Below are 54581 nucleotides of genomic sequence, written 5' to 3'. Positions count from 1 at the left end.
ACGTGCTGCGGTTATAGCACGCCGGCCAATGTCAAAATCTTTGTAGTTTCAAGTCCCAAACGCGCCCATGCCCCGTCCTATCCAAGCCACCATCCACCCCCAGGCCTTGCGCCACAACCTGGAGGTGGCGCGCCGCGCGGCACCCGATGCGCGGGTTTGGGCGGTGGTCAAAGCCAATGCCTATGGGCATGGCATTGAGCGGGCATTTGAGGGGCTGCGTGGTGCTGACGGCATTGCCCTGCTGGATCTGGACGAAGCCAGCCGCGTGTGCGCCCTGGGCTGGCGCGGCCCTATCCTCTTGCTGGAGGGGGTGTTCGACCAACGCGACCTGGAGCTGTGCTCGCGCCTGGGCTTGTGGCACACCGTGCACTGCGAAGAGCAGATCAACATGCTGGCCATCCACAAAACCAACGAGCCGCACCGGGTCTTCCTCAAGGTCAACTCCGGCATGAACCGCTTGGGCTTCCAGCCGGACCAGGTGCGTTCGGCCTGGACGCGGCTCAATGCGCTGCCGCAGGTTGACGAGATTTCACTGATGACCCACTTCAGCGATGCCGATGGTGCCACAGGTATCGACGCGCAGATGGCCGTCTTCAAAGCTGCCACGGATGACCTGCCTGGCGAACGCACGGTGAGCAACAGTGCGGCCACGCTGCGCCACTCCGGCTCTGGCCTGGTGTCAGATTGGGTGCGCCCCGGCATTGCGGTGTATGGCAGCGCACCCGACTACCCTGAGCACACGGCCGCCCACTGGGGCCTTCAGCCCACGATGACGCTTGCTGCAAAAATCATAGCTGTTCGCGCACTATCTACGGGTGATACGGTCGGTTATGGCTCCACGTTTGTGGCGGACCGGCCGATGCGCATTGGTGTGGTGGCCTGTGGTTATGCCGACGGCTACCCGCGCCTGTGCCCCACTGGCACCCCGGTGCTGGTGGACGGCGTGCGCACCCGCACCGTGGGCCGCGTCAGCATGGACATGGTGACGGTGGACCTGCAGCCTGTGCCCCAGGCCGGCATGGGCAGCGAAGTGACGTTGTGGGGCCGGTCTGCCAATGGTTCGGTGTTGTCCATCGACGAAGTGGCCGCCTGCGCAGGTACCGTCGGGTACGAGCTCATGTGTGCGCTGGCACTGCGGGTACCCGTGGTGGTGGCTGATTGAAGCGCCGGCCTTGAAATACGTGCCCATCCCGGTAGCCCTGTTGGCAGTGGGGCGGCCCATCCCGGTCAATATCTGGAGCGAGGCGGGGCAACTCTTGCTGCGCAAGGGCCAGCCCGTGGTCTCCGAGCAGCACCGTGACAAGTTGCATGCCTTCAACGCCTCGGCCACCCCCAGTGATGCGCTGGCCTGGCAGCGTGCCTATGAACGCATGGTGCATGAGATGCTGCGCGATGGCGTGGACGTGATGACCATTGCCCAAGCCGGCATGCCCAGCGAGATCCGCGAAGCCGACTACGTGGTGGGCGCCCAGCTCAGCGGTGGCTGGCTGGATTTGCAGGAGGTGCTGCGCGGAATTCTGTACCAGGGGGGCTTGGCCATCAACCCCCTGAGCCGGCTCGACGGCATTGCACGCAAGCTTCTCAAGCTGCTGGAGGAGGATGCCGACGACAGCCTGTTTTGCCTGTTCCAGGCGTTGGCCGACGACAGCCTGGGTTACTGCGCCACCCACGCCCTGTTGTGCGGCGTGGTGAGTGCACTTACGGCGCAGAAGCTGGGGCTGGACCCGCACGCCCGGCGCAGCCTGGTGGACGCTGCTTTGACCATGAACATCGCCATGGCGCGCGACCAGGACAGCCTGGCCCGCCAAACAACCCCCCTGACTGATTGGCAGCGCACCCTGATCCGCGAACACCCGGAGCGTAGCGCCGCGATCCTGCAAGCTTTTGGGGTGGAAGACCCTGACACCCTGGACCTGGTGCGCTGGCACCATGCGCCCGATGCGGTGGAGGCCCTGCCGCGCAACCTGCGCTCGCGCAAGATCCTGAGCACCGCCGACGCATTTGTCGCCAAGATGGCAGCCCGCAAGACCCGCTCACCCTTGTCGCCGCTGGGCGCGGCCAAGTCCATCTATGTCGGGGCGGAAGGCGACGCGGCCGCCGTGGGGGCCGCCATGGCCACCGCCGTCGGGTTCTATCCGCCGGGTACCTACCTGCTGTTGGCCAATGGCGACACGGCCGTGGCGGTGCAACGTGGCGCCAAGGCCACGACGCCGTGGGTGGTGGGCGTGATGGACAAAAACAGCATGCCCATCACCCGCTACCAGCCGATAGAAGCCGCAGGCACAGAGGCCACCATCGTGGCACCGGTGAATTTTGAAACCGTCAAAATTGCCATCAGTGCGGACCGGGTGCGCCGCGCGCGTGACCGCATCCCCAAGCCTTGAGCCTTATGCCGCGAGCGTGCGGCGCTGCCAGGCCTTGAGCGCCTCGAACCACAGCACACACAGCAAGCCCAAGCCCACCGCGAGTGCCAGACCGTTGCCCGGCAAGGGCGCAAACGCAAACAGCCCTTGCAGCCAAGGGAGGTACACCGCCGCCAAAGTGAGCAGCAGCGCCACGCTGCACACCACCCACAGCGTGCGGTTGGGGGTGACTACCGAGCGCCACAACGGCAGATGGCTGCGGTTGCAAAAAATCAGCCCCAGATTGCCCAGCACCAGCGTGATGAACGCAAAGGCCCTGGCCCCGTCCTCTCCCCACTGACCCATCGCCCACCCCTGCGCCGCCATTACCACGGCAAGCGCGCCCTGCGCCTTGTAGCAGAGCCAGGCCCAGCGTGCGCCGGTCCAGCAAAGGGGCTTGCACATCGCGCGGAGGCCTGCGCATGCCATCGGCCTCGGCCGGTTCGTTTTCAAACACCATGGAGCAGGCCGGATCAATTACCAGTTCCAGAAATGCAATGTGCAGCGGGAACAGCACCGTGGGCCAGCCCAGCAGCACCGGCAGCAGGGCCATGCCGGCAATCGGCACATGCACCGCCAGGATGTAGGACATGGACTTGCGCACATTGTCAAAAATGCGCCGCCCCAGCCGGATGGCCCCGACGATGGAGGCAAAGTTGTCGTCCAGCAGCACCAGCGCGGCCGACTCGCGCGCCACGTCGGTGCCGCGCCCGCCCATGGCAATGCCCACGTGGGCCGCCTTCAGGGCCGGGGCGTCGTTCACGCCGTCGCCGGTCATGGCCACCACCTGGCCATCGGCCTGCAGGGCTTGCACAATGCGCAGCTTTTGCGCCGGCGCCACGCGGGCGCATACCGCCACCGTGCGCATGCGGGCGCGCAGGGTGGCGTCGTCCAGCGTGGCAATCTCGTCACCGCTCAGCACGTCACTGGCCTCACGCTGGGCCAGCCCGGCGGACTGCGCAATGGCGTGGGCGGTGGCGGGGTAGTCGCCAGTGATCATCACCACCCGGATGCCCGCGGCGCGGCACTGGGCCACTGCCTCGGGAATCTCGGGGCGCAGTGGATCTTGCAAGCCCAGCAGGCCGACAAAGCGGAAGCTGAAGTCGTGTTCCTGCGCGGGCCAATCGGTGCCCTCAAACTGGCCTTGTGCCACCCCCAGCACCCGCAGGCCTTGACCCGCCATGGCGTCCACGGCGGCGGCAATGCGCAGGCGCTCGGCCTCGGGCAGGTGGCACAGATCCACCACCGCTTCGGGCGCGCCCTTGGCCGCCACGATGCGCGTGTGGTCCTGGGTTACTGTCGTCCACACATGGGACATGGCGCGCAGCTGTGGCGTCAGGCCGTATTCGCGCACCAGGGTCCAGTCGCGGTGCAGGTGTTCGGTGCCTTGCAGGAAGTGCGCGCCCAGGCGGTGAAACGCCAGCTCCATCGGGTCGTAAGGGTCTTGCACGCTGGCCAGGATGGCGAATTCGGCCACGGTGTGAAAGGCCTCCGGCAGCTGCGGACTGCGCGCTGTAGTCCACCGCCAGTGTGGCATCGGCCTGCGCGCCGCCATAGGCGTAGAGCTGGGCCACGGTCATGCGGTTTTCGGTCAGCGTGCCGGTCTTGTCCACGCACAGCACCGAGGTCGCGCCCAGCGTCTCAATGGCGGCAATGCGCCGGGTGAGCACTTGCAGCTTGGACAGGCGCCAGGCGCCCAAAGCGGGCAGCACGGTCAGCACCACGGTGAATTCTTGCGGCAGCAGCGCCATCGCCAGCGCGATGCCAGCCAGCACCGCGTCCATCCAGTCACCACGCAGCAGGCCGTAGGCCAGCACCAGGCTTGCGCTGGCGCTGAATGCCACCACGGCCAGCGTGCGCACCAGCCGCGCGGTTTGCGCGCGCAGCGGCGAGGCCTCGGCCTGCAGGCTTTGCAAGGCACTGCCAATACGGCCCATGGCGGTGCGCTCACCGGTGGCCAGCACACGGGCCGTGCCGTGGCCCTTGACCACCAGCGTGCCGCAGTACAAAAACGGCGTCTGGTTGCCACCGGCTTGCGGTGGCAGGGTGGTCGGGGTGTCGCCATCCGCAGGCACCGCCTGCTTGTCTACCGGGGTGGATTCCCCGGTCAACAGGGATTCATCGGCCGTCACCTCGCTGCCGTCCAGCAGCACGGCGTCGGCCGCAATGCGGTCGCCCTCAGCCACCACCAGCAGGTCGCCCACCACCACGTCGCGCCCGGCAATGCGCTGCTGCTGGCCGTCGCGCAGCACCAGCGCGCGCGGGCTGGAGAGTTGGCGCAGCGCCTGCATGGCGCGTTCGGTCTTGCCCTCTTGGTAAAGCGTGAGCCCCAGCACCACGAGCACCAGGCCCATCAAAATCCCGCCCTCTTGCCAGTCACCCAGCACGCCGTACAACACGGCGGCGGCCAGCAGCAGCATGAACATGGGCTCTTTCAGCGTGTCCCGCACGATGGCGGCCAGCCGCCGCGGCTGCTCACCGGGCAGCACGTTGGGGCCGTCCGCCCGCAGGCGCTGCGCGGCTTCGGTCTGGCTCAGGCCCGTCGGCGTATTTTTGGATGAAATTGGCATCTGGCCCTTATCAAATATGCGCGAGCAGCTCCTGAAACCATAGCAATTAAGGCGAATGGAGGCAACTGCCCGACGGCGGTAGACGGTGCGCCCATCGGTCGGTGGCGGTGGATAAATCAGCATACGGTCTGCCGTGGGTGGGGTCCCTGATATGCCGCAAAAACCGCTCAGTCCCTGGATAGGGTGGCTTGGTATCTGTAAATACGTACAGTATTATTCGACCATGGCCAAAGACAAAACCATCTACACCTGCAACGAATGCGGCGGCACCAGCCCCAAGTGGCTGGGCAAGTGCCCGCACTGCAATGCCTGGAACACGCTGATCGAATCGGTGGCCAGCAGCGACGGCCCTGCCAAGAACCGCTTTGCTGCGCTGGCCAAGACCGCCGAGGTGGCGGTGCTGTCCGACATCGAGGCGTCTGACGTGGAGCGCACCCCTACTGGCCACGAAGAGCTGGACCGCGTGCTGGGTGGTGGCATGGTGGAGGGTGGCGTGGTGCTCATCGGTGGCGACCCCGGCATCGGCAAGTCCACGCTTCTCTTGCAGGCGCTGGATTCCCTGCAACGCTCGGGCAAAAACACCTTGTATGTCACCGGTGAAGAGAGTGGTGCGCAAGTGGCCTTGCGCTCGCGCCGACTGGGGCTGGACCACTCGCAGGTCAAGGTGCTGGCCGAAATCCAGCTCGAAAAAATCCTCGCCACGCTGGATGCCAACCGCCCGGATGTGGCGGTGATCGACTCCATTCAGACCGTGTATTCCGAGCAACTCACCAGCGCGCCGGGCTCAGTAGCCCAGGTGCGCGAATGCGCGGCCCACCTCACGCGCGCTGCCAAGGCCAGTGGCACGGCCATTGTGCTGGTGGGCCATGTGACCAAAGAGGGCGCGCTGGCCGGTCCGCGCGTGCTGGAGCACATGGTGGACACGGTGCTGTACTTTGAGGGCGACACGCACAGCCAGTTTCGCCTGGTGCGCGCCATCAAAAACCGCTTTGGCGCGGTCAACGAGATTGGCGTGTTCGCCATGACCGAAAAAGGCCTCAAGGGCGTGAGCAACCCCAGTGCCATCTTTTTGAGCCAGCACGCCGAACCGGTGCCTGGCAGCTGTGTGATGGTGACGCTAGAGGGCACACGCCCCCTGCTGGTAGAGATTCAGGCGCTAGTGGACAGCGGTGGCCCCAGCCCCCGCCGCCTGAGTGTGGGCTTGGACAAGGACCGCCTGGCCATGCTGCTGGCGGTGTTGCATCGCCATGCGGGTGTGGCGTGTATGGACCAGGATGTGTTCATCAACGCCGTGGGCGGTGTGCGCATTGGCGAGCCGGCAGCGGACTTGGCGGTGATGCTCTCCATCACCTCCAGCTTGCGCGGCAAACCCTTGCCAAAAGGCTTTATCGCGTTTGGCGAAGTGGGGCTGGCCGGCGAGGTGCGCCCGGCACCGCGCGGGCAGGAGCGGCTGAAGGAAGCCGCCAAGCTGGGCTTTACCGTGGCTGTGGTGCCCAAGGCCAATGCGCCCAAAAAGCCGATTGAGGGAATGACCATCCACGCCGTGGACCGGGTGGAAGAGGCCATGAACGTGGTGCGCGGATTGGGCTAGCGCAAAGACAGCGCGGTAGCGGCGGCCTACACTGTAAACATGCGCTGGCTCAACAAACTCCCCGGCTCCATCCGCTCTGCCAGTGGGTTGGAATGGGCGCTGTGGCGCAAGTTGCCCGCCATTTGGGCGGCTGGCACGGTGCTGCCCTTAGGGGCGCTGGGCGCCTACCACTGGCTGGCCGATGCCTCCACCCCGGCTGCCGCACGTGCCGTGTTGCTGGCCGACTATGTGGTGGTGGGGCTGGTGGTGTTCCACTGGACGGCGGTGCTCACCATCGCCATTGGCTGCGTGGTGGTCATGCTCATGAAGGGCCCTGCCTATGTGGCCGACGGCTTGGCGGTGAGCCACAGCGAGCAGCCGCGGGCTGAGCCAGAGCACTGACCGTGGCGGCCGTTTCGGTGTGCCGTGTCGTGCCTTTTTTTGCCTTAAGACCCCGTTAATGTGTGCTTCCTACCATGCAAGGCATGGAGGTTTTCATGCACCGTTTTCACCGTACCGTGCTGCCCGTGGTGGCAGCCGCCTTGTGCTCCACCGCGCTGTGGGCGGGCACCCCTGCTGAACAATTGAACGCCCTGGCCGCCCAGGCCGGGCGCAGCCCGAACGTGGCCCAGGGCCAGCAGTTTTTTAATGCCACGCACGGCCGTGAATGGAGCTGCGCGTCCTGCCACAACGCGCTGCCCACCGGTGACGGCAAACACGCCAGCACTGGCAAAGCCATCACCGCGCTGGCACCGGCTTTTAACCCCGAGCGGTTTACCGACCCGGCCAAGAGCGAGAAGTGGTTCCGCCGCAACTGCAAGGACGTGCTGGCCCGCGAGTGCAGCGCTGCCGAAAAAGCCGATGTGCTGGCCTGGCTCATCAGCCTCAAGCGCTGACGGTCCACAGAACCCAAGTTCAAAGGAAATTTATGTCAAATTGGCCTCTAGCCCGCAAACAGTATGCGCAAACAGCTATTAAATATGTAGCAATTTTGGCCTTGGCGGGCTTGACATTGGGCAGCGCCTGGGCCGACTCCAAAGGCGCCATGGTGCCGCCCCTACCCAAGTACCAGGCCGAATGTGCGGCCTGCCACATCGCCTACCCGGCGGGCATGTTGCCCGCGTCCTCGTGGAAGCGGATCATGGGCTCGCTGGACAAGCACTATGGCACCGACGCCTCGCTGGACGAAGCCAGCGTGCGCGAGATCAGCCAATGGCTGCAGGTGAATGCAGGCACCTACAAGCGGGTGCGCGAAGAGCCGCCGCAAGACCGCATTAGCACCTCGGCCTGGTTTGTGCGCAAGCACGACGAGCTGGACCCCGCCATCTGGAAGCAGGCCGCCGTGAAGAGCGCGGCCAACTGCATCGCCTGCCACACGCGGGCCGACAAAGGCAGTTTCAGCGAACGCGAAATCACCTTCCCCAAAGGCCTGGACGCGCGTTTTCGCCGCAACTGGTCTGACTGACCTTCCCTCCTTTTGCCCTGTTTGACGAGGCTCCCCATGACCACCACGACTTTTCCCTCTGCCGCCGCACCCGCAAAATCCGCGCGTCGCCGTGTGGTGGACGCACCCACCCGCGTCTTCCACTGGCTGTTTGCCCTGAGCTTTTTGGGCGCCTACCTCACCGCGGAGGGCGAGCGCTTGCGCCTGCTGCACGTCACGCTGGGCTACACCATGGCGGGCCTGCTGGTGTTTCGCGTGCTCTACGGCCTGCTGGGGCCACGCCAGGCGGCGCTGTCCATGCTGTGGCGCAAGCTCGGCGGGCTCTGGCCCTGGGCGCAGTCGCTCAAGGCCGCAGTGCAGGCCGATGCCAGCCCGGCGGTGAACTGGCGCCAAGGGCAGAACCTGTTCATGGCGCTGGCCATCGTGGCTCTACTGGTGCTGGTGCTGCCGCTCACGCTCTCGGGTTATGCCACCTACAACGAGTGGGGCGACTTTCTGGGTGGCGACTGGATTGAAGAGGTGCACGAGTTCTTTGGCAACACCGTGCTGGCCGTGGTGCTGGCGCACATCGCCGCTATCGTGGGCCTGAGTGTGCTGCGCCGCAAGAACCTGGCCGCGCAGATGGTGACCGGGCGTGCCGACGGCCCTGGCCCGGACTTGGCCAAACGCAACCATGGCTGGCTTGCCGCCCTGTTGCTGTGCGCCGTGTTGACCTACTGGACTTGGGAATGGCAGCAGTCGCCCCAAGGCTTGATCTCGCCGCAGGCCATCAGTGCCGTGCTGAGCGGACAGGGTGATGACGAGGACGACTGATCAAACAGCCTGATAGTCGCCATGCACAATAGTCTGACCAGTTTCTGCGGAGCCCTTTGAATGCGCGTGTTGCTTGCTGAAGACGATGCCATGTTGGGCGACGGCCTGCGGGCCGGACTGCGCCAGCTGGGCTTTCAGGTGGACTGGGTGCGTGATGGCCTGGCCGCCGAGCGCGAACTGTCGGGCGGCGAGTACACCGCTGCAGTGTTGGATCTGGGGCTGCCGGCCAAGGATGGCCTGGACGTGCTGCAGGCCGTGCGCAGCGCAGGCGTGGCCACCCCGGTGCTGGTGCTCACTGCCCGTGACGCCGTGCCGGACCGCATCCGCGGACTGGACCTTGGGGCCGATGACTATGTGCTCAAACCCGTGGACCTGCATGAGCTGGCCGCACGCCTGCGTTCGCTGGTGCGGCGCTCCCACGGTGTGGCGCAGGAGGTCTTGCAGATGGGTGCCCTGGCACTGGAGCCCGGCACCCGCCGGGTACTCTGGCAGGGTGAGGAGGTGAGCTTGTCGACCCGTGAATTCGATCTGCTGCATGCGCTGATGCGCAGTGCTGGGCGCGTGCTGTCGCGCGAGCAGCTGGAGCAGCAGATGTACAGCTGGGGCCACGAGGTGGAGAGCAATGCCATTGAGGTGCACATCCACCACCTGCGGCGCAAGCTGCAGGCCGATGCCATCCAGACGGTACGCGGCGTGGGCTACCGCGTGAACCCGCAGCCGGGCGCCTGAGCATGGCAGCCGGCCGTTCCCTGCAACTGCGCCTGCTGGTGCTGTTGTCCGTTTCCATGACCTTCGTGTGGCTGGCCGTGGCGGTGTGGACCTGGGTGGACGCGCGCCATGAGGTGGATGAACTCATGGACAGCCACCTCGCCCAGGCCGCCGCCATTCTGGTGGTGCAGCCGCTGGATCTGGAAGACGACGCCGTGGCCGATGCGCCAGCCCTGCACAAGTACAGCGCGCGGGTGGCGTTTCAGGTCTTTCATGAAGGGACTCTGGTTATGCGCTCGGCCAATGCGGGCGTCGAGCCTTTGAGCGACGAGCGCCGTGGCTTTGATACGGTGCGCCACGATGGCGAAAACTGGCGTGTGTTCGCCACGCGTGGCGCGGAGGGTGATGTGCAGGTGTACGTGGGCGAGCAAATCGACTCGCGCAATGACATCGTTTGGGCCATGCTGCGCGGCATGTTGCTGCCCATGGCCCTGGCCTTGCCCGTACTGGCGGCTTTGCTGTGGTGGGCGGTGCACCGGGCACTGGTGCCGCTGCGCACCCTGAGCCACACCCTCGGCCAACGTGCGCCGGCGGCTCTTGATCCGGTGGCCGTGCCCGATGTGCCGTCTGAGATGCAGCCGCTGGTGGCCGAACTCAATGGCCTGCTGGCCCGCATTGAGCGCATGGTGCAAAGTGAACGCCGCTTTACCGCCGATGCTGCGCACGAACTGCGCACGCCGATTGCCGCCATCCGCGCCCAGGCCCAGGTGGCGTTGGGAGCCGGGGGCGATGCCGCCCAGCGCGACCTGGCCCTGCACACCACGCTAGCCGGGTGTGACCGCGCGGCGCATTTGGTGGACCAGCTGCTGGCGCTGGCCCGGTTGGAAGCGGGCGCTGCGGCATCTGCCCACGAGGCCAGTGATGTGCACGCCCTAGCCCAACAGGTGGCCGCCGACCTGGCCCCTGCGGCCCTGGCCCGGGGGCAGGACCTGGAGCTTGAGGTGCTGGGCGATGCGGGGACTCTTGTCAGTGCTCCGGCGGCTTGGCTGACCATGCTGCTGCGCAACCTGGTGGACAACGCCCTGCGCTACAGCCCCGACGGTGCGCGGGTGCTGGTGCGTGTGGCCAGCACGCCCGGGCAGGTGGTGCTGGAGGTACACGACAGCGGCCCCGGCATGGCCGAGGCCGACCTGCAGCGCCTGGGCGAGCGCTTCTTCCGGGTGTTGGGGCACAGCCAGAGCGGCAGCGGTTTGGGCTGGTCCATCGTGCGCCGGATTGCCGAGGTGACGGGCGCCCAGGTGGCAGTGCAGCGCTCGGCCTTGCTGGGCGGGCTGCTGGTGCGGGTGGTCTGGCCCGGCCTGCGAAAATAAGCGCATGCAAATTCAAAAAATTCTGGTGCCCGTGGGTGCCTTCCTGCTGGCTGTGGCGGGCTACCGAGCCTATGGCTGGCAAGGTCTTGCTTTGGTGGCGGGCGGCTTGGTGATGTGGCAGCTGCTGCACTTCACGCGCATGCTGCAAATCCTCAAAAAAGCGGCGAACCGGCCTATCGGTCATGTGGACAGTGCCGTCATGCTGCACGCCAAGCTGTCAGCAGGCCAGCCCTTGCTGCACGTGGTGGCGCTCACCCGCGCGCTGGGCCAGCTGGAGTCGCCCAAAGACACCCAACCCGAGCGTTACCGCTGGACCGATACCTCGCAGTCCAGCGTGCTGTGTGTATTTCAGGGCGGCAAGCTGCAGAGCTGGGAGCTCTCACGCCCCGCCACGCCGGCTACGGAACCCGCTGAAGCGGTTGCGCCGGCCCCGTAAAATCGCTTTTTCTGCCCAACTGGCAGCCCACCCTACAAGGACACCCCGATGAGCGTACTTCCTCCCTCTATGTCGGACCGCGACGGAAAAATCTGGATGGATGGCCAGATGGTCGAATGGCGCGATGCCAAGATCCATGTGCTGAGCCACACGCTGCACTACGGTTGCGGCGCGTTTGAAGGCGTGCGTGCCTACAATACGGTCAATGGCCCGGCCATCTTCCGCCTGCAAGAGCACACCGAGCGCCTCTTCAACAGTGCCAAGATCCTGCGCATGGCCATTCCCTTCACCCAGGAACAGGTGAACGAGGCCCAGTGCGCCGTGATTCGCGAAAACAAGTTGGAGTCTGGCTACCTGCGCCCCCTGACCTGGATCGGCGACAAGAAGCTGGGCGTATCCCCCAAGGGCAACACCATCCACCTGATGGTGGCGGCTTGGCCCTGGGGCGCTTACCTGGGCGAAGAAGGCATGAAGCGCGGCATTCGCGTCAAAACCAGCAGCTATACCCGCCACCACGTCAACATCACCATGACGCAGGCCAAGGCGGTGAGTAACTACACCAACTCCATCCTGGCCAACATGGAAGCCACCGACGACGGTTACGACGAAGCCCTGCTGCTGGACAGCTCGGGTTTCGTGTCCGAAGGCGCGGGCGAAAACATCTTCGTCATCAAGAACGGCGTGATCTACACGCCCGACCTGTCGGCTGGTGCCCTGAATGGCATCACCCGCAACACCGTGTTCCATATCGCCAAAGACCTCGGTCTGGAAATCGTGCAAAAACGCATCACGCGTGACGAGGTGTATATCGCCGACGAAGCCTTCTTCACCGGTACCGCCGCCGAGGTAACGCCGATCCGTGAACTGGACCGCATTGCCATGGGCAAGGGTGACTACGTGGGCAGCCGTGGGCCCATCACCGAAAAAATCCAATCCGCGTTCTTTGACATCGTCAATGGCCGCAACCCCAAATACGCCCACTGGCTCACGAAAGTCTGACTACCATGACCCAAGCAGTTGTTGAACTCCTGGCCAAAGACCTGAACCACCAGGGCGGCGTGTTCTGCCCCAGCCCCGTGGCCGGTATGAAGACCTGGAACACCCATCCCAAGGTGTACCTGGACGTAGCCCGCAGTGGCGAAGCCAAGTGCCCCTACTGTGGCACCGTGTACAAGCTCAAGGACGGCGAGCATTTCGCGGGTGGGCATTAAAACCCCCACGCTCCGCCGCTGCGCGGGTCGCTGCCCCCCGAGGGGGCCGTGTTCCGCCTTGGGGCGGCCCGGCGGCGGAACGCTTCTCCAATGAATCGGTCTTTGGTGATAGCGCCCCAATGGATTGGGGATGCGGTGATGACCGAGCCGCTGATGCGCCGCCTGCAGGCGCGCGGGGAGCGGCTCACGGTGGGGGCGCTACCCTGGGTGGCGCCGGTGTACCGCGCTATGCCGCAAGTGGCTGAAGTGATCGAATTTCCCTTCGCCCATGGCGGCTTGCAGTGGGCTGGGCGTCGCGCCATGGCCAAGGCGCTGCGGGGTCGCTTTGATGCCGCCTATGTCTGTCCCAACTCCCTCAAAAGCGCCCTGATTCCCTGGTGGGCCGGTATTCCCCGATGTGTGGGTTACTCCGGGGAGAGCCGCTGGGGCCTGATCAACCAGCGCCTGCCCAATCCGCCCGAGGGCGAGCGTCCGCCCATGGTGGCGTTTTACTCTGCCCTGAGTGGCGAAACCGGGCTGGCCGCCGACCGGCCGCAGCTGCAACTGGCCCCCGGTGCCGCAGCGGCCGCGCTGGCTGCGCAGGGGCTGGCCGCCCAAGGTTTTTATGTGCTGGCTCCCGGCGCCGAATTTGGCCCGGCCAAACGCTGGCCTGCGGCCCACTTTGCCGAACTCGCCCGCCAATTGGCGCTGCCGGTGCTGCTGCTGGGCTCGGGCAAAGACGCGGCCGTGTGTGCCGAAATTGCCAGCACGGTGAACGCCCACCAGCTCGGCCACTGTGTGGACCTGGCCGGCAAAACCTCGCTGGACGAGGCGATTGCACTGATTGCCTCGGCCAAGGCCATGGTCAGCAACGATTCGGGCCTGATGCACGTGGCCGCCGCCTTTGGTGTGCCGCAGGTGGCGGTGTTTGGTTCATCCAGCCCGCTGCACACGCCGCCACTCAGCGACCGTGCCACCGTGCTCTGGCTCAAGAACGACCCCAGCTACCAGCCGCCGCTGGACTGCGCACCCTGCTTTGCGCGCGACTGCCCCTTGGGCCACACACGCTGCCTGAACGACATCGCACCGGCCAGGGTGCTATCGGCTTTATAGCTGTTTGCGCAGTATCCATGAGGGCTGGATGCCAATTTGATGCTCAAATTGAGCCGAAAAAAAAGCCACCCGAAGGTGGCTTTGTAAAGTCCCCGAAGGGACGTCGTTGGAACCTGTTGAAGGAAACCTATTGGCTGGTTTCGCTTCGATCCTTGTGAACTGTGACAGCAGCTGGGATGAATTTTCTGCCTTGCCCGGCAAAAGCGGTATCCCCCATTCGGGTGAATTTGCAGTCTTTTTTGCAAAAAAATCGCAGTTTTTGGCCTGCGCCGTCCATTTGGGGTCGCCAAATCGCCCCCATCGGGCCGCTTATCCCGAAATTGCAGCATCCGCCCGGTGCCGGCTGGCTTCAATGCGCCGTGCGTTGGGTTCGTCGGTCTGCGCCATCCACTGCAGGGCCTGTTCGCGTGTGCGGCCAAACTGCATGTGGCGCGTCAGCAGGCGTTGCTGGCGCACGGCAGGGTCTACGTCCAGGTACCAGACTTCGTGCAGCAGCGCTCGTGCGCCCGCCCAGCCATCATCTTCCAGCAGCAGGTAATTGCCCTCGGTAATAACCAGGGGAATGTCGTGCGCAATGGGAATGGCACCCGCAATCGGCTCTTCCAGGGCGCGGTTGAAGTCGGGGGCATAGACCGTTTCACCCGCGGGTTGGTGACGAATGCGCTGCAATAGGGCGATAAAGCCCGCGCTGTCAAAGGTGTCGGGCGCGCCCTTGCGCTGGGCGCGGCCCAGGCGCTCCAGCTCGGCCTGCGCCAGGTGGAAGCCGTCCATGGGCAGGTACTGGCTCTGGCCGGCGTATTGCACCTGCAGCGTTCGGGCCAGGGTGGACTTGCCGGCCCCCGGTGGCGCCACGATGCCCAGCACCTGGCGCTGCCCGGTGGCGAGCAGGGCGCTCAGGCGCTGCTGGGTATCAGCGGGGGATAAAAAAAGTACTGATGGCTTAGGGTTTTCCATAATTAAAGTAACTTGATTTAAGTAAATGAATGGAACTATAGTCCAGCCACGCCGTGAGAGAGCGTACTTTCCCAGGGGCCTGTTCCCCTGACCATCCAGCATAAAAAGGTCGCGCAGACCGAGGAGAACCCTGATGAAGAAGTCCACCCCCCTGATCTTGTCCGCATTGGCTTTGGCCGCATCCAGCGCCTTCGCGGCCGGTGAGCCCGTGATCGGCCTGATCACCAAAACCGAGACCAACCCCTTCTTCGTGAAGATGAAGGAAGGCGCGGAAGCCGAAGCCAAGAAGCTGGGCGCCAAGCTGATGAGCGCATCGGGCAAGAAAGACGGCGACACCGCTTCGCAAATCGCCGCCATCGAGAACATGACCGCCCGCGGTGCCAAGACCATCCTGATCACCTCGTCCGGCGATGCCATCCTGCCGGCTGTGAAGAAGGCGCAGGAAAAAGGCGTGCAAGTGATTGCCCTGGACAGCCCCTTTGAAGGCGCCGATGCCCTGTTTGCCACCGACAACTACAAGGCTGGTGAATTGATTGGCCAGTACGCCAAGGCCGCCCTGGGTGGCAAGCCCGCCAAGATCGCCATGCTGGACCTGTTCCCCGGCCACCCCGTGGGCGCCCAGCGCCACAACGGCTTCATGAAGGGCTTCGGTCTGCAAGCCAATGATGCCAAGTCCAACGAGCTGTCCAAAACCGCCGAGACCGTGTGCGCGGCCGACACTGACGGCAACCAGGCCAAGGGCCAAACCGCCATGGAAAACTGCCTGCAAAAGGACCCCGCCATTAACGTGGTTTACACCATCAACGAACCCGCAGCGGCTGGTGCGTACAACGCGCTGAAGAAGGCTGGCAAGGAAAAAGGCGTGTTGATCGTGTCGGTGGATGGCGGTTGCGCTGGCATTGCCGACGTGGGCAAGGGTGTGATTGCCGCGACCTCGCAGCAATACCCGCTGAAGATGGCCGCCATGGGCGTGGCCGCGGGTGTGGACTACGCCAAGGGTGGCAAAAAAGCCTCTGGCTACGTGGACACCGGTGTGACCCTGATTGCGGGCAAAGCCGTGGCGGGTGTCGACAGCAAAGACGTCAAGACTGGCACTGACCTGTGCTGGGGCAAAAAGTAAGCTGACACGGGCTCGCGCCCTGTGAGTGCCCGGGGTCCGGCCGTTGTTCACCACAATGCCGGGCCCTTGTTCCCTCTCTGCATTGCGCTTTCGCGCGCCAACCGGTAAGCCCTTATGGCAACGAACTCTTCCAAACCCATTCCGTGGGCCCTGCTCGGCCCCTGGCTGGCCCTGCTGGCGGCCTGCGCATTTTTCGCTACGCAATCCGACCGATTTTTGACCGGCGAAAACCTCTCGCTGGTGCTGCAGCAGGTCATGGTGGTGGGCTTGTTGGCCATCGGCCAGACCCTGATCATCCTGACCGCCGGTATCGACTTGTCTTGCGGCATGGTGATGGCGCTGGGCGGCATCGTGATGACCAAGTTCACCATGGACCTGGGGCTGCATCCCGCCGTTGCGGTGTTGTGCGGTATTGCTGTCACGGCGGCGTTTGGCCTGCTCAATGGCCTGCTGGTCACGCGCGTCAAGCTGCCTTCCTTCATCGTGACGCTGGGCACCATGAATATCGCGTTTGCGATCACCCAGATTTACTCCGAAGCCCAAACCGTGGGCAACCTGCCCGAGAGCATGACGGTCTTGGGCAACACCTTTTCCCTGGGCGGCACCTCGGTCGCCTGGGGCACCGTCGTCATGCTGGGCATGTACCTGTTGGCCTGGCACCTGCTGCGCGACACCGCGGCCGGACGCCACGTCTACGCAGTCGGCAACAACCCCGAGGCCGTACGCTTGAGCGGCATCTCGGTCGAACGTGTTTTGCTGGGCGTTTATGTCTTGGCCGGCGTGCTGTACGGCATCGCTGCGCTACTGTCTGTCGCACGTACCGGTGTGGGTGACCCGCAAGCCGGGCAAACCGAAAACCTGGACGCCATCACCGCAGTGGTGTTGGGCGGGACTTCGCTGTTCGGCGGGCGCGGCATCATCCTCGGCTCCTTGGTGGGGGCGGTCATTGTGGGCGTGTTCCGCAACGGCCTCACCTTGATGGACGTGGCCTCGGTCTACCAGACCCTGATCACCGGCATTCTGGTCATCCTGGCGGTGGCCGCAGACCAACTCTCACGCAAGGGAGCCCGTTGATGGCTACGCCCCAAATCATTCTCAAGGCTTCGGGCCTGATCAAGCGCTACGGCGGCGTCACCGCGCTGGACGGGGTGGACTTTGAACTGCGCGCCGGGGAGATCCTGGCAGTCATCGGTGACAACGGTGCGGGTAAGTCCAGCCTGATCAAGGCCTTGTCCGGCGCTGTGGTGCCGGATGAAGGCACGATGGAGCTGGACGGCAAGCCGGTGCTGTTTCGCTCGCCCATCGACGCGCGCCGCCATGGCATCGAAACGGTCTACCAGGACCTCGCCGTGGCACCCGCCATGTCGATTGCCGAAAACCTGTTTTTGGGCCGCGAGCTGCGCCGCCCCGGGGTGCTGGGCAGTGTGTTCCGTTCGCTCGACAAAAAACGCATGCTGGAAGAAGCCATCTCGCGCATGAACGACCTCAAAGTCGGCATCCGCTCCATGACGCAGGCGGTGGAAACGCTGTCGGGTGGCCAACGCCAGTGCGTAGCAGTGGCGCGTGCTGCGGCCTTTGCGCAGCATGTGGTCATCATGGACGAGCCCACGGCCGCGCTGGGCGTGAAAGAGGGAAATATGGTGCTGGAGCTGATCCGTCGTGTGCGCGACAAGGGTTTGCCGGTTATCCTGATCAGCCACAACATGCCCCATGTGTTTGAGATCGCCGACCGCATCCACATCCAGCGTCTGGGCCGTCGCGCCTGCGTGGTCAACCCCAAGGCCATCAGCATGAGCGACACCGTGGCCGTGATGACGGGCGCCAAAGCAGTGGAAGACCTGCCCGCATCCGCTTTGGCCTGACTCGCAGCGGCCTGCCAAAAAGTTTTGGCAGTTGGGGGGCTTCATGGGTCAAAATCGCCCCACCATGAACCTTGCTGACAACGCACCCGCCTCCCGCGCCGACACGGCGGGGACAGCCTCGCCCCCGGTCTTGCGGCCCCGTGGCTCCAACCATGTGGGCATGCGCCAGTTCAACGAGCGGGTGGTGCTGCACGCCATCCGCCTCAATGGCAGCCTGCCCAAGGCCGACTTGGCGCGCCTGACCGGCTTGACCGCGCAGACAATTGGCCTCATCACCACCCGCCTGGAAGACGATGGCCTGCTGATCAAGCAGGAGCGGGTGCGCGGCCGGATTGGCCAGCCCTCGGTGCCCATGGCGCTGAACCCGGATGGCGCGTTTGCCCTGGGTATCAAGATTGGCCGGCGCAGTGCGGACTGGTTGTTGGTGGACTTTACCGGCAAGGTGCGGGTGCGCGAGACGCTGCCCTATGCCTTCCCGGATGCAGAGGCCCTGTTGCCCGAAGTGCAAACGCGCATGCGCGCCATCCAGGACGGCCTGGGCGCCTTGGCACCGCGGTTGGTGGGTGTTGGCGTTGCGGCGCCGTTCAACCTGGGGGGCTGGCACAAGATGCTGGGCCTGTCCGAGGCGGTGTCGGACCAGTGGAACCACATCGACCTGTGCGCGCAAGTGCAGGCCATGACGGACGCGCCGGTGAGTTTCGCCAAGGACACCTCGGCGGCCTGTGTTGCCGAACTGGTGGCCGGTCGTGGACGCGACCTCAAGAGTTTTTTGTATTTGTTTGTGGACACCTTTGTTGGCGGCGGACTGGTGCTCAATTCGCATCTGCACGGCGGTATTCATGGCAATGCAGGCGCAGTGGCCTCGCTGCCGCTGCAGGTAGCCGCGGCAGGCGGCGTACCTGAGCAGCTGATTGCCCATGCCTCGCTGTGGGAGCTGGAGCAGCATTACCAAGCCGCAGGCTTGGACCCCAGTGCAGCCTATGACGACCGTGCAATGTCGGCTCCCTTTGCCACCTACACCGACGCCTGGATCCGTAGCGCCGCACTCGGCCTGGCCCAGTGCGTGGTCAGTGGCACGGCGTTCCTGGACATTGATGCGGTGGTGATTGACGGTTCCTTTTCACGCGGCATGTTGCAGCGCCTGATCGAAGAAACGGGTCAGGCCCTGCGCAGCTACAACTGGGAAGGCCTGTGGCCCGCCACGGTGATTGCGGGCAGCATGGGCTCAGATGCCCGGGCGCTGGGCGGCGCGCTTTTGCCGCTGCACGAGAACTTTGCCCCTGACCGCGACCTGTTCCTGAAGGCCGCGTCTTGAGCCACGGTTGCTAGCGAGCGCTCGCCGGGGCTCTCAGCGGAAGTCGAATCTCGAAGCAGGCTCCGCCATCGGGCCGGTTGCGGCAGGTGACCGAGCCACCATGGCGTTGGGTGATGGATTTGACCAGCGCGAGCCCCAGGCCAACACCGCCTTCCCGCTCTGATGCACCGGGCAAGCGGTAGAAGGGCTCAAAAATTCGCTCTTGCAGGGCCTCCGGCACACCCGGGCCTCGGTCACACACTTGCAGGGAGGCATGCGTGTTGTCCTGGCTCAGCACCAGCGTGACATCGCCAGCGCCGTAGCGGCGCGCGTTCTCCAGCAGATTGCGCACAGCGCGGCGTAGCAGCTTGGCAATGCCGGGCACAGCCAATGTGGCGGTGGTAGTGTCCAAGGTGGCTTGGGTACGCGCGCACTCCTCGGCCGCCAAACCCACCAGGTCCACCGATTCCACGGTGCCCATGTCAGCATCTTTGGCATCAAGCCGGCTGGCCAGCAAAATTTCTTCGATCAATTGGTCTAGCTCGCTGATGTTGCGGGCGATCTCGGCCTTGAAGGTAGGGCTGGGGCTGCTGCCCATCAACTCCATACCCATGCGGATGCGCGCCAGCGGTGATCGCAGCTCGTGCGAAGCATTGGCCAGCAGAGATTTTTGTGATGCCAACAAGGCTTCGTGCGACTGCACCAAGCTTTGCACCTGCTGCGCTGCATGGTTGAACCGGGTGGCCAAAAAACCTACCTCATCATCCCCGCTGAGTGGCACGCGCGCGCCCAGATCGCCATCGCCCCAGCGCTCCACACCGTGGCGCAAGGTCTCCAGCCGCCGCGTCAGGCGACGAACAATCGGGTAGGTGCCCAATGCCACCGCTATGCCAACTAGGCCCAATGTCCAAAAAAACCCAAAGGGCGCTTTGAGGCTGGACGAAGGGGGGCGCGGCAGGTGCATGTGGACGGTTTGGCCGTCTTGCATGCGCACCAAAAACTCCGGGCCGCGGCCAAAGCGTCCGGGCGCATCGTCATCGGGTGGCCCCTCCATGTCGGGTGGTGGTGGGACTCCCGCACGGTCGGGTGCCTCATTCCGCAGCATGGGCGGGTTATCTCCCCGCTGCGAGGGGCGGCGCAGCCGTGCGTGGCCACTGCCAATCACCTCTCCAGCCTCGTTACGCACCACCACTTCACGCAGTGGCGGCTCGGTGGTCAGGCGCCAGGCCCAGCCGACCATCAGGGTGAGCACAGCCACCGCCAACACCACGGCCAGCCAGATGCGTACGTAAAGCTTGTTGAAAAACATGCCTAATCTTGCTGCCGTGCAAACACATAACCCACACCACGCACTGTGAGGATGCGCTTGGGGTCTTTGGCATCGGCCTCGATGGCGGCGCGGATGCGGCCCATGTGCACGTCGATGGAGCGGTCGAAGGCTTCGAGCTCGCGGCCGCGCACGGCCTCCATGATCTGGTCCCGCGTGAGGACGCGCCCGGCACGTTCGGCCAGTGCCACCAGCAGGTCGAACTGGTAAGACGTAAGTTCGCAGGGGGTGCCCGATACCGTCACGGTGCGAGCATCCCGGTCAATTTCCAGGCTGCCAAACCGCATGGCCTTGCCCTGCGGAGCAGCCGAATCCACCTTGCGGCGCAAAATGGCACGTACGCGTGCCAGCAGCTCACGGGGCTCAAACGGTTTGGGCAGGTAGTCATCGGCCCCCAATTCCAGTCCGATGATGCGGTCCATGGCATCGCCTTTGGCAGTCAGCATGAGCACCGGCACACTGGCTGCCGGAGCAGGCAGGGCGCGGATGCGGCGGCATACCTCCAGGCCGTCGATGTCAGGCAGCATCAGGTCCAGGATGACCAGTTCGGGCACAGCCCCGGCAGGGGGGTGGGTCAGGTGGCCCAATCCACCAAGTCCATCGCCGCAGTGGCTGACAGCAAATCCAGATTGCTCCAGGTACTCGGCCACCATGGTGGCGAGGCGGGCATCGTCTTCGATCATGAGCAGGTGTTGGCGCATGGCCGCAGTCTATCGCCACGCCACGGTTGACGTATGCCGGCTGCTTGTCGGGCCGGTAAAGTTAGGTAAACAACGCTATAAAATTAATAGCTTTTCGTGCAGTATCAACGGGGGCTAGGGGCCATTTTGATGCGTGAAGCCAGCCACACTAACAGCAGCACGGGCAGGCCGATCACGGCCGTTAAAGTGAAGAAACCTGGGTAGCCCAGTGCGTCCACCAAGGTGCCCGAATAGCCGCCCAAGGTTTTGGGCAAAAGAGTCATCAGGGAGCTGAAAATGGCGTACTGAGTCGCTGTGAAAGACACGTTCACCAGGCCAGAGAGCATGGCCACAAATGCCGCACTGGCAAACCCTCCCGCCAGATTGTCGGCGGCTATGACGCTGTACATCAGCATCACGTCAGGTCCATGGTAAGCCAGCAGAACGAAACCAAGGTTGGTCAGTGAAGACAGCACCGCCCCCCAAAACAGAGAGCGCATCACGCCCAGGCGCATTACCAACATGCCCCCTAAAAAGGAGCCGGCAATGCTCAGGACCACACCAAAGGTCTTGACCGCAAACGCGATGTCTTCCTTGGTATAGCCCATATCTTGGTAGAACACGTTAGAGATCACGCCCAGCACTATGTCCGAGATCCGATAGGTCCCGATCAAGGCCAGCAAGAGCCAGGCTGTGCGGCGGCCATAGCGATTGAAAAAATCCTGCGCTGGCCCCATCCATGTAGTTTGTATGGTGTCTTTGCGTGCCAGACCCAAGCCAACCAGTATCCAGGCGACCAGGGTGGCGGCGCAAAGCGCCAATCCGAGCCGGATCATCTCTTGCAGCAGCCCCAGTATCGGGCCAACCTTGCCCCAGCCCAGCAACGGGTCGGCATTGGCGAACACCCCGACAAAGGCCAATACTGCAGCCACGAATACCAGCATCAGCCGGGCCTGGACGGACCAGGGTTCGCCGGGGCTCGGAATGCGGGTGGGTTCACGCATCAGCAGAGTGGTTAATGCGCCCACCGTCATGCAGGCCGCCATCAATAGGTAGGCACTTTTCCAGGCGACGTAGAGGTAACTGCCTTTGCTACTTCCCAGATGCTCCGCAAGCAGCAGTGCCCCAGCGCCCGCAAACACCATGGCAATACGGTAGCCGGCGATGTAACTTGAAGAGAGCATTCCTTGCAATTCGGGGCTCGCCACTTCGATGCGGTAGGCGTCGATCGCGATGTCCTGCGTAGCGGAGCTGAAACCAAGCAGGACTGCAAAAAACGCCATCTGCGTCAGAGCCGGAAGGCCCTGGGAGGGGTCGGTCATAGCCATGCCCACGATGGAGAGCATTACCCCGACTTGCGCCAGCAGCAGGTAGCTCCGCCGCTTGCCCAGCCAGGGCGTGAGACCTGGCAAGGGTAGTCGGTCCACCAACGGCGCCCAGACGAATTTGAAGGAGTACCCCAAGGCCGCCCAACTGAAGTAGGTTACCGCTTTTCGCTCCACTCCAGCTTCACCTAACCAAAGGGACAGCGAGGAGAAAATCAGCAGGATAGGCAGACCCGCAGAAAAGCCCAAGAACAACAGAATCCAGATCCGCCGGTCCAGCCATGCAGACCAGGGATTGGCTTCAGACGCAGAATGTGATGTGGAGGAGGCGGGAGAACGACGGGACTTGCGCATGCGGGAATAATACCGACCATGACATCACGTTTGCCCCTTTTACTATCTCGGGCGCTGGCTGCGCTCTGTCTTGGCTTGTTACTGGGCAGCGCCGCAGCCCAGCAGTCACGCGATGGCGTGAATGTGGGCGGCAATTCAGCCTTCAGCAAACTGGTGTCTGCCGAAAAGGTGGAGCAAGCGGCCGCCCAGCAGTATGGGCAGATGCTGGCCCAGGCTCGGGCCCAGAACGCCCTGGCGGGTCCGAACGACCCGCAGGTGCGGCGCCTGCGGGCGATTGCCGCCAAGATCACCCCGTTCGCCATGGAGTGGAACGAACGCGCCAAAGGCTGGAAGTGGGAGGTCAATTTGATTGGCGCCAACCAGATCAACGCTTTTTGCATGCCGGGCGGAAAAATTGCGTTCTACACCGGCATCCTCAATGGGCTCAAGCTCAGCGACGACGAGGTGGCCATGGTCATGGGGCACGAAATTGCCCATGCCCTGCGTGAGCACGCGCGTGAACGGATGGGCAAAAATGCCGCTACCGGTTTGGGTGCCAATCTCTTGAGCCAAGTGCTGGGGTTGGGCGACATCGGTCAAACCGTGACGCAGTACGGTGCCCAATTGCTGACCTTGAAGTTCGGCCGCGAAGACGAGTCCGAGGCCGACCTGGTGGGCATGGAGCTCGCAGCCCGCGCCGGCTTTAACCCCCGCGCTGCAGTCAGCCTGTGGCAAAAAATGGGCGCCGCCAACAAGGGTGCTCCACCAGAATGGCTGTCCACCCACCCCTCAGGCAGCGCACGTATTGCGCAGATCGAGGCTAATTTGCCGCAGGTGCTCCCTCTCTACGAGCGGGCTCGCAAAGGCAGGCCCTAGGCCCTTTGGACTATTGCTGCAGGTGCAGCAGCCCCGGAAAATCACAATTGATTACAAATTTCGGGGAAGATATGAAATTCATTGCAAAAGTTGCTGGTGCCTTCGCGCTGCTGGCAGGGTTGGCGGGTCCGGCAGCCATGGCGGCTACGCTGACATTCGCGGGCGGCAGCACCACCAGCTTGGTCGGCTTGCCCGGCACCTTTAACCCAACGCTGCTGGCGGGTGACTACAGCGCCTACAACTTGGGCAGCATGCAACGCGGGGCAACTTTGTCCCTGAGCAGTACAGCTGACCTGACCTACACCTTTTTGGGTGAAGAGGCTGCGTTCAATAACGCCTTTGGTGCATACACGACATCACCTTTGGCGGCAGGGTCCCTTACCAACAACGGGTCGCCCATGGGAACGTCCTTCTCGTTGGCGTCGGTGGCTGGTGGCGCACTGAAGTTCGCTTTCAATTCCAACCTCGGCTGGAACCTGTTTGCCAACGGCAGCCACTCCATTGGCCTGGTGATGGCCAACGACTCCAAGAGTGCATTGCTTTTGTTCAATGACAAAGGGCGTGATGGTGACTTTGATGACATGGTGATCAAGGTGGCAATTACCACCCCAGTCCCGGAGCCAGAGACCTATGCCATGCTGGTGGCAGGCTTGGCGCTGATGGGTGTTGTCGCCCGGCGCCGCAAGCATCGCGCCTGAATCAGAGTTGGTACAAAAAAGGGCCCAGAGGGCCCTTTTTTAATGGGAGTCGTTCACAGCGAAAAATCGTAGTCCAGCGTGATGGGGGCGTGGTCCGAAAACTTTTCGGTTTTGTAAATGTGCTGGCTGCGTGCCAGTGCTGCCATGTTGGGGGTGGCCAAGTGGTAATCCAATCGCCAGCCGACGTTTTTGGCATAGGCTTGGCCTCGGTTGCTCCACCACGTGTAACACGCGTCAGTGGCGGTGGGCTCCAGCTGGCGGTACACGTCCACCAGGCCACCTTCGGTCAACAACTTGCTCATCCAGGCGCGCTCCTCCGGCAGGAAGCCTGAATTTTTCTTGTTGCCCTTCCAGTTCTTCAAATCGATTTCCTGGTGTGCAATGTTCACATCACCACACAAGATGAATTCGCGGTCGCTGCGCAGGCGCTGCAGGTGGGGATAAAACTCGGCCAGAAAGCGGAATTTGGCTTGTTGCCGGTCTTCCCCCGAGGAGCCACTGGGAAAGTAAGTGCTGATCAGGGAGAGTTTGCGCTTGGGGGTATCAAACCGCAGCTCCACGTAGCGCCCCTCGGCGTCAAACTCCGCAGATTGGTATCCCACAATAACGTCGCTGGGCGTATGGCGGGTGTACACCGCCACACCCGAGTAGCCTTTTTTTTCTGCAAAGTGAAAATGTCCTTGCAGACCGCTGAGTTGTTCAAACTTGCCGGCGACGTCGGGCGCTTGTGCTTTGACCTCTTGCACACAAATACAATCGGGCCGCGCAGTGGCAAGCCAGGCCTCCAGGCCTTTGCTGGTGGCAGAGCGAATGCCGTTGAGATTGAGACTGCTTAATTTGAACAAGGAAACCCCCATGTCGGACCGTGACCCATTGGCCCTCGAGTTTGTGCAATTTGCTGTGGAATGCGGGGTGCTGCGCTTTGGCGAATTCAAAACCAAAGCCGGACGCATGAGCCCCTATTTCTTTAACGCGGGCCTGTTTGACGATGGAGCCAAACTGGGGCGTTTGGCTGAATTTTATGCCCAGCGACTGCTGGCCAGTGGCATCGAATTCGATATGGTGTTTGGTCCTGCGTACAAAGGTATTCCCCTGGGGGCTGCCGTTGCTATTGAACTGGCGCGCCGCGGCCGCAATGTGCCATTTGCCTACAACCGCAAAGAAGCCAAGGACCATGGAGAAGGGGGAACACTGGTGGGAGCCCCTCTCCAAGGGCGCGTTCTTGTCATCGACGATGTTATGTCCGCGGGGACTGCGGCGCGCGAGTCGATTGCCATTATTCGGGCTGCAGGAGCGACCCCCCATGCCGTGTGTATCGCGCTGGACCGCCAGGAAAAGGCCACTGAAAATGGCCGAGACGTGCCCTACAGTGCCGTGCAGTATGTGCAACGCCAGTTGGGGTTGCAAGTGTGTGCAATTGCGAAGCTGGGCGATTTGATGCAGTATCTGGCGGCGCGTCATGCATCCGGTTCGGATGTAGACCACCAACGCGTGCTGGCCTACCGCCAGCGATACGGTGTTGATGAAGGAGATGCATGAAGATTTATTACCGCTGGGTCTTGGGGGCGATTGCCACCGTGGCCGGTGTTACGGCGTGGGCTCAAGCCCAACCTGTGCCAGGGGGTGTTTACACCTGCATTGATGCCAAAGGCCGGAAGCTGACGGCGGATCGTCCCATTGTGGAGTGCATAGACCGTGAACAAAAGGTTTTGAATCCAAGTGGTACGGTGCGCGCCAAAGTTGGCCCTTCGCTGACTGCCCAGGAAAAACTGGAGCTGGAACAAAAGGAAAAGCGTGAAGCTGAGGAGCGCAGCCGATCCGCTGAAGAGAAACGCCGTGACCGCGCGCTGCTAACGCGTTATCCCAACAAGGGGGTGCATGATCAGGAACGCGCAGAGGCTTTGGCACAGATTGAGGCAGTCGCCAAAGCGGCTACAACCCGCCTGACCGAGCTCACACGTCAGCGCGTGGCGATCGACGAAGAGATGGAGTTTTACAAAAAAGATCCGACCAAGGCGCCTGCTTATGTGCGACGACAGCTGGAAGAAAACACACAGAGCCAAAGTGTGCAGAAACGCTTCATTGCAGAGCAGGAAGCGGAGGCCCGTCGCCTGAACGCTCGCTTTGACGACGAACTGGTGCGCTTGCGCCAGTTATGGGCGCAGATGGCACCTGCCAGCAAATAAAAAAGGCCTCGCAAGAGGCCTTTTTTGCGGAGTGGGGTGCTTCAGGCCAGTTTGCTGCGCAGCAAGTCGTTGACTTGCTGCGGATTGGCTTTGCCTTGGCTGGCCTTCATGATCTGGCCGACCAGCGCGTTCAGCGCCTTCTCATTGCCGGCCTTGAACTCGGCCACGTTTTTCTCATTCTTGTCGATGACCTGTTGCACGATGGCTTCGAGTGCGCCGGTGTCGTTCATTTGTTTGAGGCCATGCTCTTCGATTGCACGATCAACATAGTCCTGTGGGAGTGCACCCTCCCCCAATTGACCTGCGAGCCAGAGAAGTTCGAATACTTGTCGGGCAACATTGTTCGAAATTGTTCCATCGCTTATGCGGGCAATGATCGCCGCAAGTGTGCCAGCGCTAAGCGGTGCATCTTCAATAGCCAGAGATTGCGCATTAAGTCGCTTGGCCATCTCTCCTGTAATCCAGTTGCTGGCCAGCTTGGCTTGGCCGCTCGCCTTGGCTGCCGCTTCAAAGTAAGTCGCCAGCGCCAAACTCTGCGTAAGCTGGGTGGCGTCGTACTCACTCAGGCCGTAGGCGGCCTGGAAGCGTGTTGCCATGTTGCGAGGTAATTCGGCCATCAGCCCACGTACATCCTGCACCCATTGCTCTGAAATGCATAGCGGTGGCAGGTCCGGGTCGGGGAAGTAGCGGTAGTCGGCAGCATCTTCCTTGGTGCGCATGGCGCGCGTCTCGCCCGTGTCGGGGTTGAACAGCACCGTGGCCTGCTGGATGTCGTGGCCGTCTTCGATCTGCTCGATCTGCCAGCGAACTTCATAGTCGATGGCCTGCTGCATGAACTTGAAGCTGTTCAGGTTCTTGATCTCGCGGCGCGTGCCCAGCGGCTGGCCGGGCTTGCGCACCGACACGTTGGCATCGCAGCGGAATGAGCCTTCTTGCATGTTGCCATCGCAAATGCCAATCCACGTCACGATCTTGTGCAGCTCCTTGGCATAGGCCACGGCCTCGGCACTGGAACGCATGTCGGGCTCGGTCACGATTTCCAACAATGGGGTCCCCGCACGGTTCAGGTCGATGCCGCTCTGGCCAATGAAGTCTTCGTGCAGCGATTTGCCGGCGTCTTCTTCCAGGTGGGCGCGCACCAAGCGCACCGCTTTCTTCTCGTCGCCCAGGAAGAACTCGACCGCGCCGCCTTGCACCACCGGAATCTCGAACTGGCTGATCTGGTAGCCCTTGGGCAGGTCGGGGTAGAAGTAGTTTTTGCGCGCAAAAATGCTGCGCGGCGCGATGTGCGCACCAATCGCCAAACCAAACTGGATGGCGCGTTCAACCGCGCCCTTGTTCATTACCGGCAGGGTGCCGGGCAGGGCCAGGTCCACGGCGCAGGCTTGGGTGTTGGGCTCGGCACCAAAGGCGGTGCTGGCGCGACTGAATATCTTGCTGTTGGTGGACAGCTGAGCGTGGGTCTCAAAGCCAATGATGACCTCGTAGCCATGTACCAGCGGGCCGGTCGGGCGGCCCTGTTGTTGTGCTTCAAATGTGTTCACGGTTTCGCTCATGGTCAGAATCCTGCGGGCTTGGCCAAGTGGTAGTCGGTGGCTTGCTGGAAGCGGTGCGCGGCGTTGAGCAGGCGCGCCTCTTGGCAGTAGTTGCCCAGCAGTTGCATGCCGATGGGCATGCCTTTGTCGGCTTCAGCAGCCGCAAAACCGACGGGGATGCTCATGCCTGGCAAACCTGCCAACGAGCCGGACAGCGTGAAGATGTCGGCCAGGTAGTTGGCCACGGGGTCGTCGGACTTTTCGCCAATCTTCCAGGCCACGGTGGGCGCCACGGGGCCGGCGATCACATCGCAGCTCTTGAAGGCGTTCTGGAAGTCGTCCGCAATCATGCGGCGGATTTTTTGTGCCTGCAGGTAGTAGGCGTCGTAGTAGCCGTGGCTCAGCACATAGGTGCCGATCATGATGCGGCGCTTGACCTCGTCGCCAAAGCCTTCGGCACGCGTTTTCTTGTACATGTCGGCCAGGTCGCCGTAGTCTTTGGCGCGGTGGCCGAACTTCACGCCGTCAAAGCGGCTCAGGTTGCTCGAAGCTTCGGCGGGCGCAATGATGTAGTAGACCGGAATCGACAGCTCAGTGCGCGGCAACGTGATGGGCACCAGCTTGGCGCCCTGTTGCTCGTACTGCTTGAGCGCGGCGTCCACACTGGCGCGCACGTCAGCGCTCAGGCCTTCGCCAAAAAATTCCTTCGGCACACCAATGCGCAGGCCCTCAATCGAGTCGTTGAGTTTGAGCGCAAAGTTCTCGGCCGGAACGTCCAGCGAGGTGGAGTCGCGGTCTGCATCGGGGCCACACATGGCGGACAGCAGCAGGGCGCAGTCTTCCGCGCTGCGGGCCATGGGGCCGGCCTGGTCCAGGCTCGACGCAAAGGCCACCATGCCGTAGCGCGAGGCGCGGCCATAGGTGGGCTTGATGCCGGTGATACCGCAGAAAGACGCGGGCTGGCGGATGGAGCCGCCGGTATCGGTGCCCGTGACGGCTGGTGCCAGGCGTGCAGCCACTGCGGCTGCGCTGCCGCCGGACGACCCGCCCGGAATGCGGTTGGTGTTCCAGGGGTTGCGCACGGGCACCACAGCCTCTCCACCCACGGCAGCAATGGCGGTGTTTTCGTTGCTGGAGCCCATGGCGAACTCGTCGCAGTTGAGTTTGCCCAGTGTCACGGCACCGGCTTGCGCCAGTTTGTCGACCACGGTGGCGTCGAATGGGGACCGGTAACCCTTGAGCATGCGCGAGCCGGCCGTGGTGGCAAAGTCGCGCGTCACAAAAATGTCCTTGTGCGCCAGGGGCAGGCCTTCCAGTGCGCCTGCGGTGCCAGCGGCAATGCGTGCATCCGCGGCGCGGGCCTGGCGCAGCGTGGCGTCTTCGTTCACGTCGACATAGGCGCCCAAGGTCGCGTGGGTGCGGCCACGTTGCAGGAAGTGCTGGGCGGCTTCGACGGCCGACACCTGTTTGGTCTGCAGTGCCTGGGTGAGTTCTTGCACGGAAAGGTCGTGCAAGGCAGTGTGGGAAAGGGGAGTCGTCATGGGGGCTACGGTTTACTCGATGACCTTGGGAACCAGGAACAGGCCGCGTTCAACCGCGGGAGCACTTTGCTGGTTGGCTTCGCGCTGGTTGGGCTCGCTGACTACGTCGTCGCGCAGGCGCAAGGCGATGTCCTGGATGGCCGCGACGGGGTGGGCCAGAGGCTCCACGCCGGTGGTGTCGACGGCCCGCATGGTTTCCACAATGCTGAAAAAGTCATTCATCTGGGTTTGGAGGCGCGCGGTTTCGGCCGGCGCCAGCTCCAGGCGTGCCAAATTGGCAAGGCGGGCGATATCGGAAGATGTCAGGGACATGGGTGTAGAAGAGTTGAAACCAAGGGTAAATCGTGTCTGGGCGCAGGCTTTTGCACGAGTTATTCACAGGCGATGGGGTATTATCCTGCCTTTGGTAAAAGTGCCGTGGATACGCGGAATTTGACGCCAAACTGACACCTTACAACTGCAAATACCATGGCGATGGACGGCCGAAGTGCCTTCTGTGCCTGAGAGGAACCGTAATGCTTGGAGCTTTCCGTCGGTACTTTTCTACCGACCTGGCGATTGACTTGGGTACCGCCAACACCCTGATTGTGGCGCGCGGACAAGGCATCGTTCTCAATGAACCCTCGGTGGTGGCCATTCGCCACGAAGGCGGCCCCCAGGGCAAGAAGACCATCCAGGCGGTAGGCAAGGAAGCCAAGGCCATGTTGGGCAAGGTGCCCGGCAACATCGAAGCCATCCGCCCCATGAAGGACGGCGTGATCGCTGACTTCACCGTCACCGAGCAGATGCTCAAGCAGTTCATCAAAATGGTGCTGCCCCGTGGCGTGCTCAAACCCAGCCCCCGCATCATCATTTGTGTGCCCTGCGGCTCCACCCAAGTGGAGCGTCGCGCGATCCGTGAGTCGGCCTTGGGCGCTGGTGCCTCAGACGTCTATCTGATTGAAGAACCCATGGCCGCCGCCATTGGTGCCGGCTTGCCAGTGTCGGAAGCTTCTGGCTCCATGGTGGTCGACATTGGTGGTGGTACCACCGAAGTCGGCGTGATCTCCTTGGGCGGCATGGTCTACAAGGGCTCCGTCCGCGTCGGTGGCGACAAGTTCGACGAAGCCATCATCAATTACATCCGTCGCAACTACGGCATGCTGATCGGTGAGCCCACCGCAGAAGCCATCAAGAAGCAAATCGGCTCCGCCTTCCCCGGCTCCGAAGTCAAGGAAATGGAAGTCCGTGGCCGCAACCTGTCTGAAGGTGTGCCACGCAGTTTCACCATCTCCTCCAACGAGATTTTGGAAGCCCTGACCGATCCGCTGAACAACATCGTGTCGGCCGTGAAGAACGCGCTGGAACAAACGCCGCCCGAACTGGGTGCCGACATTGCCGACCGCGGCATGATGCTCACCGGCGGTGGCGCACTCTTGCGTGACTTGGACCGCCTGTTGGCCGAAGAAACCGGCCTGCCGGTGCTGGTGGCCGAAGACCCGCTGACCTGTGTGGTGCGCGGTTGCGGCATTGCACTGGAACAGATGGAGCGCCTGGGTTCCATTTTCACGAGCGAATAAGCAGTACCGGACACAGCGATGCCACTCGGTACGCTGGACAGAGATCCTCCCCCCTTCTTCCGCCAGGGCCCTTCGGCCCTGTCCAAGTTGGCCGTCTGCAGCGCCTTGGCGCTGTTTCTCATGGTGGCCGATGCCCGCTTCAAGATGATGCAGCCCATGCGGGTGATGCTGGCTACGGCGCTTTACCCGGTGCAGTGGTTGGCCTTGCAGCCCGTGGTGCTGGTGCAGACTACGGCCACCTACTTCACCACCGTGGCGTCCGCCGAGTCAGCCCAGGAAGAGGCCCGCAAAAAACTCAGCCTGCAGTCCCTGCGTGCCATCCAAGTGGAGCAGCTGGAGCTGGAGAACCTGCGCTTGCGCAAGTTGCTCGACCTGTCGCCTCGCCTTGCCGCGCCGGCCAAGGCAGCCCAAGTCTTGTACGACGCGGCGGACCCCTTTACCCGCAAAGTGGTAATCAACAAGGGTTTGATGCACCAGCTAGCCCTGGGCTCGCCAGTGCTGGACGAAATGGGTGTCATTGGGCAGGTCACACGCGTGTACCCCACCATGAGCGAAGTCACCCTGATCACGGATCGCGACCACGCGATTCCGGTGTTGAACGCGCGTACCGGCGCACGTGGCGTGGCATTTGGTGACACCTCCACCCATGCCGATGCGCTGGAGCTGCGTTACATGGCCGCCAACGCCGATGTGGCTGTGGGTGATTTGCTGACCACCAGCGGCGTGGATGGCGTGTACCCACCCGGCCTGCCGGTGGCGCGCGTGGAAAAAGTGGAGCGTCAGGTGGATGCCGTGTTCGCGCGCATTTACTGCGTCCCGCTGGCCCTGGTGTCTGGCACCACCCATGTGCTGGTGCTGGACCCGCTGTCTGATCAGATGCCTGCGCGCCCAGCCTCAGAGCTGCAGGCGGCGTCACCCAAGGGAGCCGGATTACGATGATCATGCGTCCGGGTCAGCAGCTCTTGCTGCCTGCCAACCCCCTGTTCATCTGGGGAAGTTTGTTGGCGGCCCTGCTCCTCAATATGGTGAATAACATGGGGCTGTGGGGGCGTGCAGCCTGGGCGCCCGATGTGTTGGCTGTGGTGCTGGTGTTTTGGACGGTCCACCAACCCCTGCGCGTCAGCATCGGTGCCGCCTTTGTGTTCGGGCTGTTGATGGATGTGCACCAGGGCGGACTGCTGGGCCAGCATGCGATGGCCTATACGGTGCTGAGTTTCCTGGCGATTACCGTGCACCGCCGGTTGCTCTGGTTTACTGTGCCCTCGCAGGCGGCGCAAGTGTTGCCCTTGTTTGTGGTGGCCCATGCACTTGAGTTGTTGCTGCGCCTGTTGGGGGGCGGCACATTCCCGGGCTGGTGGGTGCTGTTGGCGCCGGTGCTGGAGGCAGCGTTGTGGCCCGTGGCCAGCGTGGTACTGCTGGCTCCCCAGCGCCGTGCCCCAGATCCCGATGCCAATCGGCCCCTGTAAGAACATGGCCCCCACGCTTGCCACTGCGTGTGCTGCGCTGCCCCCCCAAGGGGGCGGGTTCGCCTTGGGGCGGCCCGACAGCGAACCTGGCCTTCACGCCTGCTGCTGCGTGTGCTAAGTTGCCCTCGCACCTCTGACCCATGACCGAGCTTCGCAATGTTCAGGCCGATCTGGCCCGCTTTCGCACCCGGGTGTTTGTGGTCAGTGTGGTGGTGCTGTGCTGCTTTGTGCTGCTGGCTTTGCGCGTGGCGTATTTGCAGATCGTGCGCCATGATGACTTGCGGGCCCAAGCCGAGAGCAACCGCACTTCCATCGTGCCCATCGTGCCCAACCGCGGGCTGATCGAAGATCGCAATGGCGTGGTACTGGCCACCAACTACTCGGCCTACACGCTGGAGGTCACGCCTTCCAAGACCGGTGGCGTGGAAAAAACCATCGACGAACTGGCTAGCGTGATTGACATCACCCCGCGCGACCGGCGCCGGTTCAAGAAGCTCATGGAGGAGTCCAAGAACTTCGAATCCCTGCCGATCCGCACGCGCCTGACCGATGCCGAGGTTGCCCGTTTTGCGGCGCAACGGTTCCGCTTCCCCGGCGTTGAAATCAAGGCGCGCCTGTTCCGCAGCTATCCGTATGGGGAGTTGGCCAGTCACGTGATTGGATACATCGGGCGCATCAACCAGTCCGAGAAAGAGAAGATCGAGGACAGCGATGACCAGGCGAACTACCGCGGCACCGAGTACATCGGCAAGCTGGGCGTGGAGCAGAGTTTTGAGTCCACCCTGCATGGTGTGACCGGTGTGGAGCGCATTGAGACATCGGCTGGCGGGCGCGCCGTGCGCAAGCTGGCCAGCAATCCGTCTACGCCGGGCAATGTGGTGGTGCTGTCTATCGACATCAAGCTGCAGAAGCTGATCGAAGACATGTTTGGCACCCGCCGCGGTGCCTTGGTGGCACTCGACCCCAAGACCGGCGAAGTGCTGGCCTTTGTTAGCAAACCCACGTTTGACTCCAACCTGTTTGTCGAAGGCATTGACCAGGAAAACTGGCAGATGCTCAACGAGTCCATCGACAAGCCGTTGCTCAACCGCGCGCTGCGCGGCACCTACCCGCCGGGCTCCACCTACAAGCCCTTCATGGCCCTGGCTGCGCTGGAGACGGGTGCGCGCACACCGCAGACGCTGATCAATGACCCCGGTTTTTACATGTTCGGTGGCAACCGGTTTGGCAGCCCAGAGAACGAAAAGGGCGGCATCATGGACATGCGCCGTGCCATCGTGGAGTCCAGCAACGTCTATTTCTACTCTCTCGCTAATGAGTTGGGCGTTGACACCATGCACGACTTCATGAAGCCCCTGGGCTTTGGCCAGCACACCGGCATCGACATCCATGGCGAAGTGCGCGGCGTGTTGCCCAGCCAGGAGTGGAAGCGCAAGTACTACAAGCGCCCCGAGCAGCAGAAGTGGTACGCGGGGGAAACCATCTCGCTGGGCATTGGACAGGGCTACAACAGCTTCACCATGCTGCAGCTGGCGCAGGCCGTGGCCATCGTGGCCAACAACGGTGTGAAACACAAGCCGCAGCTAGTGATTGCCACCCAGGACGCGACCACCCGCATACGCACTCCGCTCCCCCCCGAGCCGCCGGTGGACCTGGGCTACAAGCCCGAGAACGTGGCGGTGATCCGTGACGCCATGGTTGGGGTCACGCAGGGCGGAACCGGCACCCGCGTGTTTGCGGGTGCGGGCTATGTGAGCGGTGGCAAAACCGGCACGGCGCAGGCCGTGAGTCTGGGCAAAAACCAGAAGTACAACGCCTCGGCCATGGAAGAGCACCAGCGTGACCACTCGTTGTATGTGGCGTTTGCCCCCGCGGCAGACCCCAAGATTGCATTGGCGGTGATTGTGGAGAACGCCGGCTTTGGCTCCGCATCGGCTGCACCGATTGCGCGTCGCGCCTTTGACTACTGGTTAATGGGGCAGTACCCCAGCGAGGAAGACTTGGCCGCTGTGAGCAAAGGCCAGGCCACGGCACCCATTGGCAAACCCCGTGTGGCGGCTGATCTGCCCTGGCCGCCAGCGCCACCGGCGCGTTGAGGGCGCTGGCCTAGAGACTGCGCACAAAGGCGTCGTAGCCGGTCTTGAGGATCAAGGCTGACACCACCACGATAAACATGCTGCGCACAAAGCCCGTGCCGTGCTTCAGGGCCAAGTGGGTGCCGGCCAGGCTACCCGCAACATTGGCCACCGCCATCACCACCACAAAGTGCCACCACACATGGCCCTTGAGTGTGAACAGGATGAGCGCTGCGAAGTTGGAGGCGGTGTTGAGCAGCTTGGCGCTGGCCGAGGCGTTGAGAAAATCGTAGCCCAGCACGCGCACCAGCAGGAAGACAAAGAAGCTGCCGGTACCCGGCCCGAAAAAGCCGTCGTAAAACCCGATGGTGGCACCAATGGCGCAGGCCACCAGCGCCTCGTGTTGCCCGGCAAACCTGGGGGTGTGGTGGCGGCCCAGGTCTTTCTTCGCCAGGGTGTAGGCCAGCACCAGCACCAGCACCACGGGCAGGGCCTTGCGCAGATGTTCCGGCGAAACCACCGTGACCAGCCAGGCCCCGCCCAGCGAGGCCATAAAACACACGGCAGCTGCCGGGGCAATGGCGTGCCACTGCATCTGCACGCGGCGCTTGTACTGCACGGTGGCAAAGGCGGTACCCCAGACCGAGGCGCCCTTGTTGGTGCCGAACAGCGTGGCGGGGTGGGCGTTGGGGAAGGTGGCGAACAGGGCGGGCGTCAGAATCAGGCCGCCTCCGCCCACAATCGCATCGACAAAGCCGGCCAGCAGCGAGGCCAGCGTCACAACAAACATTTCCATGGGGGCATTGTCGCATCCGGCCCTTTGCCCAAATTGCTATGAATTTAGGAGCTGTTTGCGCAGGTTTTATAAGGCCTAGAGGCCAAAAAGGCATAAAAAAAGCACCGGGAGTGCCGGTGCTTTTGTAAAACTGCATCGTGGTGTGCAGGGTTTGTTGTTGGTTTTAGCCGTCTCCTCGGCGTCGTTTCAAGCTTGGTCTTTGCAGACCTCGCAGTTGCTGTCAGGTCTGCGTTGCCATGCAATGTAGCCGCCCTGCGGGAGCCCGGCATCGGGACAAACCCTCTAACGCCTCAGCGTGCCGCGTCTTCTGCAATCCACTGCGCCGCCTTCTCCGCAATCATCAGGGCGGGGGAGTTGGTGTTGCCGCTGGTGATGAGTGGCATGACACCGGCGTCCACCACGCGCAGGCCGGCGACGCCGCGTACCTGCAGGCGGCTGTTGACCACCGCGCTTGCGTCATCGTCCCGGCCCATCTTGGTGGTGCCCACGGGGTGGAAGATGGTGGTGGCAATGTCACCGGCCAGTTGGGCCAGCTCGGCGTCGCTCTGGAACTGCGTGCCCGGCTTGTATTCCTCGGGCTGGTACTTCGCCAATGCCGGTTGCGCCACGATTTGGCGTGTCACACGCAGCGAGTCTGCGGCAATCTTGCGGTCCGCGTCAGTGCTCAGGTAGTTGGGTGCAATGGCAGGGGCATCCTTGAAGTCCGCGCTCTTGATTTGCACCGTGCCACGGCTGGTGGGATTGAGGTTGCACACACTGGCAGTGAAGGCATTGAAAGTGTGCAGCGGCTGGCCAAACGCATCCAGGCTCAGCGGCTGCACGTGGTACTCCAGGTTGGGTTGGGGCTGGCTGGCGTCGCTGCGGGTGAAGGCGCCCAACTGGCTGGGCGCCATGCTCATGGGGCCGCTGCGTTTGAGCGCGTATTCCAGCCCGATCTTGGCCTTGCCCCACAGGCTGTTGGCCTGGGTGTTGAGTGTGGGCGTGTTCTTGACCTTGAAGACCGCGCGAATTTGCAAATGGTCTTGCAGATTGGCGCCTACGCCCGGGGTGTCTTGCACCACGGGTACACCACGCGCTTGCAGCAGGTCCGCCGGGCCCAGGCCCGAGAGTTGCAGAATCTGCGGGCTGGCTACTGCACCGGCACACAGCAGCACCTCGGCGCGGGCCGTGGCTGTCACCATCTCGCGTCCATCCCACACCTGCACACCGGTGCAGCGCAGGCCCGCACCTTCGGCCTGTGGCTCCACCACCAGCTTGGCCACCTGGGCGCTGGTCCACAGCTCGAAGTTGGGGCGGGCGTAACACATGGGGCGCAAAAAGGCTTTGGCTGTGTTCCAGCGCCAGCCGGCCTTCTGGTTCACCTCAAAGTAGCCCACCCCTTCGTTGCTGCCGCGGTTGAAGTCGTCGGTGGCGGGGATTCCGGCTTGGGTCGCAGCCTGCGCAAACGCGTCCAGCACATCCCAGCGCAGGCGCTGTTTCTCCACGCGCCACTCGCCTCCCGCCTGGTGGTGGCGCAGCACGCGGCGGTAGTCGGTGCCGCTGTCGTGCAGCAGCGGGGAGGGCGTGCCCCGGGCGCCGTGCATGGCGTCGGCGCCCTTGTGGTGGTCTTCGTGCAGCTTGAAGTAGGGCAGGCTGTTCTCCCAGGTCCAGTTGGCGTCACCGGTCAGTTGGGCCCACTGGTCGTAGTCGCGCGCCTGGCCGCGCATGTAAATCATGCCGTTGATGCTGGAGCAACCGCCCAGGGTCTTGCCGCGCGGGTAGCGCAGGCTGCGGCCGTTCAGGCCCGCCTCGGCTTCGGTGGTAAACAACCAGTCGGTGCGCGGGTTACCAATGCAATAGAGGTAACCGACAGGGATGTGGATCCAGTGGTAATCGTCTTTGCGGCCGGCTTCAATTAGCAGTACACGTTTGGAGGCATTGGCACTCAGGCGGTTGGCCAGCAGGCAGCCGGCCGTGCCGGCGCCAATGATGATGTAGTCGAAGGTGGTGTCGCTCATGCCCCATGGTAATCATGAAATCCTCGCGCAAGCTGACGGGGTTCTCCGGTGGGTGTCCGCCTTGCAACGGCCGCGGGCCGCTGACACGGAGGGATGGGGTATGTCTTGCGGGTACCATGCGCTCCTTACCTACTCTTTGAATTCCCCTGTGGAGGACACCACCCCTCGTCTTGACATGCGCACTGCGGCCACCCGGTCCGTGCTGCACTTGCATGGGCGCTGGACGGCCGACCAACTGGCATTGCCCGCGGTGTGGCAGGGCTTGCCGCAGCAGCTGCAGCAGGCCGTGAAAGGCGGATGTGGCTGGGACCTGCGCGCGCTGCAGCGCCTGGACCATACCGGTGCCCAACTGCTGTGGAATGCCTGGGGCCACCAGTGGCCTGCCGAATTGAATCTCTTGCCCGACCAGCGTGCCATGTTGTTGCGGGTCGCGCAGTTCACCGCACCCGCACCGGCGCCCCTGCGTACCACCTGGCACACCGCTTACCTGGGCCTGGGGCGGCGTGTCATGGGCATGGTGCAACACCTGGGCGGCGCAGTTCGTTTGCTGGGCCAATTGGTGCTGGACCTGCTGCGTCTGGCACGCCATCCCCTGCAAGGGCCATGGCGCGATATCTCGGGCCACCTCTACCGCATTGGCGCTACCGCCATGCCCATCACCGCGCTGGTGGGCTTTCTGATTGGTGTGGTGCTGGCCTACCTGATGTCGCAGCAGCTGCGCCAGTTCGGGGCCGACGCTTTCATCGTCAACATCCTGGGTCTGTCGCTAATCCGCGAGCTCGGGCCAGTGCTGGCGGCCATCCTGATCGCCGGGCGCTCGGGCTCGGCCATTACCGCGCAAATTGGCGTGATGCGCGTGACCGAGGAGCTGGACGCCATGCGGGTGCTGGGCATTGCCAAGGGCTTTCGGCTGGTGATGCCGCGCACCGTGGCCATGGCGCTGGCCATGCCGCTGCTGTCGGTGTGGACCACCTTGGCTGCGCTCTTGGGTGGCATGCTGGCCGCTGACCTCGCCATGGGCCTCACGCCCGCCTACTTCATCACCGCGCTGCCCAAGACCGTGCAGATTGCCAACCTCTGGCTGGCCCTGGCCAAAAGCATGGTCTTTGGGGTACTGATTGCCCTGGTCGCTTGCCACTACGGCCTGCGCGTTAAGCCCAACACCCAGAGCCTGGGTGAGGGCACCACGGCCTCGGTGGTCACTTCCATCACCGTAGTGATATTGGTGGACGCCCTGTTTGCGGTGCTGTTCAAGGGAGTGGGCCTGTGAGTGCGCCGCTGGTGGTCGAGATCAACAAGCTGTGGTCGGTGTTCCGCGCCGAGGGGGTGCCCACTGTCATCCACCAAGACCTGGACCTGCAGATCGCGCAGGGCGAGCTGCTCTCCATTGTGGGGGGCTCGGGCAGTGGCAAGACCGTGCTGCTGCGCCAGATGCTGGGGCTGGAAACGCCGGCGCGCGGCAGCGTGACAGTGCTGGGCCACCCGGCCGCCGAGCTGGGCCGTGCCGGGGCGGCCAGCCGCGTGGGCATGCTGTTTCAACACGGGGCGCTTTTCTCGGCCTTCACGGTGCTGGAAAACATCGCCTTCCCGCTGCGCGAGCTGGGCACCTTGCCGGCCGACTTGGTGCGTGACGTGGCCATGGTCAAGCTGCAGATGGTGGGGCTGGACGCGCGCCACGCCCACAAGATGCCGGCCGACCTGTCGGGCGGCATGGTCAAGCGCGTGGCGCTGGCGCGGGCCTTGGTGATGGACCCGCCGCTCTTGCTGCTGGACGAGCCCACCGCCGGACTGGACCCGGACAGCGCCGATGGCTTCTGTACCCTGCTGCAAAGCCTGCACCGCGAGCTGGGGCTGACGGTGGTGATGGTGACACACGACCTGGACACAATCTTCGAGCTCAGCACCCGCGTGGCCGTGGTGGCGGACAAACATGTGGTGGTGGATGCGCCGCCGCGGGAGGTGGTGGGCTTTGCGCACCCCTTTGTGAATGACTTTTTCCGCGGTGGGCGCGGACACCGGGCGCAGGCCCTGTTGCACCTCACCCCGGATGGCGTGTAGAAAGACAGTCTTATGGAAAACAAATCCCATGCCTTTGCCGCTGGCGCCTTTGTGCTGGTGGTGGCGGCCCTGCTTGCAGCGCTGGCCGCCTGGCTCACGCGCGATACCGCCGAGCAGCGGGTGTTCGAGATCTCCAGCGCCGAGGGCGTGACCGGCCTGCAGCCCCAGGCTGGGGTGCGTTTCAAGGGAGTGCTGGTGGGCCGCGTCACCGACATTGCGCTGGACACCGTGCAGCGCGGCAATGTGTTGCTGCGCATTGCGGTCAACGAGCAGGCCCCCATCACCCAGTCCACCTTTGCCACGCTGGGGTTCCAGGGCGTCACCGGCCTGGCCTTTGTGCAGCTCGATGACAAGGGTGAGCAGCCCGCCGCGCTGGTGGCCTCCGGCAGCACGCCGCCCCGCATTCCCATGCGCCCCAGCATGGTGTCGCGCTTCACCGAACAAGGAGGCAATCTGCTCACGCAAATGGAGCAGGCCAGCGGCCGGGTCAACACCCTGCTCGATGTGGAGAACCAGAAGGCCCTGATGGGTGCGATCCAGCAGATGGGCCAGGCCGCCGCCAACGTCAGCACCCTGGCCCGCCGGGCCGACCAGGTGCTGGGCGTGCAAGCGGACGCCACGCTCAAAAGCATGCAAGCCACTTCCGAGCGGCTGGGCGCCAGCGCAGATTCGGTGCGCACCTCAGCCGCTGAATTCCAGCGCATGTCGCGCCGCATGAACGAGCCTGGCGGCACCTTGGACAAAATCGCCCAAAGCACCGATGCGCTGGCGCACACCAGCCGCCAGGTCAACGCCCAGCTGCTGCCCCGCCTGAACCGCGCCACCGACGACACCGCCCGCACCCTGCGCCAAGTAGGACGCGCGGCCGATGCGGTGGGCGACAGCCCGCAGTCCCTGCTGTGGGGCAAGGGCCAGGCCACGCCGGGCCCGGGCGAGCGCGGCTTTGTGGCCCCGGCGACGGCGGCTCCCTGAGTTTTGGATAGGTTTATTTGCTATGAAATTGGTAGCTTGTTGCGCATATTCCACGAGGGCTAGGGCCCTGTTTGGCTTGATTTTGACGGCCGCACTGGCCGGTTGCGGGGTTGTGCCCACGGCCGCTCCGCTGGCTGCGGTGTATGACTTGGGCCCTGGCACGGTGCAAGCGCTGCCCAGCAACCGCATGGCTCCGCTACCCACCCTGGCGCTGGGGGAGGTGCTGGCGCCCAGCGCGCTGGACACCCTGCCCATCATCTACCGCCTGGGCTATAGCGATGCCCAGCAACTGCGCCCCTACGCCCAGGCGCGCTGGAGCATGCCCCCGGCCCAGTTGCTGCGCCAGCGCGTGCGCGAGACCCTGGGTCAGCGCCGCGCGGTGCTCAACCTTGCCGATGGCGTGCTGGCCCCACCCGGCACGCTCACGCTGCGCCTGGAGCTCGAAGAATTCAGTCAGCTGTTTGATGCCCCGGCCAGCAGCACCGGTGTGCTGCGCCTGCGCGCCACGCTGACCCACCCCGCCCATGGCGGCGATGCCCTGCTGGCCCAGCGCAGTTTCGTGCTGCGCGAACCCGCCGCCAGCGCGGACGCAGCCGGGGGCGTGCGCGCCCTGACGGCGGCGGTGGACAGCGCCGTGCAGCAGCTTGACCAGTGGGTGCAGCAAACCCAGGCCGCCTTGCCGCCCCTGCCCCCCCATCTGCCGCCCCGTTAAGCCTGGCTCGCCCCTGTGCCCGATCTGCTCGAACTCACGCAGCTGCCGCTGTTCCCGCTGAACACGGTGCTCTACCCCGGCGGCTGCCTTCAGCTGCAGATCTTTGAGGTGCGTTACCTCGATTTGATGGGCAAATGCCACAAGACCGGCGCCCCCTTTGGCGTGGTGTCGCTCACGCAAGGGTCGGAGGTGCGCCGAGCTGACCCAGAGGCACCCAGTGGCGACGGCTTTGCGCACGAGGCCTTTGTCGACATCGGCACACTGGCCACCATCACCGAGTTTTCCAGCCCGCAGCCGGGGTTGATGGTGGTGCGCTGCACCGCCGGGGAGCGGTTTCGAATCACCCAGCGCAGCCGCATGAAGCACGGGCTGTGGGTGGCCGATGTGCAAACCCTGCCTGCCGATGTGCCTAGCCCCGTGCCGCCCGATTTGCAGCTGGTGCCGCAGGCCCTGCAGAACGTGATTGCGCAACTGCAGGCCCGGGGCAGCGCGTTGCCCGCAGCACTGCAGCCTCCCCACCGGCTGGACGATTCTGGCTGGGTCGCCAACCGCTGGTGCGAGCTGCTGCAGCTGCCCCCCGAACTCAAGCAAAGCCTGATGCAGCTGGACAACCCGCTGCTGCGGCTGGAGCTGGTGGGCGACTTCCTGGGCCGCGCCGGCATCAGCGGCTAAGGCCGCCTTAGCCGGCCAGCGCCGGGAACAGCTTGGTCAGCCCGTCGGTCATCACCTCCACCGCCAGCGCGGCGAGGATCAGACCCATGAGCCGGGTCATCACATTGATGCCGGTTTTGCCCAGAAAACGGGCAATCGGTTCGGCCAGCGAGAAGCACAAGGCCGTGGCCAGCGCAACCACCACACCGTAGCCCACCAAGGTGCTAAGGGCCCAGAAGGTTTTGGCCTTGTCGGCATAAATCACCACGGTGGACATGGTGGCCGGGCCGGTGAGCAAGGGGATGGTCAGCGGCACCACGGCAATGCTGGCACCCATCGCGGCCTTCTCGGCGCCATCTTCCAGCTCGTGGGTGTTGGTCTTGGCTTCGGCTGGCTGCGCGTTGAGCATATTGAGTGCACTGGTCAGCAGCAGCATGCCGCCACCGACCTGAAAGCTGGCCAGCGAGATGCCAAAAAATTCCAGGATGTGCAGGCCCGCCACGGCACTGATGGCAATCACCACAAAGGCGCTGAACGACGACACCCACACGGTGTGGCGCCGCTGGGCCATATCGAAGCCCTGGGTGTAATGGATGAAAAAGGGCACGATGGCGAGCGGGTTCACGATGGCCAGCAAGGTCACCAGCGGTTTGAGGTCCATACGGCGTGTCCTGGGGAAGCAAGGGTGGCGGCATGGTACTGCACCTGTGTGCTGCAAGGAATGGGAAAACACGCTACAAACCCGCTGCGTACCGATAAACATCTTTTTTGGCCGGAGACCCCCATGCAGACACCCCCGCGTACCTTCTGGCGCGCACGCCTCGTCGTCGTGTGCCTGCTGGTTGGCCTCTGTGAACAGGCCCAGGCGGCTGACTACACCGGTCCGCTGTTCGACGCCCATATGCACTACAACGTGGAGGCGCAGCAGCCGCATCCGATTCCTGATGTGCTGGGTCGCATGCAGCGCAGCGGGGTGCGTGCCGTGCTGGCCAACTCTCGCCCCAACGACGGCACGCGCGCGCTCACCGAAGCCGGTGCGCAGACCCAGGCCGCTGGCGTGGCCGTGGTGCCGCTGGTGCGCCTGTACCGCAACCGCGACGACTATGGAAGCTGGTTCCAGGACCCCACGATCTACGAGATGGTGCAAGCCGAGCTGGCGCGTGGCACGGCGGCGGGCCCCTACCGCGGCATTGGCGAGTTCCACCTCTACGACAGTGCCAATGCGCGCGGCAAAGTGGCACAGCAACTCATGGCGCTGGCCGACCAGCGTGGTCTGGTGGTGCTGGCGCATGTGGACGACGCTGCCATTGATTTGCTGATGGCGGCCACGCCCTCCGCGGGGAAAACCACGCGCCTCATCTGGGCGCACACCGGCATCGGCGGTGCATCGGTCGAACGTGTGCGGGGCTTGCTGGCCCGCTACCCGGCGCTGATGGGGGAGCTGTCCTACCGCCCGGGCCTCACCTGCGCCGGTGCACAGGGTGCCACGGTGTTGTGCCCGGAATGGCGCGCGCTGGTGCTGGAATATCCCGACCGGTTTTTGCTGGGCTCGGACACCTGGATCAACCCCCGCTGGCAGTACTACGAAGCCCAGATGCAGGAGTACCGCAGCTGGCTGGGGGACTTGCCACCGGTGGTCGCCCGCAAGGTGGCCTGGGAGAACGGCGCACGCATGTTCGGCCTGCCTCTGCAGCCCTGAGCCGCATCAAGGCTTAGCGCCCGCCGCCCACGTCCAGAATGGCACCCGTGGTGTAGCTGGCCGCATCGCTCAGCAGCCAGACGATGGCATTGGCAACCTCTTGCGCAGTGCCGGGCCGTTGCATCGGCACTTGCGGGGCCAAGCGCTGGGCGCGGTCGGGCTGGCCGCCGCTGGCGTGGATCTCGGTGGCAATGATGCCCGGGCGCACGGCGTTGACGCGCACGCCCTCATCCGCCACCTCGCGCGCCAGGCCCACGGTGAAGCTGTCGATGGCGCCCTTGCTGGCTGCGTAGTCCACATACTGGCCCGGTGAGCCCAGTGTGGCCGCCACGCTGGAGACATTGACGATGGCGCCACCGCTGCCACCATGGCGGGTGCTCATGCGCCGCACCGCTTCGCGCGCGCAGACCATGCTGCCCAGCACGTTGGTGTTGAGCATGCGTTGCATGCGCGCCACCGACATGGCCTCTACCTTGCTGGCCACGTCCACCACACCGGCGTTGTTCACCAGCGCCGTAAGGGGCCCCAGCTTGGCGTCGACCTTGGCAAACATGGCCAACACCTCGGCCTCCACGGCCACGTCCGCTTTCACCGCGATGGCATTGCCACCTTGGGCGCGGATCTGGCGCACCACCTCGTCAGCGGCCAGCGAGTTGTCGCGGTAGTTCACGGCCACGGCATAGCCGGCCTGCGCCAAGGAGAGGGAGGTGGCTGCGCCAATGCCACGGGATGCGCCGGTCACGAGTGCGATAGCTTGCATGGCAGCATGGTAGCGCGGCGGGTTTTGCGGTATGTTCTTGCCATGCTCAACAGCCAAACCTTCGCAGCCTATTGGTCTGCTCCCATGGTGGAGGCCAATGTGTTTGTGCTTTTGCACCTGCTGGGGGCGCTGGTGCTGGGGCTTATGGTGGGCTACGAGCGTTCGTACCACGGGCGTGCGGCGGGCATGCGTACGTATGGGCTGGTGTGTATGGCGTCAGCGGCGCTTGCCGTCATGGGCGGTTACTCCCACTTCTGGTACGGCGGCATGAGCACCACGCTCTTCAGCAATGGCGATTTATCGCGGGTGATGCAGGGCATCCTGACCGGCATCGGCTTTCTGTGCGCTGGCGTGATCATGAAAGAGGGTTTCAACATCAGCGGGCTGACCACGGCGGCGTCGCTCTGGGCTTCGTCGGTGATTGGCATTTTGGTCGGCGTGGGCCTGTATGCGGCGGCCATGTCGCTGGCGTTGCTCAGCGCGTTTTGCATGGTCTGGGTGTCCAAGCTGGAGAGCTGGCTGCCATCGCGGCAGGCGGTGGCCATCCGCCTCACGTTTGACCCCGGCTACCGGCCGGTGGAGGCTGCCTTGCGCGCCATGGCGCATGAGCGGGGCTACGACATTGCCGGTGGCACCATCGTGATTTCGATGGACGAGGACGCCTTCACCTGGAACTTTGTGGCCGTGGCGCGTAGCCGCAAAAAGATGGCTCCGATTTCCGAGCTGGCATCAGAAATGGGCCAGTTCCCCGGGGTGCAGCGCTTCCATGTGGCCTACGCGCGCAACTGATTGTTAGGTGTTACTTTTTTGAGGAGTCTGTATGGAGATGTCGATGGGTAGCTGGGCGCGTTCGTTGCGCCGTGTGGGGGTGCTGGCGGCCATGCTGGCGGTGGGTGTGGTGCAGGCCCAAAGTGGCCCGGTGCGGCTGATGGTGGGGTTCCCGCCCGGCGGCGGCACCGACGCGATTGCCCGCACGCTGGCCGACAAGCTCAAAGACCAGCTGGGCATGCCGGTGGTGGTGGACAACAAGGCCGGTGCCGGTGGCCAGCTGGCGGCGCAGGCCCTGAAGGCCGCCGCGCCCGATGGCCTGACCCTGTTCCTCTCGCACGACCACACCATCTCCATCCTGCCCCAGGTGGTGAAGAACCCGGGGTATGACCCGGTCAAGGATTTTGTGCCGGTAGCCGGGTTTGCTACCTTTGTGAACGCACTGGCCGTGTCGGGCGGCACACCCGCCAAGTCGGTCAACGAGTACGTGGCCTGGGTCAAGGCGCAAGGTGCGGGCAAGGGGACGGTGGGGGTGCCTGCGCCGGCCTCTACGCCAGAGTTCCTGGTCAAGGTGATTGGCCAAAAGTATGGGCTGGATCTGCAGTCCGCGCCCTACCGCGGCAGCGCGCCCATGATGGCCGACATGCTGGGCAACCAGATCGCCGCTGGCACGGGCTCGGTGCCCGACTTCATTGAAAACCACAAAGCCGGCAAGATCCGTGTGGTGGCGGTATTGGGTGGCGCGCGCCAAGCCATCTTGCCCGATGTGCCCACTTTTGCCGAGTTGGGACTGGTGGGTTTTGAGGACCTGCCGTACTACGGCATCTTTGCCCCGGCCGGCACGCCCAAAGCGAGCATCGACAAGTTCTCTGATGCCCTGGCCAAGGTATTGACCCAGCCCGATGTCAAAGAACGCCTGACTGCCATGGGCCTGACAGTTGGCTTCATGGACCAGGCAACGCTGGCCAAGCGCGAGCAGGCGTACACCAAGGTGTGGGCCAAGTTGATCAAGGACAGCGGGTTTGTGGCGCAATGACGGGCGCTAGCGTGAACCTGACCGCCGCCGATGGCTTCGTCTTCCCCGCCTATGTCGCCCGCCCTGACGGTCCGCCGCGCGGGGGCATCGTGGTGTTGCAGGAGATCTTCGGCATCAACGCCCACATCCGTGCCGTTGCCGATGGCTATGCCGCCGACGGCTACCTGGCCATTGCCCCGTCCACCTTCCACCGGGTGCAGCCCGGCGTGGAGCTGGGCTATACGCCCGAGGACGTGGCCGCCGGGGTCCGGCTCAAGGCGGCGGTCGAGGGCTTGCCCGCGCCCGGTGTGCTGCAGGATGTGCAGGCTGCCGTGAACATGGCGGCCGAGGCGGGGCCTGTGGGCGTGGTGGGCTACTGCTGGGGTGGCTTGCTAACCTGGCGTGCCGCCAGCCTGCTCACGGGCATCCGCGCAGCGGTGCCCTACTACGGCGGGGGCATGACCACACCGACCGAAATCGCACGCCAACCGCGCTGCCCGGTGCTGGCCCATTTTGGCGACCAGGACCACGCGATTCCGCTGGAAGGTGTCCAGGCCTTTCAGGCCGCGCATGCCGGGGTCCAGGTGGAGATCTACCAGGCCCAGCATGGCTTCAACTGCGATCACCGGGCGGCATTTGACACCGACGCGGCCGCGCTGGCGCGTGAACGCACGCTGGCGTTTTTCGCGCAGCACCTGCAGGGCTAGTCGACAGGGTCGTTATTGCGGCAATCCGTAGCGGGCCAGAGTGCGGCGCACCACTCCATCCCGCACCAGTTGCTTCATGGCGTTTTGCCATAGCAGGGCCTCGGACTCCGGGATATCCAGCGATCCACCCAGCCAAATTTCGCCATATTCCAGTGGTTTGCTCAGCCGTAGCTGGCTGCTGGCAATGCCATAGTCAGCCAGCACGGCGAGGTTGATGGCGTCACCGCCGTAGATGGCATCGGCCATGCCACGCTCCAGCATACGGGCCATGTCGAGCACCGAGTTGGCGGGCACGATGTGCTTGAAATGGCGGCTGATCAGCTGTCCTTCATTGGGCGAACCACGCAACACGGCGATACGCAAGTCGCGCAGCCGGTCTACGGTGTCCACCGGGACCGAAGCGCTGCGCAAGGCGATGAAGACAAACTGCTGGCGGTACAGCTTGACCAGCCAGCGGTAGTGGGCCTCTCGCTCGGGGGTGCGAGTCAGGGGCAGCACCAGCGTGCGTGGCTGGGTGCTCACCAGGTTCAAGGCCCGGGTCCAGGGGTAGAACTGGATGGGCGGTGGCTCCCCCAGGCGCTGCGCCATCTCACGTACCAAGGTGCCCAGGGCCCCGGGGGCCTCGGGGCCTGACTCGGCCGTGAACGGCGGCAGGTTGCCACTGACGATTTGGTAGGGGGGCAGGGTGTCGGCGTTGACCTGCAGGGCGAGTGCCAGCAGCATCAGGGTGAGCAGGGAGCGCAGCGGAAAAGCCATGGTGTTTTTCTGAACAACGCAACCAGTGTAGCGTCGCGTGTCACGCCCTGGGCCCGTTTAGCGTTCGGAGCGCGCCAGGTAACGCTTGCGCCAAAAGAACACTGCCAGCACCAACGCCGTCAGCCCCATGCTGGCCAGGGCCAACCAGAAGCCGCTTTGCTGGTGCAGCAGCGGGATGAAGTCGAAGTTCATGCCAAAAATGCCGGCAATCAGGTTCAGTGGCAGAAAAATGGCGGTGAGCACCGTGAGCGTGCGCATGATGTCGTTGGTGCGGCTGCCCTGCACGCTGAAATGCATCTGCACCGCAGTTTCCACGCTTTGCTCCAAGCGGCGCACATGGTGCACCACCCGTTCGATATGTTCCAGCACGTCGCGGCTGCGCACCTGCAGAAGCTCGCGCTCCCGCGCGTCGGCGGGGCTCGCGGGTTCGGGCCAGGTCTTGATGGCCTCGATCCAGTCTTGCACGCTGGAGCGCTGCTCCTCACACACGTCGTCGAGCTGGTGCAGCGCCATGCGCGCGTCCAAGAGCGAGCCCCAGTTGCTGAAGCGCGTACGCGGGCTCAGCAGCTCGGTTTGCCAGTGGTCCAGCTGCTGGGTCAGCTCTTTGCGCAAGGCCAGGTAGCCGTCCACCATGTGGTTGACGATGCGCAGCATCAGGTCGGCCGGGCTGGTGGGCAGGCGCGCGCCGGCCGCACGCGACTCGTGGCTGGCGGCCTGCAGCAGCTTGGCGGCATAGGCGTCACGCACAGCGCAGTCGGTCGGGTGCACGGTGAGCAGCACGCGGTCAAACACGGCAAACCCCACGGGGCTGGTGTCAATGCGCCGCAGGATGGGAGGGCCGCCGCGCTTGGGTGCCATATTCAGCGGCTGGCCGGGGTGTTCCAGGTCGGTCGGGCGGTTGCCTGCGGCCAGGCGGCGGAACACCAGCACGTCGTACTGCGAGGTGTAGTCGTAGTGCGAGGGCAACTGGTTGTTGATCAAGTCGGAGATGTGCAGGTCCACCAGCTGTACGCCGCACAGGGCCTGTAGCGTGGCTTGCACCTCCAATTGCGACACCTCAAATTCGCGCCGAGCGCAAGCAATCCACACATAACTCTCTGGGGGCAGACCCTGGGCCGAGAGCGCGGCCAAGTCCGGGCTCTCGGTCACGCTGTTGGTTTGGATGTGGAAGATGCGCATGGATGTCGAATTTATAGATAAAAAGTGCCCCTGGCGCCCGTTAAATATGCGCGAGCAGCTCCTGTTTTTATAGCGTTATTCGCGCAAGGCCTTGGCTGCGTCGATCGCAAAATAGGTCAACACCCCGTCCGCCCCCGCGCGCTTGAAGGCCAGCAGGCTCTCCAGCATCACCGCGTCATGGTCCAGCCAGCCGTTTTGCGCGGCGGCCTTGAGCATGGCGTATTCGCCGCTCACCTGGTAGGCGAAGGTCGGTACCTTGAATTCATCCTTCACGCGGCGCACCACGTCCAGGTAGGGCATGCCGGGCTTGACCATCACCATGTCCGCGCCTTCGGCAATGTCCATCGCCACTTCACGCAGGGCTTCGTCGCTGTTGCCGGGGTCCATCTGGTAGACCTTTTTGTTGCCCTTGCCCAGGTTGCCGGCCGAACCCACCGCGTCCCGGAAGGGGCCATAGAAGGCGCTGGCGTACTTGGCGCTGTAGGCCATGATGCGGGTGTGCACCAGCTTTTCGGCTTCCAGTGCCGCACGGATGGCGCCAATGCGCCCGTCCATCATGTCGCTGGGCGCCACAATGGCCACACCGGCGCGGGCCTGGGTCAGCGCCTGCTGCACCAGCTGGGCCACGGTCTCTTCGTTCAGGATGTAGCCGTTTTCCTCGGGCCGGGTGTCGGGCAGGCCGTCCTGGCCATGGGTGGTGAAGGGGTCCAGCGCCACGTCGGTCATCACGCCCAGGTCGGGGAATTCCTTCTTCAGCGCCCGCACTACGCGTGGCACCAGGCCGTCGGGGTTCAGCGCCTCGGCGCCGTCATACGTTTTGAGCGATTGGTCCACCACCGGGAACAGCGCCATCACCGGAATGCCTAGTTTCACGCATTCTTCTGCCACGGGCAGCAGCAAATCCAGACTCAAGCGCTCCACGCCGGGCATGGAGGCAATCGGCACACGCTGCTGTTTGCCGTCCACCACGAACACCGGGTAAATCAGGTCGTGGGCGGTCAGCGTGTTTTCGCGCACCAGGTTGCGGGTGAAGCTGTCGCGGCGCAGGCGGCGCGGCCGGCCGGCGGGGAAGGGGGCGTAGGTGGTCATGGGGAAAATTGTGCCTGATTCCCGGAGGTCGCCCTGGTGCTGGCCCGACGGGGCGGTGGAGCAATACCACAGCGACTAGAGAGGGATTTACAAAAAAATGCTTGTCACACGGCCGCAACATTGCTAAATTCCACCCCGGATAGCTTGCTATCCCCCGCTTTTCCTCCCTGAGCGGGGCCTTGATGTGTGACAGCAAATAGGCTTACCACCCCAGCCCACGTGCTGGGGTTTTTTTTGCCTGTACTTTGGTTGGTTCGTCTGGCGCTGGTGCGGGATGGCCGGGCGTTTTGCTCCGTGTCCCCCGGCCTGCGGCCTCCTCCTTTACCTACGCAAAACGCCCAGCCATCCCGCACCCGGGGTATTGCTGTCGTGGTGTGCAAGTCCCGGAGCAGTAGGGGGTACACGAGCGGAGGCACTCACACCGCCTCTGCTGCGGGCGCCAGCAAATGGCAGCACCAACGACTACACTTTCCCCATGCTCTGGGTCAAAGCCTTCCACATCGTCTTCATCGCCAGCTGGTTTGCTGGTCTGTTCTACCTTCCCCGTATCTTTGTGAACCTGGCCCTGGTGCCGCCGGGGTCCGAGGCCGAGCGGGCGCGCCTGCTGCTGATGGCGCGCAAACTTCTGCGCTTTACCACCATCTTGGCGGTTCCCGCCATCGGCTTGGGCACGTGGCTTTGGCTGGGGTATGGCATAGGCCGCGGGCCCGGCAACGGCTGGATGCACGCCAAACTGCTGGTTGTCCTCTTGGTCGTGGGTTACCACCATGGCTGCGGCGTGCTGCTGCGCAAACTGGAGGCTGGCACGCTGCAGCGCAGCCACGTCTGGTTCCGCTGGTTCAACGAAATTCCGGTGCTGATGCTCACGGCCGCTGTGTTGCTGGTGGTCGTCAAACCTTTCTGACGACCCAAGTACACAGCATGCACAAATCTGCCGCATGGCCCCTGGCTTGGCTGTATGCCGGCTTGGTGGTGTATGCGAGCTGCTACCCCTTTGTGGACTGGCGTGACCAGGGCATTGCGCCCTGGGAGTTTATGTTCGCGCCGATGGCCCGCTACTGGACCGGATTTGATGTTGGTGTGAATGTGGTGGGCTACGTGCCCCTGGGCGCGCTGTTGGCCCTGGGGGCCTTGCGCACCCGGCGCAGCCATTACCCGGTCGCCGGGGCAGTGCTGGTGGCCACCCTGCTGTCGCTGGTGATGGAGGCGTTGCAAAGCTACCTGCCTGCCCGCATTCCGTCCCGTGAGGATTTTTTGCTCAACGCGCTGGGGGCAGCCATCGGAGCCTGTGGCGCCTTGCTGCTGGAGCGCTGGGGCGCGATTGATCGGTGGAGTAAGGTGCGGGCGCGCTGGTTTGTGCCGCATTCGCGCGGGGGCTTGGTGCTGCTGGCTCTGTGGCCTGCGGCGCTGCTCTTTCCTGCGCCGGTGCCGCTGGGGCTGGGCCAGGTGCTGGAGCGTGTGGAGCTGGCGCTGGCCGACTGGCTGAGCGACACGCCCTATCTGCACTGGTTGCCCGCGCGGGACACTGAGCTCACGGCGCTGGCACCAGGCACCGAAATGTTGTGTGTGGCGCTGGGGTTGTTAATTCCTTGCCTGCTGGGGTTTTGCATAGTTCGCCCGCTGTGGCGGCGGCTGGTGTTGGTGGGGGGGCTGGTGCTGCTGGCGGTGGCGGTGACGGCGCTGTCGGCCGCCATGAGCTGGGGGCCGGTGCACGCCTGGGCATGGCTCGATTTACCGGCCCAGTGGGGGCTGTTGGTGGGGGTGCTGCTGGCGGTGGGGCTCGCTTTTATGCCCTGGCGCGGCGGCGCAGCATTGGCCCTGGTGGCTTTGGGGCTGTACATCAGCGTGCTGAACCAGGCACCCGAAAGCCCGTATTTCGCCCAGACCTTGCAACATTGGGAGCAGGGGCGTTTTATCCGTTTCCATGGGCTGGCGCAGTGGCTGGGCTGGCTCTGGCCGTACGGTGCCCTGGTGTATTTGTTGGCGCAACTGGGGCGGCGCAGCGAGGAAACCTAAAATCCCCGCATGACCGACGCCAACACCCCTCAGAGCTCGTATTACGAGCGACACATCTTCTTTTGCCTGAACGAACGCACCAACGGCGAAGCCTGCTGCGCACAATTTCAGGCCCAGGCGGCGTTTGACCGCTGCAAGCAGCAGGTCAAGGCGGCGGGATTAGCCGGCCCAGGCAAGGTGCGGGTCAACAAGGCGGGGTGCTTGGACCGCTGCGCCGCAGGTCCGGTGGCGGTGGTGTACCCCGAAGCGGTGTGGTACAGCTTTGTCGATGTGCAGGACATTGACGAGATTGTTGAGTCCCACCTCAAAAACGGCAAGGTGGTTGAGCGCTTGCTGACACCGGCCCATTTGGGACGTTAATTTCAAGCCAAATTGGCCTCTGGCCCCCGTAGATATTGCGCAAACAGCTATTGTTTTGATAGTGACTGAATGAACGCCTCGACCCAAAAATTCACCCTGCCCGGGCCCACAGGGGGGCTGGAGGCGTTGCTCGACGTGCCGCCGGAGGAGGGGGTGCCACGCGGCACCGCCGTGATTGCCCACCCGCACCCGCTGTTTGGCGGCACCATGGAGAACAAGGTGGTGCAAACCCTGGCACGGGCCTTCGTGCTGTCGGGCTGGCGCGCGGTTCGCTTCAATTTCCGGGGCGTGGGCGCCAGTGAGGGTGTCTACGATGAAGGGCGTGGCGAGCTGCAAGACCTGCTGGCCGTGGTGGCCCACAGTGCGCCGGACGGCGCGCTGGCACTGGCGGGCTTCTCTTTTGGCGCTTTTGTTACCAGCCATGCCGTTGCTACCTTGGCCGCCCGCGACCCTGCGGCAGTGGTGCTGGTCGGAACTGCCGCCAGTCGCTTCGCTGTAGCCCCCATTGCCCCTGAACTGCACGAGCGTACGCTGGTGCTGCACGGCGAGGCCGACGACACCGTGCCCCTGGCCGATGCCATGGCCTGGGCGCGTCCCCAAACCCTGCCCGTGACGGTGGTGCCCGGAGGCGGTCACTTCTTTCATGGACAATTGCCGCTTCTGCGCAGTCTGGTCGCGCGCCATTTGCGCGCCGTGTGAGTTTTTCCTCCTTTTTCTACCTCCCATGAAATCTTTCATTGCGGCCTTGTTGGCCTCTGTGTGCTTGGCCGTTTCCGCCCAAGTGCCCCAGCCCCCTGAAATTGCGGCCCGCGCCTATATGCTGGTGGATGTGACCGCCAACCAGATCCTGGCCTCCAAGGACATGGACATGCCGGTCGAACCGGCCTCCTTGACCAAGCTGATGACGGCCTATTTGGTGTTTGATGCCTTGCGCAGCAAAAAAATCGACTTCAAGCAGGCCCTGCCGGTGAGTGAGCGCGCCTGGAAGATGCCGGGTTCTCGCATGTTTATTGACCCCAAGATGCAGGTGCCGGTGGAAGACTTGATCAAAGGCATGATTGTGCAAAGCGGCAACGATGCCACCATGGCGTTGGCCGAGGGCGTTGGCGGCACCGTTGAGCGCTTTGTCCAAATGATGAACGAGCAGGCCAAAGTGCTGGGCATGAAAAATTCGGGTTTCAAGAATCCTGAAGGCCTGACCGAAACGGGTCATACCACCACAGCGCGTGACCTGAGCATTTTGGCCAGCCGCCTGATGTCGGACTTTCCAGAGTACGTGCATTTTTATGCCATTAAGAAGTACCGCTACCCTGGCACCCCTGCGGCCAACGACAGCAACCGCAACCTCTTGTTGTTCCGCGATCCATCCGTGGACGGCCTGAAAACCGGCCACACCGACGCTGCGGGCTACTGCCTGGTCGCCACCGCCAAGCGCGATTTCCCCCATTTGGTCTCAGCTGGTGCCCCCGCCGGTTCGGCCGCCGTGTCTGGCAGCCGCCGCCTGTTGTCGATTGTGTTGGGGGCTGACAGCGAAAATGCCCGCGCCAACGAATCCCAAAAGCTCCTCAACTGGGGCTACGCGGCGTTTGAGGCGGTCAAGTTGTTTGATGCCAACCAGGCGGTTGTGACTCCCAAAGTCTGGAAAGGCAGCGTTTCTGAAGTGAAGGTAGGTAAACCCCAGGCGTTGATCGTTGCGGTGCCTGCCGGGACCGCCAGCCGCCTGAAAACCGAAGTGGTGCGTAACGAGCCCGTGGTGGCGCCAGTCGCTGCGGGTCAGCAGTTAGCGACTTTGCGGGTGCTCGCAGGCGAGCAAACGGTGGCCGAAGTGCCACTGTTCGCACTCAATCGGGTGGATCAGGCCGGTATTCTGGGCCGGGCGTGGGACGGTATCCGTCTGTGGATTCGCTGAGGTTTGCGCACCTGTATTGCGCGTAAATCCTTGATCTGATACATTAGAAGGCTTTTCGGAAATTCCGAAGGGATTCACGTTTTCATTTAGTTTCAAACGTTTAGGGACGTTTTTCAATGCCAACCATTAACCAACTCGTGCGTCAAGGCCGTGAGGTCGAGACCATCAAGTCGAAGAGCCCTGCGATGCAGAACTCTCCGCAGCGTCGCGGTGTGTGCACCCGTGTGTACACCACAACGCCTAAAAAACCTAACTCCGCTCTGCGTAAAGTTGCCAAAGTGCGCTTGACCAACGGTTTTGAGGTGATTTCCTACATCGGCGGCGAAGGCCACAACCTGCAAGAACACAGCGTTGTGCTGGTTCGCGGCGGTCGTGTCAAAGATTTGCCCGGTGTGCGTTACCACATCGTCCGCGGTTCGCTGGACTTGCAAGGCGTGAAAGACCGCAAGCAGTCTCGTTCCAAGTACGGTGCGAAGAAGCCAAAGGCCAAATAATTTGACCTGGGTCCACGGCTGCAAAGCTTTGGTTCCGAAAAATAAGAGGTGTTTGTTTGCTGCGTGGCGCAGTAGATGAACGAAGTGACCCGCTGTTTGGGTCGAGTAAGTGAGAGTCTTATTGATTAACTCTCGCGGTACCTGTAAAGGTGCCAACTGAAGCAAAGAGGTGAAAAAATGCCACGTCGTCGCGAAG

58 protein-coding genes and 1 pseudogene (1 of these 59 running past the window's edge) are annotated in these 54581 nt (G+C 63.6%); 41 read left to right on the top strand and 18 right to left on the bottom strand.

Annotated features, from left to right (window positions below; all coding sequences use genetic code 11):
• The first annotated feature begins 67 nt into the window (after positions 1–67).
• Positions 68–1162, top strand: a complete 1095-nt coding sequence (alr, locus tag U5O12_RS20665; RefSeq protein ID WP_322580444.1) for an alanine racemase — start codon at positions 68–70, stop codon at positions 1160–1162.
• A gap of 10 nt (positions 1163–1172) precedes the next feature.
• The gene (locus tag U5O12_RS20660; RefSeq protein ID WP_322580443.1) at positions 1173–2384 is read left to right on the top strand and encodes a hypothetical protein; all 1212 of its coding nucleotides are present in this window, start codon (positions 1173–1175) and stop codon (positions 2382–2384) included.
• 3 nt (positions 2385–2387) lie between these two features.
• On the opposite strand, the gene U5O12_RS20655 is transcribed toward U5O12_RS20660, so the two are convergent.
• The 3 genes and pseudogenes from U5O12_RS20655 to U5O12_RS20645 all read right to left on the bottom strand — a co-directional run bounded on the left by U5O12_RS20655 (position 2388) and on the right by U5O12_RS20645 (position 4972).
• Positions 2388–2708, bottom strand: a complete 321-nt coding sequence (locus tag U5O12_RS20655; protein WP_322580493.1) for a cation-translocating P-type ATPase C-terminal domain-containing protein — start codon at positions 2706–2708, stop codon at positions 2388–2390.
• A gap of 100 nt (positions 2709–2808) precedes the next feature.
• Positions 2809–3585: pseudogene (locus U5O12_RS20650) on the bottom strand (HAD-IC family P-type ATPase); the annotation flags it as partial.
• Positions 3536–4972, bottom strand: coding sequence for a cation-transporting P-type ATPase (locus U5O12_RS20645; protein WP_322580442.1), 1437 nt, complete (start codon positions 4970–4972; stop codon positions 3536–3538). The gene U5O12_RS20645 and the pseudogene U5O12_RS20650, both read right to left, overlap by 50 nt.
• Positions 4973–5195: 223 nt before the next feature.
• Between U5O12_RS20645 and radA the strand changes: the two genes are divergently transcribed.
• The 11 genes from radA (at position 5196) to waaF (ending at position 13616) form a co-directional block, all read left to right on the top strand.
• Positions 5196–6563, top strand: a complete 1368-nt coding sequence (gene radA / locus U5O12_RS20640; RefSeq protein ID WP_322580441.1) for a DNA repair protein RadA — start codon at positions 5196–5198, stop codon at positions 6561–6563.
• Positions 6564–6602: 39 nt separating this feature from the next.
• Positions 6603–6944: a hypothetical protein gene (locus tag U5O12_RS20635; RefSeq protein WP_322580440.1), complete on the top strand. Its 342-nt coding sequence runs from the start codon at positions 6603–6605 to the stop codon at positions 6942–6944.
• Between the two features lie 95 nt (positions 6945–7039).
• The gene (locus tag U5O12_RS20630; protein ID WP_322580439.1) at positions 7040–7438 is read left to right on the top strand and encodes a DUF1924 domain-containing protein; all 399 of its coding nucleotides are present in this window, start codon (positions 7040–7042) and stop codon (positions 7436–7438) included.
• A gap of 32 nt (positions 7439–7470) precedes the next feature.
• A complete protein-coding gene (locus tag U5O12_RS20625; RefSeq protein WP_322580438.1) occupies positions 7471–8007 on the top strand; it encodes a diheme cytochrome c in 537 nt (178 codons plus the stop codon).
• Between the two features lie 36 nt (positions 8008–8043).
• Entirely contained in the window at positions 8044–8799 is a 756-nt protein-coding gene (locus tag U5O12_RS20620) for a cytochrome b/b6 domain-containing protein (RefSeq protein ID WP_322580437.1), read from the top strand.
• A gap of 60 nt (positions 8800–8859) precedes the next feature.
• The gene (locus U5O12_RS20615; RefSeq protein WP_322580436.1) at positions 8860–9528 is read left to right on the top strand and encodes a response regulator transcription factor; all 669 of its coding nucleotides are present in this window, start codon (positions 8860–8862) and stop codon (positions 9526–9528) included.
• 2 nt (positions 9529–9530) lie between these two features.
• Entirely contained in the window at positions 9531–10877 is a 1347-nt protein-coding gene (locus tag U5O12_RS20610; protein WP_322580435.1) for an ATP-binding protein, read from the top strand.
• A gap of 4 nt (positions 10878–10881) precedes the next feature.
• Positions 10882–11313: a glycerate kinase gene (locus U5O12_RS20605; protein WP_322580434.1), complete on the top strand. Its 432-nt coding sequence runs from the start codon at positions 10882–10884 to the stop codon at positions 11311–11313.
• Positions 11314–11361: 48 nt separating this feature from the next.
• Positions 11362–12312, top strand: coding sequence for a branched-chain amino acid transaminase (locus tag U5O12_RS20600; RefSeq protein WP_322580433.1), 951 nt, complete (start codon positions 11362–11364; stop codon positions 12310–12312).
• A 5-nt stretch (positions 12313–12317) separates the two neighbouring features.
• Positions 12318–12524 carry a zinc-finger domain-containing protein gene (locus U5O12_RS20595; RefSeq protein ID WP_322580432.1) on the top strand — a complete coding sequence of 69 codons (207 nt, stop codon included), beginning with the start codon at positions 12318–12320 and terminating at the stop codon, positions 12522–12524.
• A gap of 90 nt (positions 12525–12614) precedes the next feature.
• Positions 12615–13616, top strand: coding sequence for a lipopolysaccharide heptosyltransferase II (gene waaF, locus U5O12_RS20590; protein WP_322580431.1), 1002 nt, complete (start codon positions 12615–12617; stop codon positions 13614–13616).
• Positions 13617–13925: 309 nt separating this feature from the next.
• Here the strand turns inward: waaF and U5O12_RS20585 are convergent, their stop codons facing one another.
• On the bottom strand, positions 13926–14570 hold the full coding sequence (locus tag U5O12_RS20585; protein WP_322580430.1) for a nucleoside/nucleotide kinase family protein: 645 nt from the start codon (positions 14568–14570) through the stop codon (positions 13926–13928).
• Positions 14571–14703: 133 nt separating this feature from the next.
• On the opposite strand from U5O12_RS20585, the gene U5O12_RS20580 reads away from it, so the two are divergent.
• The 4 genes from U5O12_RS20580 (at position 14704) to U5O12_RS20565 (ending at position 18867) form a co-directional block, all read left to right on the top strand.
• Positions 14704–15690, top strand: coding sequence for a sugar ABC transporter substrate-binding protein (locus U5O12_RS20580; RefSeq protein ID WP_094476992.1), 987 nt, complete (start codon positions 14704–14706; stop codon positions 15688–15690).
• A gap of 114 nt (positions 15691–15804) precedes the next feature.
• Entirely contained in the window at positions 15805–16764 is a 960-nt protein-coding gene (locus U5O12_RS20575) for an ABC transporter permease (protein WP_322580429.1), read from the top strand.
• On the top strand, positions 16764–17552 hold the full coding sequence (locus U5O12_RS20570; RefSeq protein WP_322580428.1) for an ATP-binding cassette domain-containing protein: 789 nt from the start codon (positions 16764–16766) through the stop codon (positions 17550–17552). The genes U5O12_RS20575 and U5O12_RS20570 overlap by 1 nt, the downstream gene beginning before the upstream one ends.
• 64 nt (positions 17553–17616) lie before the next feature.
• Entirely contained in the window at positions 17617–18867 is a 1251-nt protein-coding gene (locus U5O12_RS20565) for an ROK family transcriptional regulator (protein ID WP_322580427.1), read from the top strand.
• 10 nt (positions 18868–18877) lie between these two features.
• On the opposite strand, the gene U5O12_RS20560 is transcribed toward U5O12_RS20565, so the two are convergent.
• From U5O12_RS20560 to U5O12_RS20550, 3 genes are all read right to left on the bottom strand, one after another.
• Positions 18878–20155, bottom strand: coding sequence for a sensor histidine kinase (locus tag U5O12_RS20560; RefSeq protein WP_322580426.1), 1278 nt, complete (start codon positions 20153–20155; stop codon positions 18878–18880).
• Positions 20156–20157: 2 nt separating this feature from the next.
• On the bottom strand, positions 20158–20874 hold the full coding sequence (locus U5O12_RS20555) for a response regulator transcription factor (RefSeq protein ID WP_322580425.1): 717 nt from the start codon (positions 20872–20874) through the stop codon (positions 20158–20160).
• A 104-nt stretch (positions 20875–20978) separates the two neighbouring features.
• Positions 20979–22532, bottom strand: coding sequence for an AmpG family muropeptide MFS transporter (locus U5O12_RS20550; protein WP_322580424.1), 1554 nt, complete (start codon positions 22530–22532; stop codon positions 20979–20981).
• 18 nt (positions 22533–22550) lie between these two features.
• On the opposite strand from U5O12_RS20550, the gene U5O12_RS20545 reads away from it, so the two are divergent.
• Both U5O12_RS20545 and U5O12_RS20540 read left to right on the top strand, forming a co-directional pair.
• Positions 22551–23387: a M48 family metallopeptidase gene (locus U5O12_RS20545; protein WP_322580423.1), complete on the top strand. Its 837-nt coding sequence runs from the start codon at positions 22551–22553 to the stop codon at positions 23385–23387.
• 71 nt (positions 23388–23458) lie between these two features.
• Complete coding sequence (locus U5O12_RS20540) at positions 23459–24085, top strand: PEP-CTERM sorting domain-containing protein (RefSeq protein ID WP_322580422.1); 627 nt, start codon at positions 23459–23461, stop codon at positions 24083–24085.
• A gap of 53 nt (positions 24086–24138) precedes the next feature.
• On the opposite strand, the gene U5O12_RS20535 is transcribed toward U5O12_RS20540, so the two are convergent.
• On the bottom strand, positions 24139–24930 hold the full coding sequence (locus tag U5O12_RS20535; RefSeq protein ID WP_322580421.1) for an exodeoxyribonuclease III: 792 nt from the start codon (positions 24928–24930) through the stop codon (positions 24139–24141).
• Between the two features lie 10 nt (positions 24931–24940).
• Here U5O12_RS20535 and pyrE point away from each other — a divergent pair, with 10 nt between their 5' ends.
• On the top strand, positions 24941–25624 hold the full coding sequence (pyrE, locus tag U5O12_RS20530; protein ID WP_322580420.1) for an orotate phosphoribosyltransferase: 684 nt from the start codon (positions 24941–24943) through the stop codon (positions 25622–25624).
• Positions 25621–26271: a DUF4124 domain-containing protein gene (locus U5O12_RS20525; protein ID WP_322580419.1), complete on the top strand. Its 651-nt coding sequence runs from the start codon at positions 25621–25623 to the stop codon at positions 26269–26271. The genes pyrE and U5O12_RS20525 overlap by 4 nt, the downstream gene beginning before the upstream one ends.
• 41 nt (positions 26272–26312) lie before the next feature.
• On the opposite strand, the gene gatB is transcribed toward U5O12_RS20525, so the two are convergent.
• Genes gatB through gatC form a run of 3 tightly spaced genes read right to left on the bottom strand, consistent with a single transcriptional unit; the run spans position 26313 to position 29659 of the window.
• Positions 26313–27827 (bottom strand): Asp-tRNA(Asn)/Glu-tRNA(Gln) amidotransferase subunit GatB, encoded by a 1515-nt coding sequence (gatB, locus tag U5O12_RS20520; RefSeq protein ID WP_322580418.1) that lies wholly within the window; start codon positions 27825–27827, stop codon positions 26313–26315.
• Positions 27828–27829: 2 nt separating this feature from the next.
• Positions 27830–29347, bottom strand: a complete 1518-nt coding sequence (gatA, locus tag U5O12_RS20515; protein ID WP_322580417.1) for an Asp-tRNA(Asn)/Glu-tRNA(Gln) amidotransferase subunit GatA — start codon at positions 29345–29347, stop codon at positions 27830–27832.
• A gap of 12 nt (positions 29348–29359) precedes the next feature.
• Positions 29360–29659: an Asp-tRNA(Asn)/Glu-tRNA(Gln) amidotransferase subunit GatC gene (gene gatC, locus U5O12_RS20510; protein ID WP_322580416.1), complete on the bottom strand. Its 300-nt coding sequence runs from the start codon at positions 29657–29659 to the stop codon at positions 29360–29362.
• A gap of 203 nt (positions 29660–29862) precedes the next feature.
• Here gatC and U5O12_RS20505 point away from each other — a divergent pair, with 203 nt between their 5' ends.
• From U5O12_RS20505 to mrdA, 4 genes are all read left to right on the top strand, one after another.
• Positions 29863–30906 carry a rod shape-determining protein gene (locus U5O12_RS20505; RefSeq protein ID WP_105261747.1) on the top strand — a complete coding sequence of 348 codons (1044 nt, stop codon included), beginning with the start codon at positions 29863–29865 and terminating at the stop codon, positions 30904–30906.
• 18 nt (positions 30907–30924) lie between these two features.
• Positions 30925–31845 (top strand): rod shape-determining protein MreC, encoded by a 921-nt coding sequence (mreC, locus tag U5O12_RS20500; protein WP_322580415.1) that lies wholly within the window; start codon positions 30925–30927, stop codon positions 31843–31845.
• Entirely contained in the window at positions 31842–32372 is a 531-nt protein-coding gene (gene mreD, locus U5O12_RS20495) for a rod shape-determining protein MreD (protein ID WP_322580414.1), read from the top strand. Before mreC ends, mreD begins: the two co-directional genes overlap by 4 nt.
• Positions 32373–32512: 140 nt before the next feature.
• Complete coding sequence (gene mrdA, locus U5O12_RS20490) at positions 32513–34468, top strand: penicillin-binding protein 2 (protein ID WP_322580413.1); 1956 nt, start codon at positions 32513–32515, stop codon at positions 34466–34468.
• 10 nt (positions 34469–34478) lie between these two features.
• On the opposite strand, the gene U5O12_RS20485 is transcribed toward mrdA, so the two are convergent.
• Both U5O12_RS20485 and U5O12_RS20480 read right to left on the bottom strand, forming a co-directional pair.
• A complete protein-coding gene (locus U5O12_RS20485) occupies positions 34479–35243 on the bottom strand; it encodes a TSUP family transporter (RefSeq protein WP_322580412.1) in 765 nt (254 codons plus the stop codon).
• Positions 35244–35533: 290 nt separating this feature from the next.
• The gene (locus tag U5O12_RS20480) at positions 35534–37240 is read right to left on the bottom strand and encodes a GMC family oxidoreductase (RefSeq protein ID WP_322580411.1); all 1707 of its coding nucleotides are present in this window, start codon (positions 37238–37240) and stop codon (positions 35534–35536) included.
• 175 nt (positions 37241–37415) lie between these two features.
• On the opposite strand from U5O12_RS20480, the gene U5O12_RS20475 reads away from it, so the two are divergent.
• From U5O12_RS20475 to U5O12_RS20455, 5 genes are all read left to right on the top strand, one after another.
• Positions 37416–38510 carry an ABC transporter permease gene (locus tag U5O12_RS20475; protein ID WP_322580410.1) on the top strand — a complete coding sequence of 365 codons (1095 nt, stop codon included), beginning with the start codon at positions 37416–37418 and terminating at the stop codon, positions 38508–38510.
• Positions 38507–39298 (top strand): ABC transporter ATP-binding protein, encoded by a 792-nt coding sequence (locus U5O12_RS20470; RefSeq protein WP_416221534.1) that lies wholly within the window; start codon positions 38507–38509, stop codon positions 39296–39298. Before U5O12_RS20475 ends, U5O12_RS20470 begins: the two co-directional genes overlap by 4 nt.
• Before the next feature lie 12 nt (positions 39299–39310).
• Positions 39311–40270, top strand: coding sequence for an MlaD family protein (locus U5O12_RS20465; RefSeq protein ID WP_322580409.1), 960 nt, complete (start codon positions 39311–39313; stop codon positions 40268–40270).
• Positions 40271–40346: 76 nt separating this feature from the next.
• A complete protein-coding gene (locus U5O12_RS20460) occupies positions 40347–40982 on the top strand; it encodes an ABC-type transport auxiliary lipoprotein family protein (protein WP_322580408.1) in 636 nt (211 codons plus the stop codon).
• A 15-nt stretch (positions 40983–40997) separates the two neighbouring features.
• Positions 40998–41654, top strand: coding sequence for an LON peptidase substrate-binding domain-containing protein (locus U5O12_RS20455; RefSeq protein WP_322580407.1), 657 nt, complete (start codon positions 40998–41000; stop codon positions 41652–41654).
• Between the two features lie 7 nt (positions 41655–41661).
• On the opposite strand, the gene U5O12_RS20450 is transcribed toward U5O12_RS20455, so the two are convergent.
• Positions 41662–42294 carry a MarC family protein gene (locus tag U5O12_RS20450; protein ID WP_094477036.1) on the bottom strand — a complete coding sequence of 211 codons (633 nt, stop codon included), beginning with the start codon at positions 42292–42294 and terminating at the stop codon, positions 41662–41664.
• Positions 42295–42417: 123 nt separating this feature from the next.
• On the opposite strand from U5O12_RS20450, the gene U5O12_RS20445 reads away from it, so the two are divergent.
• Positions 42418–43332, top strand: a complete 915-nt coding sequence (locus tag U5O12_RS20445; RefSeq protein ID WP_416221533.1) for an amidohydrolase family protein — start codon at positions 42418–42420, stop codon at positions 43330–43332.
• A gap of 13 nt (positions 43333–43345) precedes the next feature.
• On the opposite strand, the gene U5O12_RS20440 is transcribed toward U5O12_RS20445, so the two are convergent.
• Positions 43346–44092, bottom strand: a complete 747-nt coding sequence (locus U5O12_RS20440; RefSeq protein WP_322580406.1) for an SDR family oxidoreductase — start codon at positions 44090–44092, stop codon at positions 43346–43348.
• A gap of 42 nt (positions 44093–44134) precedes the next feature.
• Here U5O12_RS20440 and U5O12_RS20435 point away from each other — a divergent pair, with 42 nt between their 5' ends.
• From U5O12_RS20435 to U5O12_RS20425, 3 genes are read left to right on the top strand one after another with little or no spacing between them, the layout of a single operon-like run.
• Positions 44135–44881 (top strand): MgtC/SapB family protein, encoded by a 747-nt coding sequence (locus U5O12_RS20435; RefSeq protein WP_322580405.1) that lies wholly within the window; start codon positions 44135–44137, stop codon positions 44879–44881.
• A gap of 37 nt (positions 44882–44918) precedes the next feature.
• Positions 44919–45896: a Bug family tripartite tricarboxylate transporter substrate binding protein gene (locus U5O12_RS20430; protein WP_416221540.1), complete on the top strand. Its 978-nt coding sequence runs from the start codon at positions 44919–44921 to the stop codon at positions 45894–45896.
• Complete coding sequence (locus tag U5O12_RS20425; RefSeq protein ID WP_322580403.1) at positions 45893–46582, top strand: dienelactone hydrolase family protein; 690 nt, start codon at positions 45893–45895, stop codon at positions 46580–46582. Before U5O12_RS20430 ends, U5O12_RS20425 begins: the two co-directional genes overlap by 4 nt.
• A 12-nt stretch (positions 46583–46594) precedes the next feature.
• Here U5O12_RS20425 and U5O12_RS20420 read toward each other — a convergent pair whose 3' ends face one another.
• From U5O12_RS20420 to hemB, 3 genes are all read right to left on the bottom strand, one after another.
• Positions 46595–47338 (bottom strand): ABC transporter substrate-binding protein, encoded by a 744-nt coding sequence (locus U5O12_RS20420; protein ID WP_322580402.1) that lies wholly within the window; start codon positions 47336–47338, stop codon positions 46595–46597.
• A 57-nt stretch (positions 47339–47395) separates the two neighbouring features.
• Positions 47396–48517 carry a magnesium transporter CorA family protein gene (locus tag U5O12_RS20415; RefSeq protein ID WP_322580401.1) on the bottom strand — a complete coding sequence of 374 codons (1122 nt, stop codon included), beginning with the start codon at positions 48515–48517 and terminating at the stop codon, positions 47396–47398.
• Positions 48518–48592: 75 nt separating this feature from the next.
• Positions 48593–49606, bottom strand: a complete 1014-nt coding sequence (hemB, locus tag U5O12_RS20410; RefSeq protein WP_322580400.1) for a porphobilinogen synthase — start codon at positions 49604–49606, stop codon at positions 48593–48595.
• A gap of 475 nt (positions 49607–50081) precedes the next feature.
• Here hemB and U5O12_RS20405 point away from each other — a divergent pair, with 475 nt between their 5' ends.
• The 7 genes from U5O12_RS20405 to rpsG form a co-directional block, all read left to right on the top strand.
• Positions 50082–50510 carry a CopD family protein gene (locus U5O12_RS20405; protein WP_322580399.1) on the top strand — a complete coding sequence of 143 codons (429 nt, stop codon included), beginning with the start codon at positions 50082–50084 and terminating at the stop codon, positions 50508–50510.
• Between the two features lie 17 nt (positions 50511–50527).
• Positions 50528–51622 (top strand): VanZ family protein, encoded by a 1095-nt coding sequence (locus U5O12_RS20400; protein WP_322580398.1) that lies wholly within the window; start codon positions 50528–50530, stop codon positions 51620–51622.
• A gap of 9 nt (positions 51623–51631) precedes the next feature.
• Positions 51632–51982: a (2Fe-2S) ferredoxin domain-containing protein gene (locus U5O12_RS20395; protein WP_322580397.1), complete on the top strand. Its 351-nt coding sequence runs from the start codon at positions 51632–51634 to the stop codon at positions 51980–51982.
• Between the two features lie 69 nt (positions 51983–52051).
• Entirely contained in the window at positions 52052–52681 is a 630-nt protein-coding gene (locus tag U5O12_RS20390; RefSeq protein ID WP_322580396.1) for an alpha/beta hydrolase, read from the top strand.
• Between the two features lie 25 nt (positions 52682–52706).
• Positions 52707–53891, top strand: coding sequence for a D-alanyl-D-alanine carboxypeptidase family protein (locus U5O12_RS20385; protein ID WP_322580395.1), 1185 nt, complete (start codon positions 52707–52709; stop codon positions 53889–53891).
• A gap of 116 nt (positions 53892–54007) precedes the next feature.
• Positions 54008–54385, top strand: a complete 378-nt coding sequence (gene rpsL / locus U5O12_RS20380; RefSeq protein WP_011466063.1) for a 30S ribosomal protein S12 — start codon at positions 54008–54010, stop codon at positions 54383–54385.
• 177 nt (positions 54386–54562) lie between these two features.
• On the top strand, positions 54563–54581 hold the beginning of the coding sequence (gene rpsG, locus U5O12_RS20375) for a 30S ribosomal protein S7 (protein ID WP_105261723.1). 455 nt of this gene lie beyond the right edge of the window; only the first 19 of its 474 coding nucleotides appear in the window; its start codon is at positions 54563–54565; its stop codon lies beyond the right edge, outside the window.

Source organism: Rhodoferax sp. (assembly GCF_034519335.1).
Classification (GTDB): Bacteria; Pseudomonadota; Gammaproteobacteria; order Burkholderiales; family Burkholderiaceae_C; genus Allorhodoferax.
This window is presented reverse-complemented; position numbering and strand designations above follow the sequence as displayed.

What these genes read in the sequence shown, in the direction of transcription:
- alr (WP_322580444.1), top strand. Translation starts at nt 68, where the DNA reads ATGCCCCGTCCTATCCAAGCCACCATCCACCCCCAGGCCTTGCGCCAC.
- U5O12_RS20655 (WP_322580493.1), bottom strand. Translation starts at nt 2,708, where the DNA reads ATGGGTCAGTGGGGAGAGGACGGGGCCAGGGCCTTTGCGTTCATCACG.
- U5O12_RS20645 (WP_322580442.1), bottom strand. Translation starts at nt 4,972, where the DNA reads ATGCCAATTTCATCCAAAAATACGCCGACGGGCCTGAGCCAGACCGAA.
- radA (WP_322580441.1), top strand. Translation starts at nt 5,196, where the DNA reads ATGGCCAAAGACAAAACCATCTACACCTGCAACGAATGCGGCGGCACC.
- U5O12_RS20635 (WP_322580440.1), top strand. Translation starts at nt 6,603, where the DNA reads ATGCGCTGGCTCAACAAACTCCCCGGCTCCATCCGCTCTGCCAGTGGG.
- U5O12_RS20630 (WP_322580439.1), top strand. Translation starts at nt 7,040, where the DNA reads ATGCACCGTTTTCACCGTACCGTGCTGCCCGTGGTGGCAGCCGCCTTG.
- U5O12_RS20625 (WP_322580438.1), top strand. Translation starts at nt 7,471, where the DNA reads ATGTCAAATTGGCCTCTAGCCCGCAAACAGTATGCGCAAACAGCTATT.
- U5O12_RS20620 (WP_322580437.1), top strand. Translation starts at nt 8,044, where the DNA reads ATGACCACCACGACTTTTCCCTCTGCCGCCGCACCCGCAAAATCCGCG.
- U5O12_RS20615 (WP_322580436.1), top strand. Translation starts at nt 8,860, where the DNA reads ATGCGCGTGTTGCTTGCTGAAGACGATGCCATGTTGGGCGACGGCCTG.
- U5O12_RS20610 (WP_322580435.1), top strand. Translation starts at nt 9,531, where the DNA reads ATGGCAGCCGGCCGTTCCCTGCAACTGCGCCTGCTGGTGCTGTTGTCC.
- U5O12_RS20605 (WP_322580434.1), top strand. Translation starts at nt 10,882, where the DNA reads ATGCAAATTCAAAAAATTCTGGTGCCCGTGGGTGCCTTCCTGCTGGCT.
- U5O12_RS20600 (WP_322580433.1), top strand. Translation starts at nt 11,362, where the DNA reads ATGAGCGTACTTCCTCCCTCTATGTCGGACCGCGACGGAAAAATCTGG.
- U5O12_RS20595 (WP_322580432.1), top strand. Translation starts at nt 12,318, where the DNA reads ATGACCCAAGCAGTTGTTGAACTCCTGGCCAAAGACCTGAACCACCAG.
- waaF (WP_322580431.1), top strand. Translation starts at nt 12,615, where the DNA reads ATGAATCGGTCTTTGGTGATAGCGCCCCAATGGATTGGGGATGCGGTG.
- U5O12_RS20585 (WP_322580430.1), bottom strand. Translation starts at nt 14,570, where the DNA reads ATGGAAAACCCTAAGCCATCAGTACTTTTTTTATCCCCCGCTGATACC.
- U5O12_RS20580 (WP_094476992.1), top strand. Translation starts at nt 14,704, where the DNA reads ATGAAGAAGTCCACCCCCCTGATCTTGTCCGCATTGGCTTTGGCCGCA.
- U5O12_RS20575 (WP_322580429.1), top strand. Translation starts at nt 15,805, where the DNA reads ATGGCAACGAACTCTTCCAAACCCATTCCGTGGGCCCTGCTCGGCCCC.
- U5O12_RS20570 (WP_322580428.1), top strand. Translation starts at nt 16,764, where the DNA reads ATGGCTACGCCCCAAATCATTCTCAAGGCTTCGGGCCTGATCAAGCGC.
- U5O12_RS20565 (WP_322580427.1), top strand. Translation starts at nt 17,617, where the DNA reads ATGAACCTTGCTGACAACGCACCCGCCTCCCGCGCCGACACGGCGGGG.
- U5O12_RS20560 (WP_322580426.1), bottom strand. Translation starts at nt 20,155, where the DNA reads ATGTTTTTCAACAAGCTTTACGTACGCATCTGGCTGGCCGTGGTGTTG.
- U5O12_RS20555 (WP_322580425.1), bottom strand. Translation starts at nt 20,874, where the DNA reads ATGCGCCAACACCTGCTCATGATCGAAGACGATGCCCGCCTCGCCACC.
- U5O12_RS20550 (WP_322580424.1), bottom strand. Translation starts at nt 22,532, where the DNA reads ATGCGCAAGTCCCGTCGTTCTCCCGCCTCCTCCACATCACATTCTGCG.
- U5O12_RS20545 (WP_322580423.1), top strand. Translation starts at nt 22,551, where the DNA reads ATGACATCACGTTTGCCCCTTTTACTATCTCGGGCGCTGGCTGCGCTC.
- U5O12_RS20540 (WP_322580422.1), top strand. Translation starts at nt 23,459, where the DNA reads ATGAAATTCATTGCAAAAGTTGCTGGTGCCTTCGCGCTGCTGGCAGGG.
- pyrE (WP_322580420.1), top strand. Translation starts at nt 24,941, where the DNA reads ATGTCGGACCGTGACCCATTGGCCCTCGAGTTTGTGCAATTTGCTGTG.
- U5O12_RS20525 (WP_322580419.1), top strand. Translation starts at nt 25,621, where the DNA reads ATGAAGATTTATTACCGCTGGGTCTTGGGGGCGATTGCCACCGTGGCC.
- gatB (WP_322580418.1), bottom strand. Translation starts at nt 27,827, where the DNA reads ATGAGCGAAACCGTGAACACATTTGAAGCACAACAACAGGGCCGCCCG.
- gatA (WP_322580417.1), bottom strand. Translation starts at nt 29,347, where the DNA reads ATGACGACTCCCCTTTCCCACACTGCCTTGCACGACCTTTCCGTGCAA.
- gatC (WP_322580416.1), bottom strand. Translation starts at nt 29,659, where the DNA reads ATGTCCCTGACATCTTCCGATATCGCCCGCCTTGCCAATTTGGCACGC.
- U5O12_RS20505 (WP_105261747.1), top strand. Translation starts at nt 29,863, where the DNA reads ATGCTTGGAGCTTTCCGTCGGTACTTTTCTACCGACCTGGCGATTGAC.
- mreC (WP_322580415.1), top strand. Translation starts at nt 30,925, where the DNA reads ATGCCACTCGGTACGCTGGACAGAGATCCTCCCCCCTTCTTCCGCCAG.
- mreD (WP_322580414.1), top strand. Translation starts at nt 31,842, where the DNA reads ATGATCATGCGTCCGGGTCAGCAGCTCTTGCTGCCTGCCAACCCCCTG.
- mrdA (WP_322580413.1), top strand. Translation starts at nt 32,513, where the DNA reads ATGACCGAGCTTCGCAATGTTCAGGCCGATCTGGCCCGCTTTCGCACC.
- U5O12_RS20485 (WP_322580412.1), bottom strand. Translation starts at nt 35,243, where the DNA reads ATGGAAATGTTTGTTGTGACGCTGGCCTCGCTGCTGGCCGGCTTTGTC.
- U5O12_RS20480 (WP_322580411.1), bottom strand. Translation starts at nt 37,240, where the DNA reads ATGAGCGACACCACCTTCGACTACATCATCATTGGCGCCGGCACGGCC.
- U5O12_RS20475 (WP_322580410.1), top strand. Translation starts at nt 37,416, where the DNA reads ATGCGCACTGCGGCCACCCGGTCCGTGCTGCACTTGCATGGGCGCTGG.
- U5O12_RS20465 (WP_322580409.1), top strand. Translation starts at nt 39,311, where the DNA reads ATGGAAAACAAATCCCATGCCTTTGCCGCTGGCGCCTTTGTGCTGGTG.
- U5O12_RS20450 (WP_094477036.1), bottom strand. Translation starts at nt 42,294, where the DNA reads ATGGACCTCAAACCGCTGGTGACCTTGCTGGCCATCGTGAACCCGCTC.
- U5O12_RS20445 (WP_416221533.1), top strand. Translation starts at nt 42,418, where the DNA reads ATGCAGACACCCCCGCGTACCTTCTGGCGCGCACGCCTCGTCGTCGTG.
- U5O12_RS20440 (WP_322580406.1), bottom strand. Translation starts at nt 44,092, where the DNA reads ATGCAAGCTATCGCACTCGTGACCGGCGCATCCCGTGGCATTGGCGCA.
- U5O12_RS20435 (WP_322580405.1), top strand. Translation starts at nt 44,135, where the DNA reads ATGCTCAACAGCCAAACCTTCGCAGCCTATTGGTCTGCTCCCATGGTG.
- U5O12_RS20430 (WP_416221540.1), top strand. Translation starts at nt 44,919, where the DNA reads ATGTCGATGGGTAGCTGGGCGCGTTCGTTGCGCCGTGTGGGGGTGCTG.
- U5O12_RS20425 (WP_322580403.1), top strand. Translation starts at nt 45,893, where the DNA reads ATGACGGGCGCTAGCGTGAACCTGACCGCCGCCGATGGCTTCGTCTTC.
- U5O12_RS20420 (WP_322580402.1), bottom strand. Translation starts at nt 47,338, where the DNA reads ATGGCTTTTCCGCTGCGCTCCCTGCTCACCCTGATGCTGCTGGCACTC.
- U5O12_RS20415 (WP_322580401.1), bottom strand. Translation starts at nt 48,517, where the DNA reads ATGCGCATCTTCCACATCCAAACCAACAGCGTGACCGAGAGCCCGGAC.
- hemB (WP_322580400.1), bottom strand. Translation starts at nt 49,606, where the DNA reads ATGACCACCTACGCCCCCTTCCCCGCCGGCCGGCCGCGCCGCCTGCGC.
- U5O12_RS20405 (WP_322580399.1), top strand. Translation starts at nt 50,082, where the DNA reads ATGCTCTGGGTCAAAGCCTTCCACATCGTCTTCATCGCCAGCTGGTTT.
- U5O12_RS20400 (WP_322580398.1), top strand. Translation starts at nt 50,528, where the DNA reads ATGCACAAATCTGCCGCATGGCCCCTGGCTTGGCTGTATGCCGGCTTG.
- U5O12_RS20395 (WP_322580397.1), top strand. Translation starts at nt 51,632, where the DNA reads ATGACCGACGCCAACACCCCTCAGAGCTCGTATTACGAGCGACACATC.
- U5O12_RS20390 (WP_322580396.1), top strand. Translation starts at nt 52,052, where the DNA reads ATGAACGCCTCGACCCAAAAATTCACCCTGCCCGGGCCCACAGGGGGG.
- U5O12_RS20385 (WP_322580395.1), top strand. Translation starts at nt 52,707, where the DNA reads ATGAAATCTTTCATTGCGGCCTTGTTGGCCTCTGTGTGCTTGGCCGTT.
- rpsL (WP_011466063.1), top strand. Translation starts at nt 54,008, where the DNA reads ATGCCAACCATTAACCAACTCGTGCGTCAAGGCCGTGAGGTCGAGACC.